43 protein-coding genes (1 of these 43 running past the window's edge) are annotated in these 57,671 nt (G+C 71.1%); 19 read left to right on the top strand and 24 right to left on the bottom strand.

Translation table 11 applies throughout. The features are described from left to right. On the top strand, positions 1–657 hold the 3' portion of the coding sequence (locus tag AB0G59_RS25085; RefSeq protein WP_360915695.1) for an SDR family oxidoreductase. 270 nt of this gene lie to the left of the window's left edge; 657 of the gene's 927 nt are visible here — the last part of the coding sequence; the start codon falls outside the window, past its left edge; the stop codon is at positions 655–657. Between the two features lie 82 nt (positions 658–739). On the opposite strand, the gene AB0G59_RS25080 is transcribed toward AB0G59_RS25085, so the two are convergent. The 3 genes from AB0G59_RS25080 to AB0G59_RS25070 form a co-directional block, all read right to left on the bottom strand. Further along, positions 740–1,594 carry an ABC transporter permease subunit gene (locus AB0G59_RS25080; RefSeq protein WP_360915692.1) on the bottom strand — a complete coding sequence of 285 codons (855 nt, stop codon included), beginning with the start codon at positions 1,592–1,594 and terminating at the stop codon, positions 740–742. Then, a complete protein-coding gene (locus AB0G59_RS25075) occupies positions 1,591–4,332 on the bottom strand; it encodes an alpha/beta fold hydrolase (RefSeq protein WP_360915689.1) in 2,742 nt (913 codons plus the stop codon). The genes AB0G59_RS25080 and AB0G59_RS25075 overlap by 4 nt, the downstream gene beginning before the upstream one ends. A 79-nt stretch (positions 4,333–4,411) precedes the next feature. Then, a complete protein-coding gene (locus AB0G59_RS25070) occupies positions 4,412–4,939 on the bottom strand; it encodes a DUF1697 domain-containing protein (RefSeq protein WP_360915686.1) in 528 nt (175 codons plus the stop codon). Between the two features lie 109 nt (positions 4,940–5,048). Here AB0G59_RS25070 and AB0G59_RS25065 point away from each other — a divergent pair, with 109 nt between their 5' ends. After that, on the top strand, positions 5,049–6,140 hold the full coding sequence (locus tag AB0G59_RS25065) for an alpha/beta hydrolase family protein (RefSeq protein WP_360915684.1): 1,092 nt from the start codon (positions 5,049–5,051) through the stop codon (positions 6,138–6,140). Positions 6,141–6,208: 68 nt separating this feature from the next. Here AB0G59_RS25065 and AB0G59_RS25060 read toward each other — a convergent pair whose 3' ends face one another. The 6 genes from AB0G59_RS25060 to AB0G59_RS25035 all read right to left on the bottom strand — a co-directional run bounded on the left by AB0G59_RS25060 (position 6,209) and on the right by AB0G59_RS25035 (position 15,849). Continuing rightward, a complete protein-coding gene (locus AB0G59_RS25060; protein ID WP_360915680.1) occupies positions 6,209–9,244 on the bottom strand; it encodes a glycoside hydrolase family 38 C-terminal domain-containing protein in 3,036 nt (1,011 codons plus the stop codon). 12 nt (positions 9,245–9,256) lie between these two features. Further along, positions 9,257–11,311, bottom strand: a complete 2,055-nt coding sequence (locus tag AB0G59_RS25055) for an endo-beta-N-acetylglucosaminidase (protein WP_360915677.1) — start codon at positions 11,309–11,311, stop codon at positions 9,257–9,259. A gap of 152 nt (positions 11,312–11,463) precedes the next feature. Further along, positions 11,464–12,720: a glycosyl hydrolase gene (locus tag AB0G59_RS25050; RefSeq protein WP_360915674.1), complete on the bottom strand. Its 1,257-nt coding sequence runs from the start codon at positions 12,718–12,720 to the stop codon at positions 11,464–11,466. 79 nt (positions 12,721–12,799) lie between these two features. Further along, positions 12,800–13,630 carry a carbohydrate ABC transporter permease gene (locus tag AB0G59_RS25045; RefSeq protein ID WP_360915671.1) on the bottom strand — a complete coding sequence of 277 codons (831 nt, stop codon included), beginning with the start codon at positions 13,628–13,630 and terminating at the stop codon, positions 12,800–12,802. After that, entirely contained in the window at positions 13,630–14,523 is an 894-nt protein-coding gene (locus AB0G59_RS25040; protein WP_360915668.1) for a sugar ABC transporter permease, read from the bottom strand. The genes AB0G59_RS25045 and AB0G59_RS25040 overlap by 1 nt, the downstream gene beginning before the upstream one ends. A gap of 3 nt (positions 14,524–14,526) precedes the next feature. Then, positions 14,527–15,849 carry an extracellular solute-binding protein gene (locus AB0G59_RS25035; RefSeq protein ID WP_360915665.1) on the bottom strand — a complete coding sequence of 441 codons (1,323 nt, stop codon included), beginning with the start codon at positions 15,847–15,849 and terminating at the stop codon, positions 14,527–14,529. A 159-nt stretch (positions 15,850–16,008) separates the two neighbouring features. Between AB0G59_RS25035 and AB0G59_RS25030 the strand changes: the two genes are divergently transcribed. Further along, positions 16,009–17,067: a LacI family DNA-binding transcriptional regulator gene (locus AB0G59_RS25030; protein ID WP_360915662.1), complete on the top strand. Its 1,059-nt coding sequence runs from the start codon at positions 16,009–16,011 to the stop codon at positions 17,065–17,067. A gap of 62 nt (positions 17,068–17,129) precedes the next feature. On the opposite strand, the gene AB0G59_RS25025 is transcribed toward AB0G59_RS25030, so the two are convergent. After that, positions 17,130–17,660: a hypothetical protein gene (locus AB0G59_RS25025; protein WP_360915659.1), complete on the bottom strand. Its 531-nt coding sequence runs from the start codon at positions 17,658–17,660 to the stop codon at positions 17,130–17,132. A 1,103-nt stretch (positions 17,661–18,763) separates the two neighbouring features. Between AB0G59_RS25025 and AB0G59_RS25020 the strand changes: the two genes are divergently transcribed. Beyond that, positions 18,764–19,981, top strand: coding sequence for an HNH endonuclease signature motif containing protein (locus AB0G59_RS25020; RefSeq protein WP_360915656.1), 1,218 nt, complete (start codon positions 18,764–18,766; stop codon positions 19,979–19,981). Between the two features lie 104 nt (positions 19,982–20,085). Here AB0G59_RS25020 and AB0G59_RS25015 read toward each other — a convergent pair whose 3' ends face one another. Then, positions 20,086–20,970: a hypothetical protein gene (locus AB0G59_RS25015; protein WP_360915653.1), complete on the bottom strand. Its 885-nt coding sequence runs from the start codon at positions 20,968–20,970 to the stop codon at positions 20,086–20,088. A gap of 1,086 nt (positions 20,971–22,056) precedes the next feature. Between AB0G59_RS25015 and AB0G59_RS25010 the strand changes: the two genes are divergently transcribed. The 6 genes from AB0G59_RS25010 to AB0G59_RS24985 all read left to right on the top strand — a co-directional run bounded on the left by AB0G59_RS25010 (position 22,057) and on the right by AB0G59_RS24985 (position 28,819). Then, entirely contained in the window at positions 22,057–23,322 is a 1,266-nt protein-coding gene (locus AB0G59_RS25010) for a DNA sulfur modification protein DndB (protein ID WP_360915650.1), read from the top strand. A gap of 286 nt (positions 23,323–23,608) precedes the next feature. Continuing rightward, on the top strand, positions 23,609–25,207 hold the full coding sequence (locus AB0G59_RS25005) for an ABC transporter substrate-binding protein (protein ID WP_360915647.1): 1,599 nt from the start codon (positions 23,609–23,611) through the stop codon (positions 25,205–25,207). A 32-nt stretch (positions 25,208–25,239) separates the two neighbouring features. Next, a complete protein-coding gene (locus AB0G59_RS25000) occupies positions 25,240–26,205 on the top strand; it encodes an ABC transporter permease (protein WP_360915762.1) in 966 nt (321 codons plus the stop codon). Beyond that, positions 26,198–27,064: an ABC transporter permease gene (locus AB0G59_RS24995; protein WP_360915644.1), complete on the top strand. Its 867-nt coding sequence runs from the start codon at positions 26,198–26,200 to the stop codon at positions 27,062–27,064. Before AB0G59_RS25000 ends, AB0G59_RS24995 begins: the two co-directional genes overlap by 8 nt. Before the next feature lie 122 nt (positions 27,065–27,186). After that, positions 27,187–28,107 (top strand): ABC transporter ATP-binding protein, encoded by a 921-nt coding sequence (locus AB0G59_RS24990; RefSeq protein WP_360915759.1) that lies wholly within the window; start codon positions 27,187–27,189, stop codon positions 28,105–28,107. Next, positions 28,100–28,819 (top strand): ATP-binding cassette domain-containing protein, encoded by a 720-nt coding sequence (locus AB0G59_RS24985; protein ID WP_360915641.1) that lies wholly within the window; start codon positions 28,100–28,102, stop codon positions 28,817–28,819. Before AB0G59_RS24990 ends, AB0G59_RS24985 begins: the two co-directional genes overlap by 8 nt. On the opposite strand, the gene lysX is transcribed toward AB0G59_RS24985, so the two are convergent. Next, positions 28,764–32,135 carry a bifunctional lysylphosphatidylglycerol synthetase/lysine--tRNA ligase LysX gene (lysX, locus tag AB0G59_RS24980; protein ID WP_360915638.1) on the bottom strand — a complete coding sequence of 1,124 codons (3,372 nt, stop codon included), beginning with the start codon at positions 32,133–32,135 and terminating at the stop codon, positions 28,764–28,766. The two genes, AB0G59_RS24985 and lysX, sit on opposite strands and share 56 nt — an antisense overlap. A gap of 265 nt (positions 32,136–32,400) precedes the next feature. Here lysX and AB0G59_RS24975 point away from each other — a divergent pair, with 265 nt between their 5' ends. Further along, positions 32,401–32,595 carry a hypothetical protein gene (locus AB0G59_RS24975; RefSeq protein WP_360915636.1) on the top strand — a complete coding sequence of 65 codons (195 nt, stop codon included), beginning with the start codon at positions 32,401–32,403 and terminating at the stop codon, positions 32,593–32,595. 31 nt (positions 32,596–32,626) lie between these two features. Here AB0G59_RS24975 and AB0G59_RS24970 read toward each other — a convergent pair whose 3' ends face one another. The 3 genes from AB0G59_RS24970 to AB0G59_RS24960 all read right to left on the bottom strand — a co-directional run bounded on the left by AB0G59_RS24970 (position 32,627) and on the right by AB0G59_RS24960 (position 36,974). Next, on the bottom strand, positions 32,627–34,033 hold the full coding sequence (locus AB0G59_RS24970) for a family 2B encapsulin nanocompartment shell protein (RefSeq protein ID WP_360915633.1): 1,407 nt from the start codon (positions 34,031–34,033) through the stop codon (positions 32,627–32,629). A gap of 154 nt (positions 34,034–34,187) precedes the next feature. Beyond that, complete coding sequence (locus AB0G59_RS24965; RefSeq protein ID WP_360915630.1) at positions 34,188–35,600, bottom strand: family 2B encapsulin nanocompartment shell protein; 1,413 nt, start codon at positions 35,598–35,600, stop codon at positions 34,188–34,190. Between the two features lie 135 nt (positions 35,601–35,735). Further along, positions 35,736–36,974: a phosphodiester glycosidase family protein gene (locus tag AB0G59_RS24960; RefSeq protein ID WP_360915627.1), complete on the bottom strand. Its 1,239-nt coding sequence runs from the start codon at positions 36,972–36,974 to the stop codon at positions 35,736–35,738. Between the two features lie 205 nt (positions 36,975–37,179). Between AB0G59_RS24960 and AB0G59_RS24955 the strand changes: the two genes are divergently transcribed. Beyond that, positions 37,180–38,037 (top strand): phosphatidylinositol-specific phospholipase C/glycerophosphodiester phosphodiesterase family protein, encoded by an 858-nt coding sequence (locus AB0G59_RS24955; protein ID WP_360915624.1) that lies wholly within the window; start codon positions 37,180–37,182, stop codon positions 38,035–38,037. 450 nt (positions 38,038–38,487) lie between these two features. Continuing rightward, complete coding sequence (locus AB0G59_RS24950; protein WP_360915621.1) at positions 38,488–38,889, top strand: hypothetical protein; 402 nt, start codon at positions 38,488–38,490, stop codon at positions 38,887–38,889. Positions 38,890–38,911: 22 nt separating this feature from the next. Here the strand turns inward: AB0G59_RS24950 and AB0G59_RS24945 are convergent, their stop codons facing one another. Together AB0G59_RS24945 and AB0G59_RS24940 are read right to left on the bottom strand one after the other, a co-directional pair. Next, positions 38,912–40,156 carry an SWF or SNF family helicase gene (locus tag AB0G59_RS24945; protein WP_360915618.1) on the bottom strand — a complete coding sequence of 415 codons (1,245 nt, stop codon included), beginning with the start codon at positions 40,154–40,156 and terminating at the stop codon, positions 38,912–38,914. Further along, complete coding sequence (locus AB0G59_RS24940; protein WP_360915615.1) at positions 40,153–43,077, bottom strand: DEAD/DEAH box helicase; 2,925 nt, start codon at positions 43,075–43,077, stop codon at positions 40,153–40,155. Before AB0G59_RS24940 ends, AB0G59_RS24945 begins: the two co-directional genes overlap by 4 nt. Before the next feature lie 253 nt (positions 43,078–43,330). Here AB0G59_RS24940 and AB0G59_RS24935 point away from each other — a divergent pair, with 253 nt between their 5' ends. Next, positions 43,331–44,392 (top strand): acyl-CoA desaturase, encoded by a 1,062-nt coding sequence (locus AB0G59_RS24935; RefSeq protein WP_360915612.1) that lies wholly within the window; start codon positions 43,331–43,333, stop codon positions 44,390–44,392. Between the two features lie 49 nt (positions 44,393–44,441). Further along, entirely contained in the window at positions 44,442–44,624 is a 183-nt protein-coding gene (locus tag AB0G59_RS24930) for a hypothetical protein (protein WP_360915609.1), read from the top strand. On the opposite strand, the gene AB0G59_RS24925 is transcribed toward AB0G59_RS24930, so the two are convergent. The 4 genes from AB0G59_RS24925 to AB0G59_RS24910 all read right to left on the bottom strand — a co-directional run bounded on the left by AB0G59_RS24925 (position 44,621) and on the right by AB0G59_RS24910 (position 48,193). Beyond that, the gene (locus tag AB0G59_RS24925) at positions 44,621–45,643 is read right to left on the bottom strand and encodes a TolB-like translocation protein (protein ID WP_360915606.1); all 1,023 of its coding nucleotides are present in this window, start codon (positions 45,641–45,643) and stop codon (positions 44,621–44,623) included. The genes AB0G59_RS24930 and AB0G59_RS24925 overlap by 4 nt on opposite strands. Then, entirely contained in the window at positions 45,640–46,920 is a 1,281-nt protein-coding gene (locus AB0G59_RS24920; protein WP_360915603.1) for an MFS transporter, read from the bottom strand. The genes AB0G59_RS24925 and AB0G59_RS24920 overlap by 4 nt, the downstream gene beginning before the upstream one ends. 2 nt (positions 46,921–46,922) lie before the next feature. Further along, positions 46,923–47,756, bottom strand: coding sequence for an alkaline phosphatase family protein (locus AB0G59_RS24915; RefSeq protein WP_360915756.1), 834 nt, complete (start codon positions 47,754–47,756; stop codon positions 46,923–46,925). Between the two features lie 194 nt (positions 47,757–47,950). After that, on the bottom strand, positions 47,951–48,193 hold the full coding sequence (locus tag AB0G59_RS24910) for a hypothetical protein (RefSeq protein ID WP_360915753.1): 243 nt from the start codon (positions 48,191–48,193) through the stop codon (positions 47,951–47,953). Positions 48,194–48,526: 333 nt separating this feature from the next. On the opposite strand from AB0G59_RS24910, the gene AB0G59_RS24905 reads away from it, so the two are divergent. Then, positions 48,527–48,943, top strand: coding sequence for a roadblock/LC7 domain-containing protein (locus AB0G59_RS24905; protein ID WP_360915600.1), 417 nt, complete (start codon positions 48,527–48,529; stop codon positions 48,941–48,943). Between the two features lie 151 nt (positions 48,944–49,094). Beyond that, complete coding sequence (locus AB0G59_RS24900; RefSeq protein WP_360915597.1) at positions 49,095–50,072, top strand: DUF6397 family protein; 978 nt, start codon at positions 49,095–49,097, stop codon at positions 50,070–50,072. Here the strand turns inward: AB0G59_RS24900 and AB0G59_RS24895 are convergent. After that, entirely contained in the window at positions 50,050–52,563 is a 2,514-nt protein-coding gene (locus AB0G59_RS24895) for a DUF3516 domain-containing protein (RefSeq protein ID WP_360915594.1), read from the bottom strand. The genes AB0G59_RS24900 and AB0G59_RS24895 overlap by 23 nt on opposite strands. 133 nt (positions 52,564–52,696) lie before the next feature. Here AB0G59_RS24895 and AB0G59_RS24890 point away from each other — a divergent pair, with 133 nt between their 5' ends. Next, positions 52,697–53,488, top strand: coding sequence for a metal-dependent hydrolase (locus AB0G59_RS24890; protein ID WP_360915591.1), 792 nt, complete (start codon positions 52,697–52,699; stop codon positions 53,486–53,488). A gap of 31 nt (positions 53,489–53,519) precedes the next feature. Here the strand turns inward: AB0G59_RS24890 and AB0G59_RS24885 are convergent, their stop codons facing one another. Further along, positions 53,520–55,301, bottom strand: coding sequence for an ABC transporter ATP-binding protein (locus AB0G59_RS24885; RefSeq protein ID WP_360915588.1), 1,782 nt, complete (start codon positions 55,299–55,301; stop codon positions 53,520–53,522). Then, positions 55,298–57,115: an ABC transporter ATP-binding protein gene (locus tag AB0G59_RS24880; RefSeq protein WP_360915750.1), complete on the bottom strand. Its 1,818-nt coding sequence runs from the start codon at positions 57,113–57,115 to the stop codon at positions 55,298–55,300. The genes AB0G59_RS24885 and AB0G59_RS24880 overlap by 4 nt, the downstream gene beginning before the upstream one ends. A 149-nt stretch (positions 57,116–57,264) precedes the next feature. On the opposite strand from AB0G59_RS24880, the gene AB0G59_RS24875 reads away from it, so the two are divergent. Then, the coding region (locus tag AB0G59_RS24875) for a peptide-N4-asparagine amidase (protein WP_360915586.1) at positions 57,265–57,671 on the top strand (407 nt) is incomplete at its 3' end.

The following is a 57,671-nucleotide window of genomic DNA, read 5'->3' as shown; positions in this document are numbered from 1 at the left end:
TACGGCCGCCTCGACGCCCTCGTCAACAACGCCGGCTTCCTGCGCGACCGCATGCTGGTCAACCTCGACGAGGACGAGTGGGACGCGGTCGTCCGCGTCCATCTCAAGGGCCACTTCCTGCCCCTTCGGCACGCCGCCGCACACTGGCGCACGGAAGCCAAGGCGGGCCGGGAGCCCGCCGCACGCGTGGTCAACACCACCTCCGGCGCCGGGCTGCTGGGCAGCGTGGGCCAGGCGAACTACGCCGCCGCCAAGGCCGGAATCGTCGCCCTCACGCTCGTCGCCGCCGCCGAACTGGACCGCTACGGCATCCAGATCAACGCCGTCGCCCCGGCCGCGCGCACCCGCATGACGGAGGGCCCCTTCGGCCCGGCGATGGCCGCACCGACGGACGGCGGCTTCGACGCCATGGCCCCCGCCAACGTCTCCCCACTGGTGACATGGCTCGCCTCCCCGTCCTCCACGGGCATCACCGGCCACGTCTTCGAGGCGGAGGCCGGCCGCATCACCGTGATGGAGGGCTGGCACCCGGGCCCGACAGCCGACAAGTCCGACCGCTGGACCCCGACAGAGGCGGGCCAGGCGGTGCGGGGGCTGCTACGGGGCATGCGGATGCCGAGGCCGGTTTACGGAAAATCCAGCCCGTCCGGCGTTTGAGGACCGGGGTCCGGGGCGGAGCCCCGGTTCGGGAAGGGGCGGGTAGGGGAAAGAAAAAGCCCGCCCCCACCCCGGCGCACCGTCAGGACACCACGTCCTTGCCCCGGAAGTGCCGGAACGCCAGAGCGAACAGCACCAGCGCGTACGCGACCGACACCGCCGCCCCCTTGATCATGCCGCCCCACTCCGCATGCGGCTGAAGCGCGTCCGCCCACGCGTACTGCCAGTGCGCCGGCAGCAGATCCCGCCAATGCCCCAGCGCCGTGACCGCATCCAGTACGTTCCCGACGATGGTCAGCCCCATCGCACCGCCCACCGCCCCCAGCGGCGCATCCGTGACCGTCGACAGCCAGAACGCCAGCGCCGCCGTCACCAGCTGGCTCACGAACACGAAGGCGACGACGACCGCCAGCCGCCCCGTGGCCGTCCCCGCGTCCAGCGAGCCGCCCGTGGGGATCCGCAACGGCCCCCAGCCGTACGCCGCCGTCCCCGCGACCAGCGCCACCAGAGGCAGCAGCACCATCGCCGCGGCGCTGAAGCCCAGCGCGACCGCCAGCTTGCTCAGCAGCAGCCGCGAGCGCGGCACGGGCGCCGCCAGCAGATAGCGCAGCGACGACCAGCTCGCCTCCGAGGCGACGGCGTCACCGCAGAACAGCGCCACCGGCACCACCAGCAGGAACCCCGCCGAGACGAACAGCGCCGTCGCCGCGAAGTTCACCCCGGACGCGGTGGCGGTGTCCATCAGCGTCACCCGCGCGTCACGCCCCGCGGGGTCGCCGCCGATCGCGAAGGCCGCGATCAGCACGAACGGCAGCACGGCCAGCACCGCCCCCATCACCAGCGTGCGGCGCCGCCGCAGCTGTCGTGCCGCCTCCACGCGCAGCGGCAGGGTGTGCCGCGCGCGGTAACCGGGTGCGGATGCCTGCGCCGCGCTCATGCCGAGCCTCCGATCAGGGTCAGGAACGCGTCCTCCAGCCGCCGGTGCGGGCCCACGCTCGCCACCGGGATCTCCAGCCGGACCAGTTCCACCAGCAGTTCCGGCGCGCTCGCGCCGTCGAGCCGCACCAGCAGCCCCTCGTCGGTCGCCACCGCCGAGGCCACGCCGGGCAGCGCGGCGACCTTGTCGACCGTCACCTCCGACAGCCGGCCCTCGACGCCGACCAGCAGCGTGTCGCCCGAGCCCACGATCTCCGCCACCGGACCGGCGCTGACCAGCCGCCCGCGGTCCATGACCACCAGGTGCGTACAGGACTGCTCGACCTCGGCGAGGAGATGGCTGGAGACGATGACGGTACGGCCGGCCGCCGCGTAGCGGATCATCACCTCGCGCATCTCCCGGATCTGCGGCGGGTCCAGGCCGTTGGCCGGTTCGTCCAGGATCAGCAGGTCCGGCAGCCCCAGCATGGCCTGGGCGATCGCCAGGCGCTGCCGCATGCCCTGCGAGTACGTGCGCACGGCCCGGTCCAGCGCGGAGCCCAGCCCCGCGATCTCCAGGGCCTCCTCCAGATGCGCGTCCCCGGCGGGCCGGCCGGTCGCCCGCCAGTACAGGTCCAGGTTGGCCCGCCCGGACAGGTGCGGCAGGAAGCCCGCGCCTTCCACGAACGCGCCGACCCGCGACAGCACCGGCGCACCCGGCCGGATCGCGTGCCCGAAGACCCGGATCTCTCCCGCGTCCGGCCGGATGAGGCCCATGAGCATGCGCAGCGTCGTGGTCTTGCCGGCGCCGTTCGGCCCGAGCAGCCCCAGCACCTGCCCGCGCTCGACCCGGAACGACAGCTCCCGCACGGCGTACCGGTCGGCCGACTTGGCGTACCGCTTGCTCAGGCCGGTGATCTGCAGCGGCACCTCCGCCAGCGCCGGATCCGGGGCGGGCACGGCGGTGCGCCGCCGCCCGGTCAGCAGCACGGCCGCCGCCACGAGCGCGGCCCCGGCCGGAAGTCCCCACGTCCACCACGGCAGCCCGGCCGAACCGGTCCGCACGTCCGGCGCCGTCGGAACGCTCAGGCCGCCGCCGTCCCCGCCGCCGGCGAGGGAGACGGTGTACGTGGCGGGCCGGGCCGGCGAGGCGTAGCCGAGGTCGGTGGCGGCGAGCACCAGCCGCATCCGGTGCCCGGCCTCGAAGGTGTGGTCGATGGCGGGCAGCCGCAGTTCGACGGTCCTGCCGTCTTTGGCGTCGCCGACGCGCACCGGGGTCACCAGCTGACCGGGCAGCACCTGCTGCCCGCCCGGGCCCACGTCGTAGACCTTGGCGAAGAGCACGGCCTCGCCGGAGTCCGAGGCGACCTTCACCTTGGCGGTGGGCGAGCCGGTGACGCGTACGCCCTCGGTGAGCTTGCCGGAGTCGAAACGGGCGTACTGGCCGGGGAAGTCGAGGGACACCCCGAGGCCCAGCCCCGACAGCTGGGAGACCGCGCCGATGCCGGGCACGGCCGAGATGGCCGGCGGCGTCGCACCGGCCGGATTGCCGAACGACTGCTCGCGGCCGGACAGCGCGACCGTACGGGCCTCGTTGCGCAGCCCGGGGTAGCGGCCGGCGGTCGCGGCGCGCATCCGCGCCCTGCCGTCGGTGGTGTCGATGCCACCGGTGCGGCTGACACGGAACGCCGGCCCGGTGCCGGTCTGCTCGTCGCCCTTGAGGTAACGGTCGAACCACGCGCGCGTGCGCCGCTCGACGCGGCCGGCCTCGCTCGAGGTGCCGCTGTCGTGGCCCCCGGAGATCCAGTCGACGGCCACGGGCGCGCCGTTGCGCCGGATGGCATCGGCGGCTGCGTCGGACTGGTCGAGCGGGAACAGCGAGTCGTTCTGCCCCTGGACGAGGAGGGTGGGGACCTTGATGCGGTCCGCGACGGCGGAGGGGCTGCGGCGCTCCAGCAGTGCGCGCGCCGCCGCGTCCGGCCTGCCGGCCACCGCCACCCGCTCGTACATCTCGCACAGGCTCTTCTCGAACCGGCCGCAGCCGGCGCCGGCGGGCGGGGCGGCGGCCTTGCCGTCGGTGCCCGTGGTGGTGGATCCGGTGGAGGTGGGGCCGGTGGTGGTGGAGCCGGTGGTGAAGAAGATTCCGGCCCACAGTTTCTTGAAGACGTCGGCGGGGAAAAGGGCGTCGCCGAGGTTCCAGTAGGTGATCTGCGGGGCGATGGCGTCGACCCGCTTGTCGTGCCCGGCGGCGAGGAGCGCGACGGCGCCTCCGTAGGAGCCGCCCGCGATGCCGACCTTGGGGTCGCCGGCCGCGTCCAGCCGGACCTCGGGGCGCTTGGCGAGCCAGTCGAGGAGCCGGCTCACGTCGGCGACCTCACGGTCCGGGTCGTTGAGCGCGATCCGTCCGCCGGACCGCCCGAAGCCGCGAGCCGACCAGGTCAGCACCGCATAGCCGGAACGGGCCAGCTCCTCGGCCTGGTCCCGCAGGTCGTCCTTGCTGCCGCCGAAGCCGTGCGCGAGCAGCACGGCCGGCCTGCGGTCCCCGGCGGGCCCGGAGGTGAAGAAGGAGGTGTCGACGCGGACGGTGTCCCGGCCGTCCGGCGCCTCGGGCATGGAGATCAGCCGGTCCTCGCGGTGCACGGGTGGATCGCCGCCGGTGGCCGAGGCCACGGTCCAGGTGCCGGCACCGGCGAGCACGGCGACGGCGGCCGTGGCGGCGAGCAGCCGCCGCCCGCGTGGCCGGGGGAAACGCAGCTTCATGTTCGAATGCTAAGCGGAGCCGGTTTCCATCTGAGCGGCCGCCGGCACGTCGCCCGTGGGGGGCGTCGGGTCAGTCGGGTCAGGAGTCCGCCATGTCGGCGAGCTTGGTGACGGTGTTCCAGTTGCGGGCGGTGCCCGCCGATCCCAGGCGCCGCTCGGTGAGCACCTTGGCCAGCTTCGAATCCCGGATGCCCGCCGCGCAGTGCAGGTACACCTCGCGCTCGCCCAGGGCGAACTCCTCCGGCGCGTACGCCGCCGGGTCGAGGTCCGCGACGGCGGCCGGATCGACGGGCTCCGCGAGGAAGGTCACCAGGAACCGTGCGGGGTCGACGTCCTGCCCGGCGAACGGATTGGCGTCAACGACGCGTCGGATCTCACTCGATTCACGGACGAGACAGGTGACCGAGAACCCGAGCGCCTCTTCGACGGCCCGCTCCAGTCCGGCGGCGAGCGACGCGCCGTCGGCGTCCGGATGGGTGAACACCGCGTTGCCGCTGTTGAGGTGGGTACGGACCGCCTCGCAGCCCATGCCGGTCAAAAGCTCCCGGAGGGTCTGCATGGGGACGCGCTTCTTGCCGCCCACGTTGATGCCGCGCAGTAATGCCACGTACGTTGTCACACCTCCACCCTAATATGACGTGCATCACACCGCCTTGAGGGGGGATCAGATGATGCACATGGCTTGCCGACGGGTGCGACGCAGGGGCGAGGCGTGGGTGAGGCCGAGATGGATCCTGCTGGTGCTCGCCCTCCTGCTGCCGCTGCCCCTGCTGGGCACGACCCGGACAGCGGGCGCGGCCCCGGCCCCGGCCCGGGCGTCCACCGGTTCCGCCCACGTGGCCTGGGAGGTCCGGTCCGGCGACCGCATGCTCGACCTCGCCGTCTCCTCCCCGAGCACGGGCGCCCCCGTCAAGTGGGTGCGGCTCCTGCTGCCCAGGAACTGGTCCAAGGACGCCACCCGCACCTGGCCGGTGCTCTGGCTGCTGCACGGCGGTGGCGGCAACCACAAGGACTGGACCGAGAACACCCACGTCGAGGAGCTCACCGCCGGCCGGGACGTCATCGTCGTCATGCCGGAGACCAGCGCCTGCAGCGGCTACAGCGACTGGTGGAACCACGGAGAGGGCGGCGCCCCCGCCTGGGAGACCTACCTGCTCGACGAGGTGCGCCCCCTGCTCGAGAAGGGCTACCGGGCCGGCACGACCCGCGCGATCGCCGGGCTGTCCATGGGCGGCCTGGGCGCCCTGAAGTTCACCGCCGCCCACCCGGGCGTGTTCCGCGCCGCCGCCGCGTACAGCGGCGCCGTCAATCCCCTCTTCAAGTCGCCGGACGGCGGATTCGACGGCCCTGACGCGGTCAAGATCGGCGGCGTCGCCTGCGTGACGGACTGGAAGCGGCTGTGGGGCGAGCCCGGTTACCCCTTCGACACCGACGACCCCACCGACCTGCGCCAGCAGCGCCTGTGGCAGCGCAACAGCCCCCTGCACCAGTCCGCCGCACTCGCCGGCACCCCCCTCTACCTCTCCTACGGCGACGGCACCGACAGCGGCACGGGCTGGAAGTGGGGCGACCCGCCCCCCTCCACCACCCGCTGCGTCGACCCGCCCACGCACGGCACGGAGCCGGTCGAACGCGTCATCCACGGCATGAACCAACAACTGCGCACCCGCCTGGCCGAGCTCCACATCCCGGCCACGGTCTGCGCCCACAAGGGCGTGCACACATGGCCGTACTGGGAACGCGAGCTGGTGGCGTCGTTCCCGATGCTGATGGGGGCGCTGGGAATTTCCAGCCCGTCCGGCGTTTGAGGACCGGGGTCCGGGGCGGAGCCCCGGTTACGGGAAGGGGCGGGGTGGGGGAAGGCCCCGTCCTGACGTCAGGCGCGACTCAGCCGCAACGTGACGACTTCGAACGGCCGCAACGCCAGCCTGACCGCCCCCTCCTCCACGCCGGCCGCCCCCAAAGCCCGCTCGAGCAGATCGCAGACCTGCGCCGACCGCACAACAAAGCCCGCCGCCAGGCGAACCCGCGCCCGCCCCCCCAACGACTCGTACAGCCGCACCACCACATCCCCACTCCCGTCATCCGCCAGCTTCACCGCCGAGACGACGACCGCGTCAGCATCGTCACCGACCACCGACACCAGCGGCTCCACCCCCGCCGCCCCCGGCACACGCCGCTCCGGCAGGTTGATCCGGTACCCCTCCCGCACCGCGTCCCCCACGGACGCCCCCGGCACCAGCGCGTACCGGAAGCGGTGCACGCCCTGATCGGTGCGGGGGTCCGGGAAGCGCGGGGCCCGCAGCAGGGAGAGCCGCACGGTCGTCGTGGTGCCCGCGCCTCCCTCCCGCACGGCGCGCGTCACGTCGTATCCGTACGTCGAGTCGTTGACCAGCGCCACGCCCCAGCCCGGTTCCCCCACGTGCACGAACCGGTGCGCACAGGCCTCGAACTTGGCGGCGTCCCAGCTGGTGTTGGTGTGCGCGGGGCGGTAGAGGTGGCCGAACTGGGTCTCCGCCGCCACCCGGTCCGTATGGACGTCCAACGGGAAGGCGGCCTTGAGGAACTTCTCCGTCTCGTGCCAGTCGACCTCCGTCGCGATGTCCACCCTCCGCTCTCCCGCCGGGAGCGCGATGCGCTGCTCGACCCGTGACGCCCCGAAGCGGCGCACCACCCGCACCGAGCCGTCGTCCGCCCGTTCCAGCACGTCGACGTCCGTCAGATCGGTGACGGTGTTGCGGTAGAAGTGGTCCACGTCCCACGCGTCCCACATGTTGGGGAAGTCCTGGTGCAGCTGGAGCAGGTTGGCCGCCCCGCCGGGGGCGACGGTCTCCCGCCCGGTCCGCAGGTCGTACACCGACACCACGAGACCGCGCGCGTCGATCCCGACCCGCAGCAGACCATTGTCGAGGACGTAGCCGCCGCCCTCGCGCTCGGCCACGGTCACCGGTTCGCCCACGGCCGGTCGGTCGGCCACCGCGCCGTGCGCCGGAGCGCCACCGCGCCCGTGCGGCGCCGCGTTGAAGACGACCGTCCTGGCCGTCCCCCCGGCCGGACCGTCACCGGCCAGCGCCGCGAGCGCCCGCCCGATGACCGACTCCAGCTCCGCGGCCACCTCCGCGTACGTCCGCGCCGCCTCCCGGTGCACCCACGCGATCGACGTGCCGGGCAGGATGTCGTGGAACTGGTGCAGCAGCACCGTCTTCCACAGCCGGTCCAGCGCCTCGTACGGATACGGGAACCCGGCGCGCACCGCCGCCGTCGCCGTCCACAGCTCCGCCTCGCGCAGCAGGTGCTCCGAGCGCCGGTTGCCCTGCTTGGTCCGTGCCTGGCTGGTCAGCGTCGCCCGGTGCAGCTCCAGGTACAGCTCGCCCGCCCACACCGGGGCGTGGGCGTACTCCGCGTGCGCCTTCTCGAAGAACGCCGACGGCTTCTCGAAGACGACCTTCGCCGAGCCCTCCAGGTCCGCCAGCCGCTTCGCCCGCGCCAGCATCTCGCGCGTCGTGCCCCCGCCGCCGTCGCCCCACCCCGTCGGCGCGAGCGAGCGCGTGGCACCGCCCTTCTCCTGGAAGTTGCGGACCGCGTGCGCGACCTCCTGGCCCGAGAGCTGGGAGTTGTAGGTGTCGATCGGCGGGAAGTGCGTGAAGACCCGGGTCCCGTCCAGCCCCTCCCACCAGAAGGTGTGGTGCGGGAACTTGTTCGTCTGGCTCCAGGAGATCTTCTGCGTCAGGAACCACTTCGCCCCCGCCAGCTTCACCAGCTGCGGCAGCGCGGCGGAGTAGCCGAACGTGTCCGGCAGCCACACCTCCTCCGTCTCGATCCCGAACTCCTCCAGGAAGAACCTCTTCCCGTGCACGAACTGCCGCGCCAGCGCCTCCGAGCCCGGCATGTTCGTGTCCGACTCCACCCACATGCCGCCCACGGGAACGAAACGGCCGTCCGCGACCGCCTTCTTCACCCGCGCGTACACCTCCGGCCGGTGCTCCTTGATCCACGCGAACTGCTGCGCCTGCGACATGGCGTAGACGAAGTCCGGTTCGTCCTCCAGCAGGGCCGTCATGTTCGACGTCGTACGCGCCACCTTGCGGACCGTCTCACGCAGCGGCCACAGCCACGCCGAGTCGATGTGCGCGTGCCCGACCGCGCTGATCCGGTGCGCCGAGGCGTGCGCGGGCGCGGCCAGCACCCCCGCGAGCTCCCCGCGCGCCCGCTCCGCCGTACCGCCGACGTCCTGCAGGTCCACCGCGTCCAGCGCCCGCCCCACGGCCCGCAGGATCTCCCAGCGCCGCGGCGAGTCGGCCGACAGCTCGGTCACCAGCTGACCCAGCACCTCCAGGTCCTGCACCAGCTCCCACACCGTCCGGTCGAAGACGGCCAGGTCCATGCGCACGAGCCGGTAGCGCGGAGCGTCGTCCGCCGTCTCGCGGTCGCCGAGCTCGGTCGGCACGAAGGGCTGGTAGTCCAGGATCACGGGGTTGGAGGAGGCCTCGACGTGCAGCAGCACCTCCTCGCCGCCGGCCACCCTCTCGCCGATGCGCACCCACTGGTTGCGCGGGTTGAGCCCCTTCACCGGAGAGCCGTCCGGGCGGTAGACGAGGCCCTCGCACTGGAACCCCGGCATGTTCTCGTCGAAGCCCAGGTCCAGCAGCGCCTCGACCGTACGCCCGGCCCACGCCGCGGGCACCGTCCCGGACACCGTGAACCAGCTGGTGCCCCACGCCGGCCCCCACGGCGAGCCCACCGCGATGGGCGTACGCTCCCCGGCGATCCCTTCCGTCACGGGCACGGGCTCGCCCGGGGCGTGCCACACGCTGACGTCCAGCGGCACCGACTCCGGGTACACGGCCGGGCGGATGCGCTCGTCCAGCACCCGCTTGAGGCGGGCTTCGGTGATCGTGCTGTCGTTGTGCATACGTCGGGTTCCTTACGCAGAGGGCCTGGCGGCGGACCAGCGGTACGTGACGGAAGCGGGGACCGAGGCGGCGTACAGCTCGTCCACGGCGCGCACGTCGATGCGCGTGACCGCCTCCTCGGCCGTACGGCGCAGCGCCGGGACGTAGTAGGCATGCCCGCACGTGCCGCCCAGGAAGCGGAATCCGCCCCCGGGCAGTGCCTGACGCAGTTCGTAGTGGCGTACGGGACCGGTGGCCGCGCCCCACGCCAGCCGCAGCGCCACCGTGCCGCCGGGGCCGGGCGCCGTGGCGGTGACGCTCACCGCCCCCGGGCGGCCGGGCGGCTTCGGGGCGGCGTCGCGTATCGCGAGCCGGCCCAGCCGCCAGCGGACCGGAGCGCCGTCCTGTGCGGTCAGTCGGATACCGAGGGCGCGGATGGTCCGGCCGGCCCGCCCGCGCAGCAGCGCACCGACGCGCAGCGTGGCCGTGGTCCAGCCGCACCCGCCGGCACGGAGGGTGCCCGCCGGCAGGTACGAGAAGCGGTACGGGCGCTCCTCCAGGGCGACCGCCAGCTCCACGCGGACGCCCGCCGAGCCGGGGTCGCAGCGATGGGCCAGCTCCACCACCGTCGCCTTCGACAGCGGCAGCCTCGCCGCGTACAGCTCGACCGTCGTCGGTCCGTCCGTCCCGCCCTCCACGAGGAGGCTGCCGCCGCCGTGCCAGGCGTCGGCGAAGTCGAAGCCGACGGCCGGCCGCGCGCCCGCCGTGTGGATCACCCAGCGGCGGCCGGGCAGCCGGTCCTGCAGGCCCAGGTGGTTCCAGGCGGTGTCGGCGGTCCGCCGGCCCCGCTCGTACCACCCCAGTCCATGGCCGGTGTTGAAGGTGGTGGCGAAGGGCAGCGACGTCAGCGTGGAGCGGTCCGCGACGGACGCGGCGGGAGCGCGCCACGCACCGGCGTCCGGACGGGCCGGGTCCAGGGACGGCCCGGACCAGAAGCGGTCGTCCCGCGCGTGAAAGGCGGCGGGCGTGCGCCCGCCCGCCGGGAGGCTCTTCCACGTCCACTCGGGCCGGTAGAAGCCGAACGAGGCCAGGTGCGGACGGTCGGCCGGTACGACCGCGTCCCAGTCGACGCGGGTGTCCCAGCCGTTCGCCTCGACGTCGATCCCGGCCCACAGCTCGTACGGGCTGCGCCCCAGGCCCTTCGCCAGCTCGCCGGAGGAGACGAGGCCGGAGCGGCTCCAGTTGAAGTTGAGGAACATGCTGTCGGCGGAGCGGAAGAACGGCGCGTTGCGCTCGTTGAGCTCGTTCTGCCAGGAGACATCGCCGGAGATCGCCATCGCGTCGTACCAGTGCACGCGCAGCCCCTCGCCGTGGGCCCGTAGGTACGCGACGAAGTCCCGCATGTCCGCGCCGAGCCGGGCGTCCCCGCCGCCGGTCTCGGCGTTGAGGAACCAGCCGTCGAAGCCGTACGCACGCGCCACCCGGATCAGCTGGTCGGCGAGGGGAAAGCCCCCGCCCGCCCCGCGCGAGACCAGCTCCCGCGTCCAGCGCAGCTGCCCGCCGTAGGCGGCGGGCGGGAGGAAGACCGTGCCCAGTACGGGCACGCCGTTGCGGTGGGCCGCGTCCACGACGGGCGCGTTGGGCGCGAGGACCAGGCCCTCGTCCGAGGAGCCGCCCCAGAACACCAGCTCGTCGAGATAGGCCCAGTGCGTGAGCGCGTAATAGTCGGCGGTGGCGGACCCCTGCGAGGGGTTCGCGGACGTGGTGGCGAAGGCGGCGAGCGCACAGACACGGGCCTGGCCGGCGCGCGCGGAGCCGTTGGCCGGCGGCGGGGTGAACCGCGGCGCGAGGGGCACGCTCGCCCTGTTGAACGCCAGGTCGGAATCGTCCTCCGCCCGCCACGCCCGCAAGCTCCGCCACCGCACGCCGGGCGCGGGGACGCCGGAGGGCAGACTGTCGGGGTACCAGTAGGAGGCGTACGGCTGCGGATCCGCGACGACGCCGACGGCCCGACTGACGGCAGGCAAACCGGCCGCCACGACACCGGCCCCACCGGCGAGGAGGAGGGTGCGCCGGGTAACACGCATAGATGCTCCTTGATAATCAGGTCCACAATTCAGCCCGTCCGGGCAACCACCCAGCCCGTCCGGGCAACCACTCAGCCCGTCCGGCGTTTGAGGACCGGGGTCCGGGGCGGAGCCCCGGTTACGGGAAGGGGCGGGGTGGGGAAACAAACCAGCTACCGCACCTGATCCACGGCGAGGACCTCCCCAATACCCCGCGCCCCCAAATACGCGGCATCCCCCGCCAACTCCCCGAGCACCACCGCCGGCCTCCCCCCAAGCGAAGCAACCCGCATCCACGCCTCGAAGAACTCCCCACCCGGCGCACACACCTCACGCCGAGGCGCCCGTTCCGGATCGCCGGCATCCAGCACCAGCCCGACCCCGCGCGCAGCGGGCGCCTCGTGCGCACCCTCCTCCCGCCACTCCCGTACGAGCCGTGACATCACCTCCCCGGCAGGTTTGATCCGCCGGTCGTTGGTGAACAGCCCGAGCCCGTACTCCAGCTCCGGAAAGTCGGCGAGCGAACGGTCGACGTCATGGGAGCACCACCAGGTGACGCCCCACACGTCCGGACAGTCCAGCGCGCCCGCCACCGTCGCCTCGGTGAACGCGGCGGCGTGCTCGGGCGGAACGTGCGGGGCGGGCGCGCCGACCTCCTGGAGCCAGACCGGCCGCGCCGGGTCCTCGGCCCAGGCCTTGGACAGCTCGACGAGGTACGCCGCGTGCAGTTGCGTGGCGCGCCCGCCGTGGCCGTGCCGCTGCGCGGTCCCGTTGAAGACCCACGAGTGCACGGCGGTCGCGGCCCCGAGCCGGGCCGAGTGGGCGGGGGTGAAGGGGTGCGTGCCGTCGAACCAGGCGGCGTCGTACGAGGCGTGCAGGTGCATGCGGCCCGGTGCGCCCTTTTCGCAGGCCTCCAGCATCCGCTCCAGCCACCGGCCGGCCTGGCCCGTGTCGATGAGGTCGGGGTCGGGGTGGGGAGCGCCGGAGAACTGGTTGATCTCGTTGCCGACGGTCATGCCGAGGAAGTTGGGCCGGTCGGCGAGGGCGGCGGCCAGAACGCGCAGGTACGCGGCCTGTGCCTCGACGACGCCGGGGTCGGTGAAGATGTTCCGCCGGTGCCAGGTCGTGGTCCAGGACGGAACGAAGTCGAAGCTGGAGAGATGGCCCTGGAGACCGTCGACGTTGACGTCGAGGCCCCGCTCACCGGCGGCGTCCACCAGCTGCAGGAGCTGCTCCACGGCCCGCGGCCTGATGAGGGTGCGGTTGGGCTGGAAGACGGGCCAGAGCGGGAAGACGCGGATGTGGTCCAGACCGAGGACGGCGATGGAGTCGAGGTCGGCGCGGATGTCGTCGAGGTCGAAGTCCAGCCAGTGGTGGAACCAGCCGCGGGTGGGGGTGTAGTTGACGCCGAAGCGGGGCGTGACGGCCATGGGCGGATCCTCCTCGGTGCGCGCGGAAGCGGGGTGCGGGGGAGCGGGGTGCGGGGGAGCGGGGCGTGGGAGAGCGGGCTCAGCCCTTGACGGCGCCTTCGCCGACCCCGCGGAAGAAGTACCGCTGGAGGCAGGTGAACATCACGATGAGCGGGGCGACCGCGATGACGGTTCCGGCGGCGACCAGCCGGGGGTTCTGCGCGAAGGTGCCGTGCAGGAAGTTCAGTCCGACGGTCAGCGTGAAGTTGTCGGAGTCGGAGAGGACGATCAGCGGCCACAGGAAGTCGTCCCACGCGCCCATGAAGGCGAAGATCGCGACGACGGCGAGCGTGCCGCGCACCGACGGCAGCGCGATCCGGGTGAACCGCTGCCAGGCGTTCGCCCCGTCGATCACGGCCGCCTCCTCGATCTCGTACGGCACGGCGGCGAAGGCGTTCCGCATGAGGAGCACGTTCAGGGCGCCGACGGCACCGGGCAGGACCACGGCGGTGAGGGTGTTGTTGAGGTGGAGGTCGCGGACCATCGTGAACTGCGCGATGACGATGGACTCCAGCGGTACGAGCAGCGCCGCCACGAACGCGGTGCCCGCCACCCCGCGACCCCGGAAACGCAACCGGGCCAGGGCGTAGCCGGCCATGGAGGCGCCGACGAGGTTGGTGAGCACGCTGGCGAGGGCGACCTTGAGGGAGTTCAGGGCGTAGTCCCAGACGGGGATGATCTCGGCGACCTCGGCGTAGTTGCGCAGCGTCGGGTGCTCGGGCAGGAAGCGCGGGGGAGAGGTGTAGATGTCCTCGGTCGTGCCCTTGAGCGAGGTGGACAGCTGCCACAGGAACGGGCCGACGGCGACGGCCAGGACGGCGAGCATCAGGACGTAGCGCAGCGCCTTTTCCCAGCGCGGCGTCCGCAGCATCAGGCGTCCTCCTTCCGGTCGGCGCGCAGGACGAGCAGCATCAGCAGCAGGGCGATGACGAAGACGACCAGGGAGATGGCGGAGGCGTAGCCGACACGGCCGCTCAGGCCCGTACCGGTGCGCTGGACGAGCATGACGAGGGTGGTGTCCTGCCCGGCGGGGCCGCCGGAGGGCCCGGCCAGGAGGTAGACCTCGGAGAAGACCTTGAACGCCGCCACGGACGACAGCGCGCCGACCAGCACCATCGTGGAGCGCACGGCGGGGACGGTGACGCTGGTGAAGCGGCGCAGGGCCCCGGCCCCGTCGACGGCGGCGGCCTCGTGCAGCTCGCGGGGCACGTTCCCGAGCGCCGCGAGGTAGATGACCATGTAGTAGCCGAGGCCCTTCCACACGGTCAGCGCCATGGCGCTGAACAGCAGCAGCCACTCGTCCCCGAGGAATCCGACGGGCCCGGCTCCGAGGGCGTGCAGGATGCCGTTGACCAGGCCGCGGTCGTCGAGCATCCACGCCCAGATCAGGGCGACGACGACCACGGACGCCACGACGGGGGTGTAGAAGGCGGAGCGGAAGAACGTCACACCCGGCAACTGCTTCTGCACCAGCAGCGCGAGCAGCAGCGGCAGCAGCACCGTGAACGGCACGACCAGCAGCACGTACAGGCCGCTGTTGCGCAGGGCGACCCAGAACTGTTCGTCCTCGAGCATGGCGCGGAAGTTCTCGAGCCCGACCCATGTGCCGGGGGTGAGGGTGCGGGCGTCGGTGAACGCCTTGTGGACGGTGGTGAGGAAGGGATAGAGGCTGAAGGCGGTGATGACGGCGAGGCCGGGCAGGAGGAAGAGCCAGGGGCTGGCGGCGCGGTGCGTACGGACGCGGGGAGCGGGGTTCCGGCCCACGGGTCAGCTCTGCCGGAGCAGCTTGTCGCTCTGCGCCGCCGCGTCGTCGAGCGCCTGCCGGGGGGACTTCTTGCCCTGCAGCGCCTTGGCGACCTCGTTGCGCAGGATCGTCTTCATCTCGTCGCTCATCACCACGGGCGTGTAATTGACCGCGCCCTTCAGCATCTTCGCCGAGGCCACCCGGACGCGTCCCTCGTCGGTGCCGTCGTCCTTCGTCCAGTACGGATCGTCCAGGGAGCCCTTGGTGCTGGGGAAGACGGCGACCTTGTGGGCGAAGGCCTCCTGGTGGCGCCGGTCCGTGACGAAGTGGGCGAAGGCGACGGCCGCCGCCTTGTGCTTGCTGCGCTCATTGACGGCCAGGCCCATCACATACATGTTGGGCTTGCCGGTGTTGTTGGGCGCGTCCGTGATTCCCAGATTGCGGTAGAGGGTGGGTGCGTTCTTCTTGAATGTCTCCATGTCGTGGGCGCCGCCCGGGTTCATGGCGACCTTCTGCTCCAGGAACTTCTGCCCCGCCTTCTCTGGGGTGTTGGTGAGCGCCTGCGGGTCGAGCCCGCCCCGGTCGTAGAGTTCCTTGTACTTGGTGAGCAGTTCGACGCCCTTCGGCTCGTTGTACGTGAACTTCGTGGCGTCGTCGTTCATGAGCCGGACCCCGTAGCGGCCGAAGTCCTCGATGGACGGGGTGCCCGCGAGAGTGGCGGCCCTGCCACCGGGCCGCCCTGCCATCCGGTGGGCGACGGCGAACAGCTCGTCGTAGTTCTTCGGCGGTTTCTCCGGGTCGAGGCCGGAGTCCCGGAACAGGGCCTTGTTGTAGAACAGCGGTCCGGTGTTGAGATACCACGGGAAGGCGTACGAGCCCCCGAGTCCCGGCAGCGCATTGCCCTGCCAGGCTTCCGGTGTGTATTCGTCCTTGAACCGGGCCGCGGCCTTCTCCTTGTCCAGGTTCATCAGCACGCCCGCCTTGGCCAGCGGATAGGACAGGTCGGGGGAGACGTTCACGACGTCCGGGAGGGTGCCGCCCGCCGCATCGGCGCTGAGTTTCTCGGCGTAGTGCTCCGCCGGCTGGTCCAGCCATTTGACCCTGACCCCGGGGTGCTGCTCTTCGAAGTCCTTCACCAGGCCCTCGAAATAGTCCTTGAATTTCGCCCGCAGATTCCAGGTCTGGAAGGTGATGTCGCCCTCCGGCTTCCCCTCGGCGCCCGCCGCACCGCCGTCGTCCCCATCCGCTCCGCATCCGCCGAGCGCCAGGACCGCGGCGAGGAAAGGCACGGTGGCGACGGCGGCTCTACGGGACCGGGATCGTGACCTGGGCCGGGATATGGGCATGGTCGACGAACTCCTTCGATCGGGCCGGATACGGGGCCGGAAGGCCGGGAGGAGGCAGGTCAAAACCTGCACCCGCGACGGGAGTCACGTCAACACTGCCGCCAAGAACTAATGCGCTTTAGTGTGTTGCCACATCCGTGCCCGAGAGGGGAGACGGCCATGCGCCGCACGCCGGCCCGACGCCCGACGATGAAGGACATCGCGCGCCGCGCGGGCGTCTCCTTGAGCGCGGTGTCCTTCGCCCTCAACGACCGCCCGGGTGTCTCCGCCGCGACCCGCGCCCGCGTCCGCCGCGTCGCCGAACAGCTGGGCTGGCAGCCCAGCGCCGCCGCCCGCGCCCTGTCCGGGGAGGGCGCGGCCACCGTCGGCCTGGTCCTGGCGCGGCCCGCCCGCGCCCTGGGCGTCGAGTCCTTCTTCCTCCAACTCGTCTCAGGAGTGCAGGAAGCGCTCGCCGGCCGCCGTCTGGGCCTGCTGTTCCAGGTGGTGGAGGACCTGGACGCCGAATGCGCGGTCTACCGCCGCTGGTGGGCCGAGCACCGCGTGGACGGCCTCCTCGTCGTGGACCCCCGCGACGGCGACCCCCGCCCGGCCCTCCTGGCGGAGCTGGGCCTGCCCGCCGTGATCATCGGCGCCCCGGGCTCCAGCACCGTCCCGCCCGGGGCCGCGATCTCCACCCTGTGGGCCGACGACACCGCCGCGATGGCCTCGGTCGTCGACCATCTGCACGGCCTCGGGCACCGGCGCATCGTGCACATCGCCGGCCTGCCCGGCCTCGCCCACACCCGGCGCCGCATCGCCTCACTGCGCGCCGAGGCCACCCGCCGCGGCCTCCCGGACGTCACCTCCGTGACCACCGACTACTCCGACGCCCAGGGCGCCGAGGCCACCCGGCACGCCCTGTCCGCCGCCCGCCCGCCCACCGCGCTCGTCTACGACAACGACGTCATGGCGGTGGCCGGCCTCGCCGTGGCCGCGGAGGCCGGCGTGTCCGTACCCGGCGAGCTCTCCATCGTCGCCTGGGACGACTCCGTCCTCTGCCGCAACACCCATCCCGCCCTCACCGCCCTGGCCCGCGACACCGCCGCCTTCGGCCGCCACGCGGCGGAACACCTCATGTCCCTCCTGGACGGCGCCCCCGCCCTGAGCACCCAGGACCCCCTCCCGCACCTCGTCCCCCGAGGCACGACCGGCCCGTTCGTCACGCCACCCCGGCAGTGAAGTGAAACGCACGGGGCCGCCGCAGCGTCGCGCTGCGGCGGCCCCGTGGTGGAACCTTCGGCTCAGTTGCAGAGGTAGGCGTACTCGGACTTGTAGTCGGCGATGCGGACGCCGCCGGAGACCGTCATGTACGCGGTGACGGTGGCGCACACGGGGTCGTTGGTACGAACGGGGCCGGCGTACTCGTTGAACCTGCCCTTGTCCTCCTGGCAGGCGCCCTTCATCGAGGCACACACCTGGAGGTACATGTTCTGCGCCTTGCCGGTGTTGTTGTCGTAGATCGAGCAGCCGCTGTCGTTGCCGCCCTTGGTGTAGTTGAAGAGGGTGGCCAGACGCATCTTCGGGTCGGTGCCCTTCGGCAGGGGCACAGCGCTGTTCAGCACATAACCCGGCCCACAAGCCAGCCCCCCGGACGCCGCCACCTTCGGGCTGGCCTTGGCGAACGCGACGGTCTCCTTCGACGCCTTGGCCGAGATCTTCACACCGGGCACGGGCTGCTCGACGGCGGACGCCTGCGGGGCGACGATGCCGCACGCGGCGATCATGGCAACGGCGGGCGCGAGACGCAGAACAGAGCGGACGTTTATGGACATAGCTGTCCCTTCCCCCAAGAAAATACAAGAACGGATGAACCACAGAGGCTGGTCCCGGCCCCCGATTCCATGAACCCGGGGCCGCCCTCGTGATCAAGCCGGAATCTATGCCCGAAAAGGCACCTCCGAACACCGGCGGAACCGCTTCCATGGGCGCCGGGGTGGGTGCCGGTGACGGGCTGTCATGAGGATGGGCCTCGTGGGGCGATATGTCCCGATGTATCAGCGACATATGACCTCTGGCGTCACGAGGAGTCACATGTGTCGTTGATCACGAAGCCTTGAACGGGTCACCTCAACTCCCCTCATGGAAGCGGAAGTTCCCCTTTCTTGTTGACCTGGCGGGACCGTCCAGCTTTACGCGCTGTGTCAGGGGAGACGTCGCCGCAGCAGCAAGGATGGACGCCTCGGCCTTGGGGTACCTGATAGGGCCGCCCGTGGTTGACCACGGACGGGGGTCTGCTGTAGCTGGCTTTGGCTCCCCGGGAAGCAAGCGGTGTCACCTACGTCCGACGCGTCTCGGCGCGCTTCCTCTTGGCGTCGTCCAACTCGCGCTGTCGACGGTCGAGGACTTCCTGCGCCGACCAGTCCCCCTGGTGCTTATAGGGCGCACGGCGGATAAAGCAGCGGTGCGCGCGAACACGACTCCCGAAGCTGTCCCCTCTTCGGAGGCTGGAACAGCCCTTGACCTGCAATTTTCCTCTGCGATCTCGCTGGCAGGGTCTCAATCGCCACCCACGCGCGGAGCGAGAACACGGCTCTCGCGCGGACGACTGCCTGACGGCCTCGTAGGTGACCTCAGCACTGTCAGGACGGCGACGGCTAGACCTGCTCTGGGAGTTCCGCTGAGGCCAATCTGGTGCTGGCGCCGGCCGCCAGTACCGGATACTCCATTTGTTGGTTCGCAAGTGGTCTGTCGGGAGGGTCGAATGCCGGATGTTGAAGCAAGTTTGATCAGGCGGGTGGGGAACCTTGCGCCTGCTGTACGGGGGTCCGGTCAGGCGACCCACCGGCCGTTGTTGCTGCTGTGGGCTATAGGTCAAGCCGTCCAGGGGCGGCGTGAGCATCACTGGTCCACGGTTCGTGATGCCCTCACTCCGTTGATGGCTACATACCTCGGAGCCTCCAGGGGGGCTCATTACCCGTTTTGGGCCTTGCGTAGGAACCACTTGTGGGAGGTTGACGGCGCCGATGAGCTGGAGCTCACCAGTGGTGGGCGGCGGCCGACACTGGCAGCGCTGGATGCTGCTGACCCTCTTGCTGGGCTCCCGAAGGAGGACTTCAACCTGGTGTCGAGAGATCCAGAGATTGCAGCCCGGATAGCTGGCAGCTTGTTGTTGAGGTTCTTCGACCCGCTACCAGTTGGCCTGTTGGATGCCCTGGGCCTTACTGACTTGCTGGCCGGGCGTATCGACACATCCCTGCGCCCGCGCGTCGGAGAGACATTCAGTAACCGCGACACGGTAGCTGACGCATACGGCGGAAACCGCGTCCTTGGTATTACTCCGTTGGCCGACGGAATCTTGACCGTCTACTCGGATGAGAAAGGTCCGTACGCAGATACGCGTATAGACGGTACGAACTGGATCGCATATACCGGTGACGGCCTTTCAGGTGACCAGCAGATCCGCAACGGCAATCGCTCTATGGCCCGATACCAGGCGGAACAGCGAGCGTTGCGGTACTGGCACAAGCCTTATGGCGGCCAGTGGCACTTTGAGACCTGGGCAGTGATCGTCGAATGCCACAGACGCTGGGGCCGTGGAGAAGATGGGAAGATGCGTCGAGAGTACGTATGGGTGCTTGTGCCTGTCCCGTCCCCACTGCGTGAGACCTGGCCTCAGGAGGTCATCGACGCGCTAAACGAGGACGACGGCAGCGTGCACGATGACTCGCTCGACGTGTCTCCGAAGGAGGCGGGTGAAACGCCAGTGAGTGATTGTGAGCGCTACCGCAGGCTCGCCGCCGCCGCTCGACGTACGGGATCTGGCCGTACTCAGCGATCACGTCGTGTGCAGGTCGATCGCTACTTCCGTTCACCAGCCGCGCGTGAAGCAGTCATACTCCGCAGCGGCGGCCGGTGCGAGAACTCATCGTGCGCTGGTCACCCGACTGAGCTCACGGACGCCGGCGCCCCGATACTTGAGGTGGACCACATAAACGACCTCGGGCGTGGTGGTGAAGACGTGCCAGAAACTATGATTGCCCTCTGCCCCAATTGCCATGCTCTGAAGACACGAGGGAGCAACCGCCAGGGACTTCGCATGAGCTTGCTTACCATAGCCCGAGCACGGCACCAGGCGTTCGCGGAGCAGGAGTAGTTGGGGCAGCTGTTGGGCGGGCGCCTGGCTTTGGCCCACAGCATCCCTCACCTCCTGCGATGGTCTACAGGCACCCGCGCTTGTCCGCTGCTATGCCGGCATTGTCACACCTCGGCTGAACTAGCTTCACCTGAGCCCGCTGACGACCCCGCGACCTGAGACAGAGCAGATGTCAGCACACGAGAATTCAATTCTCCGGATACTACGGCCTGGATCAACACATCATTCGCTTCGCGCGCCTTTTGTTTCCCCCGCATGATAAGTAGCCAAGTGCAGGGAATTAATAGGAGTACTTCAAGTGAACTCTTAGCTGCGGCGACGCTCATAAGTATCGATGCGCTGAAGCCGACATTCACCCGAAGGTCGGCCTCGGCAGTTGTGCGGTCGTACGTTCCGTAGGGGTCTACGTTTTGCGCCTGTAGACGAATGGCAAGTTGATCGAGTTCGTCGCCAAACCTCCCCATCATCGATTGAATGGCCGCCTCTCTTCCTCCGGTGCGGCGGATGTAAATGGCTAGATCAATTAGGGCCGAGCGTGAGGCGCGGCTACCCCATTCCGGCCTCCGGACGGAGATGAAGGTTTCGTTTGGTAGAACGAGTGAATGTAATTCTGCGACTCCGCGGCTCGTTTCTGGCGTCTCCGTCCAACTCAACATGCGGGGGTCGTCGAGTCGGCCCGCCAAGGGGTGTCCTAGAATTTTCTGGTATATAGTCCACCGCCATTCGGAAAAATTCAACCATTGAACGATAGAGCGCGCGCGAATTTCAAGTAGGCAACCGATCATGTATGCGGCGAAGCTGGCGGCTGCAAGTGTGGCTGTTGTGCCGACTGCGACGTTAAGCTGGTGTGCGCTCTCCCATATTCCCTGAGCGTCATTTTTCTTGGGAATATACTCGGAGAATCCGATCCAAAGGGTGATCAACCAAATGTACCCGGCGGCTAATGGAGCGCGGATTTCCCGGATTCCTGGCAGCAGGTTCGCAAGCATGCTGTTAGTTTGCATCGGAGTGCAGCCACTCGGGCGGTTTTTAGGAAGGTGGGGTGTCGGAGCGGCTTTGGGTGGGAGTCTCCCCACGCCACGGGGACCGGCACCCGCGCATGTAGCCCCTCCATCCCGGAGCCGGAGGTCCCCCGCCGGAGGAATTTTTCTGACGTGAGCCGAATGCGCCGTCCAAGCCCGTGGGTCTTCTTCATCAGCTCAGAGCCGAGAGAACGCGCGGCCGGCGGCCGGCCTGGAGCGGGGCGCAGACAAGAGCGTAGGTCCGGGCGACGGGCCGCACGCGCCGCGCTCTGCGCGGCGGTTGCCTTGATCGTGCAGGAAGGGGTTGACCGCGGGCCATGTCGGGCCTCGGCTGACCTGGTCGTTCCACTCAGGAGCCAGTTGAACGGCCCCCTCTTCATCCCCGCGCCGTGCGCGGGCACAGAAACTCTTACCGCGTGGAGGAACGCCTGGCCTCAGTGTCGGACTCAGGTGAGCCGATGTAGGGAATGGTGCGTGACTCGTGGAGGCCGTGAGCCATCTGGAGTTGCATGGACGGGTGAATGTCGAGCTTGTCGAGGTCCGCAGGAGCGATCCAGCGGGCCGCTTTGGATTCGGAGCTCGTGCGCAGGGGGCCACCACGATGCGGGCGCGGAAGGAGACTTTTGTCTGCTGCGGGTGCAGCGAGGGCTGGACTGATGGCTTGCGGTGGAGTGGCCGTTCAGCCGGTTCGATGTGGAGTTGGCCCGCGTCTGGCCCGGACCATGGACTCGGCTGATTGACCACTCCGGCCGACTGCAAGATGTCGAGGCCGGCGTGTTCAGCCGAACAGGATGCTTCCGGCTGGGCGAAGGGAGTTGTCGGCCCATCAGTAGGTGGGGTCATGCCGGCCTTGAGCGCCTGACGCGGCCGTCCGTGGTTGTTCACAGACAGCCGTCTGATGCCGCGGTGTGTGACTGCCTGTTTGCCTCCCTGGCAGGCTGGGTCACATCTTGGTGAATTAAGAACTTACCTGCGCTGGCTGGCAACTGCAGGCTACGGTTTGGGTGTTGTCGCGCCGACCAAGAGCGTGGCCGATCCCATTGGGGGATTCTCGTGAGCATCAACGTCGACCCGCTGCGACTGTCCCAGCCGCAGGACTCCAGTACCTACCTCGCTATTAAGACTCCTCAGGGGGGCCGCACCGTCTACAGCGTGCGTGTCCCTCTCCTGGACCTCCCGACTATCCTTCCTGTCCCCGACCCGAACAACGTCGACAAGGACAACCGTAAGGTTGACCGCCTCCACGCCAAGCACTTCGGCGAGTACCTCCACATCAAGCAGGACTGGGTCGCCCCCGCCCTCTTAGCCCGGGACGGCGGCGGTTGCACCTTCGAGAAGGTGGACGAGCACGGTGCCGTTGGATACCTGACTGTCCCGTGGGCGATCGGCGGCATCTCCTCCCTGCGGACCATCGATGGCCAGCACCGTGTGCTCGGCGTCGCCATCGAAAAGCAGCGCATCACCGACGCCATCTCTGCCGTCGACCGTGAGATGGCCCGCAAAGTCAGCGTGGAGAAGGCCGCGAAGCTCGAAGTCGAGCGCGAGAAGCTCATCGGCCAAATGAACCGCTTGAAGGTCGAGTACGTCGGCCTGGATATCTACGTCGAGCCGGACCCGATCAAGGCTCAGCAGATGTTCGTGGATGTCGCCGACAACGCCAAGGGCATCAGCAGCGCCGTCCGAGCTCGTTTCGACAGCTACAAGGTCGCAAACCGCACCTTGTCCGACGTCATCGACCACCCTCTACTGAAGGGCCGGGTCGACGCCGAGCAGGACCGCATGACACTAAAGAATCCCAACTTCATGGGGGCCAAGCATGTCGCCGACATCACACGCGCCGTCATCGCCGGCGCCGGCGGTCGGATCAGCAAAAAGGCTGAGGAGACTCTCACCGACGGCGAAGTGATCGAGCAGGTCAAGGACTTCCTCGACGTCATCTCCAACGCCTTCACCGACCTCGCCGCCCTCACCGAGGACGATCCCGAGGAGGAGTGTCAGGCCGGGGAGCTCACCATGGCCCAGGAGGTGCGCCGTACCTCCCTCCTCGGCTCTGTGGGCATGCTCCGCGTCCTCGGTGGCGTTTTCCGCGAGCTGCGAGCGGGCGACAACCCGGTCGAGCTCGATGACATCACCGCCTTCTTCAAACGTCTCGACCCGCACATGGCCGCGCCGGTCGCCGAGACCAGCGTCTGGCGCACCACCGCGGCGAATGACGACTTCGAGCCGAACGCCGCTGCGCCGATCATGCGGACTCAAAACATCGTCCACCTTGTCGGCGTCATCACCAACTGGTACAAGAAGACCCCCGCCGCCCTGTAATGGCGACTGCGTGATTCCGAGCCTCACCCCGCGAGCTGAAGAAGAAGCAGCCGAGGACGGCGCCCCAGGTTCCCCATAGCGTCGACGACGCTCCTCTTCCTCACCCGGTGGCTCCCCAAATGGCTCCCCGGACCCCACCCCCACCCCACCCCCACACCCCCTGACCTGCACCTTCCCCCACCCCCCTGCCCCGCCCAGTTTTACGTGCTGTTTAATTGCGAGAAGTTCGCAATTGCAGTTGATCGTGAAATACGTGAGCAAGAAGTACGTGAGTAGAGGTGTGGGCATGACGGCCCGGTCCATACGGGGAGTGGCCGCCACGGCCATGGCAGGGGTTCTCGCGGCCGGTGCGGCGGCCTGTTCGGCGCCCGGCAGTGGGGGTGAGGGGGCCGGGGGCGGTAAGGAATCGCTCGTCGTCGGGCTTGCCAACGAGCCCGAGACGCTCAGCCCGCTCCTCGGCTACGGCAAGGACGGGAACTCCAAGATCTTCGACGGGCTGCTCCGGCGCGACGCCGCGATGAAGCTCCAGCCCGCCCTCGCGGCCGAGCTGCCGAAGGTCGCCGACGACGGGCGCACGTACACCTACAAGCTCCGGCAGGGCGTGAAGTTCAGCGACGGCAAGCCCTTCTCCGCCAAGGACGTGGTCTTCACCTACCGGACCATCCTCGACGAGAAGACCAACAACGCCGCCAAGGGCGAGCTCGACGCCATCGACAAGGTCACCGCCGAGGGCGACGACACCGTCGTCTTCGCGCTCAAGTACCCCTACGCGGCCTTCGCCGAGCGCACCGTCCTGCCCATCGCCCCCGAGCACGCGGCCAAGGGCCAGGACGTCAACACCGGCTCGTTCAACACCGCGCCCATCGGCACCGGCCCCTACGTGCTCACCGGCTGGAGCAAGGGCGAGAAGCTGACCTTCAAGGCCAACCCCACCTACTGGCGCGGCGAGCCCAAGGTCAAGAAGCTCACCATGGCGATCATCAAGGACGACGACGTCCGGGCGACCCGGCTGCGCTCCGGCGACCTCGACGGCGCCATCCTGCCGCCCAACCTCGCCAAGGGCTTCAAGGGCGACAAGGGCAAGCTCACCATCACCGCCAAGACCACCGACTTCCGCGGCGTGACCCTGCCCACCGCCAACAAGGTCACCGGCGACCTGGCCGTACGCCGCGCCCTCGACCTGGCCGTCGACCGCAAGGCCATGGTCGACAAGTTGCTCGAGGGCGCCGGCCGGGCCGGTCACGGGCCCGTGCCCACCGACAGCGAGTGGTTCGCGAAGGGCACCGAGCGCCCGCACGACCTGGACAAGGCCCGCAAGCTGCTGGACGAGGCGGGCTGGAAGCCCGGCGGCGACGGCATCCGGGAGAAGGACGGACAGCGCGCCGCCTTCACCCTCTGGTTCCCCGCCGGTGACAAGCTGCGCGAGGAGCACGCCCTCGCCTTCGCCTCCGACGCCAAGAAGGCCGGCATCGAGGTCAAGGTGCAGAGCGGCACCTGGGAGGTCATCGAGCCGCGCATGAAGGACGACGCGGTCCTCGCCGGCGGCGGCAACCCCGCCGACCCCGACTTCGACCTCTACAACCTGCTGCACTCCTCCCTCGCCCTCGACGGCTTCAACAACATGGCCGCCTACCGCAACCCCGACGTCGACAAGGCCCTGGAAGAGGGCCGGCGCAGCGGCGACAAGGCCGCCCGCAAGGCGGCGTACGACGCCGTCCAGCGCGGCCTCGCCGACAACCCCGGCTACACCTTCCTCACCCACGTCGACCACCTGTACGTCATGAACGACTCCTGGCAGGAGCTCACCACCCAGGTCGAGCCCCACGACCACGGCCTGGGCGCCGGGCCGTGGTGGAACGTCGAGGACTGGCAGCCGAAGAAGTGACGACCAGGTCCCCCGGCATCCCCTGGGGGCCGATGGCCCGCATGGCGGGACGGCGGCTGCTGGCCGCCGTCCCCCTGCTCGCCGTCGTGACCTTCGGGGTCTTCGCCATCGCCGCCGCCTCGCCGTTCGACCCCGCCAAGGCGTACGCCGGTTCCGCCGGGCTCAGCGCCGGCCGGGGCGTCCTCGACCAGCTGCGCGAGAACCTCGGCGCCGACCGCCCCTTCGTCGCCCGCTGGTGGGACTGGATCACCGCCGCGCTGACCGGCGACCTCGGCGACTCCACCTCACTGCGCCAGCCCGTCGCCCAGGTCATCGGCGAACGCATCGGCTGGTCCGTGCTGCTGTGCGGCGTCGCCTTCGTGCTGGCCGTGACCGTGGGCACCGCGCTCGGCGTCCTCGCCGCCCGGCGCCGCGGCGGCCTTCTCGACCGGATCGTCACCCCGCTGGCGTACACGCTCGAAGCGGCACCGCCCTTCTGGCTGGGACTGCTCGCGATCTGGTTCTTCGCCGTCCACCTCGGCACCCTCCCGGCCGGCGGCCTCACCGACACCGGCACCGACGTCGCCACCGCCGGACAGGTCACCTCCCACCTGGTGCTGCCCGCCGCGGTGCTCGCCGCCACCCAGCTGCCGTGGTTCGTGCTGTACGTACGCCAGGGGGTCGGCGACGCCCTGGAGGAGGACCCCGTGCGCGGCGCCCGCGCCCGTGGCCTGCGCGAGCGGAACGTACTGCTCGGCCACGCCCTGCGGTCCGGACTGCTGCCCGTCCTCACCCTCATCGGCTCGCGCGTGCCCGAACTGATCACGGGCGCGCTGCTCGTGGAGACCGTCTTCAGCTGGCCCGGCATCGCCTCCGCGACCGTCCAGGCCGCCACCAGCGTCGACTTCCCCCTGCTGGCCGCGCTCACCGTCCTCGCCACGGCCGCCGTGCTGCTCGGCAACCTGCTCTCCGACCTGCTGTACGGACTGGCCGACCCCCGGGTGAGCTTCGATGGCTGACCTCACCTGGCGCGCAGCGGCGGCGCACGGCTCCCGCACCCGCGCTCTGCGGGTGCGCACCTCGGCGCTCGTCGTCGTGGCCGTCGTCCTGACCGTGCTCGTCGTCCCCCTCGCCGTACCCCTGGACGAGCAGGCCGTCGACCTCGGCGCCAAGCTGCTGCCCCCCAGCCCCGCTCACCCCTTCGGCACCGACGAAGTGGGCCGCGACCTGCTGCTGCGCTGCGTCTACGGGCTGCGCGTCTCCCTCCTCGTCGGCGTCGTCGCCGCCCTCGCCGCGACCGTCATCGGCACCGCGGCCGGAGCACTGGCCGGCGCCCTCGGCGGCTGGGTGGACCGTGCCGTGATGCGGATCGTCGACCTCTTCTCCTCCGTTCCGCACCTGCTGCTCGGCATCTTCGTCGTGGCGATGTTCCGGCCGGGGATCTGGCCGGTGGTCGCCTCCGTCGCCCTCACGCACTGGCTGTCGACTGCCCGCATCGTCCGCGCCGAGCTGCTGTCGCTGCGCACCCGGCCCTACACCGACGCGGCCGTCTCCGGCGGCTCCTCCCGGTGGCGCGTCACGGTGCGCCATCTGCTGCCGGGCGTGCTGCCGCGGGCCGCGCTCGCGGCCGTACTGATGATCCCGCACGCCATCTGGCACGAGTCCGCCCTGTCGTTCCTGGGGCTGGGCCTGCCCACGCACGAGGCGAGCCTCGGCAACATGGTCAACAGCGCCCGCGGCTCGCTCCTCGCCGGCGACTGGTGGCCGACGCTCTTCCCGGGCCTGTTCATCATCGTCCCCACCCTGGCCGTGGCGGGCCTGGCCGGCGCCTGGCGCGAACGGCTCGACCCCCGGCGCCGATCGGAGCTGACGCTGTGAGAACGCGCCTGCGCGCCCGGACGGACGGCGCCACCACGGCCCCGGCCGTCCCCGGGACCGGCCCCCTGCCTGCCGCGGGCGAGACCGTGCTGTCCGTCGCCGACCTGTCCGTACGGTTCCGCATGCGCGGCGGGCGGTACGTCGCCGCCGTCACCGGCGCCACATTCGAACTGCGGGCCGGCGAATGCCTCGCCCTCGTCGGCGAGAGCGGCTGCGGCAAGTCCGTACTCGCCTCCGCGCTGCTCGGGCTCCTGCCCGGCAACGCCGAGACCGCCGGGGCCGCGCTCCTCGGCGGCCCCGACGGCCTCGACCTGCTCACCGCCGACGAGCGCACCATCGCCCGCACTGTACGAGGCCGCCGCATCGGCCTCGTACCGCAGAGCCCCGCCGGACACCTCACCCCCGTGCGCACCGTCCGCTCGCAGCTGAGGGAGACCGTGCGCGAGCTGACCCGCGCCCGTGGGACCGCCCTGGACGAGGCCGTCGAGGCCGCCGCCGAGCGTGCCGCGTTCCCCGCCGACCACCTCGACCGCTATCCGCACCAGCTCTCCGGCGGCCTCGCCCAGCGCGCGGCCACCGCGCTCGCGCTGGTCGGCGACGCGCCGCTGCTGCTCGCCGACGAGCCCACCACCGGCCTGGACCGTGAGCTCGTGGACCGTACGGCCGACGAACTGCGCCGCCACGCCGACGCCGGCCGCGCCCTGCTGATGATCACCCACGACCTCGCGGCGGCCGAGCGGATCGCCGACCGCGTCGCCGTGATGTACGCGGGCCGCATCGTCGAGTTCGCCCGCGCCGCCGACTTCTTCGGCGGCCCCGGGCCCCGGCACCCCTACGCACGCGGCCTCCTCGACGCCCTGCCCGAGCGCGGCTTCACCCCCATCCCGGGCATGCCACCCGAGCTCGGCGCCCTGCCCGACGGCTGCGCCTTCGCCGCCCGCTGCGACCGGGCGGCGGCCGCCTGTTCGGCCGTACCGGCGCTCACCGGCGGGGTCGCCTGCCACCACCCGCACCCGGCAGCCGGGGAGACCCACCGTGCTTGAGCTGCGTGACATCACCGCCGGCTACGACCCGCGCGATCCGGTCGTCCGCGAAGTGTCCCTGACCGTCGCCGACGGCGAGGCCGTCGGCCTCCTCGGCCCCAGCGGCTGCGGCAAGTCCACCCTGGCCCGCGTCGCCGCCCTCCTGCACCGGCCGGAGGCCGGGACCGTCGTCATCGACGGCGAACCGGCCCGGGGCTGGCGCCACCGCGCGCCCCGCGAACAGCGCACCGCCTTCGGCGTCGTCTTCCAGCAGCCCCGCCAGTCCGCCGACCCCCGGCTGCGGCTGCACGACCTGATCGCGGAGCCGCTGCGCGCAGCGGGCCGCCGGGCCGAAGCCCCGCAGCGCGTGGGGGAGCTGGCCGCCGCCGTCGGACTGTCGCAGGAGCTGCTGGCCCGGCGCCCGCACGCGGTCAGCGACGGCCAGCTGCAGCGCGCCTGCCTGGCGCGGGCCCTCGTCCTGCGGCCGCGCTGGCTGATCTGCGACGAGATGACCGCCATGCTCGACGCGTCCACGACCGCCGCCCTGGTCGCGGCCGTCGAGGCCTACCGGCGCGACAGCGGCGCGGGCCTCCTCGCCGTCGGCCACGACGCGGCACTGCTGGACCGCTGGTGCGACCGCACGGTGCGCTGGACGGAACTGTCCCCGCAGGCCACGGCTAGCGGTGCCGCACCAGCGGAAACGGCAGCGTCTCCCGGATCGACAGCCCCGTAAGGAACATCACCAGCCGGTCCACGCCGACCCCCAGCCCGCCCGTCGGCGGCATCGCGTACTCCAGGGCCCGCAGGAAGTCCTCGTCCAGCTCCATCGCCTCCGGGTCGCCGCCGGCCGCCAGCAGCGACTGCGCCGTCAGACGGCGGCGCTGCTCGACGGGGTCGATCAGCTCGGAGTACGCCGTGCCGAGCTCCGTACCGAACGCCACGAGGTCCCAGCGCTCGGCGAGCCGGGCGTCGGACCGGTGCGGGCGGGTCAGGGGCGAGACGTCCGTGGGGAAGTCCTTGTAGAACACCGGCAGAGTCGTCCGCTCCTCGACCAGGCGCTCGTACATCTCCAGCACGATGTCCCCGCGCCCGTCCTGCGGCCGGTGCGGCACGCCCGCCGCGTCGCAGTGCACGCGCAACGCCTCCACGGTGGTGTCCGCGCCGATCTCCTGCCCCAGCACCTCGGAGATCGCGCCGTAGACGGTCTTCACCGGCCACAGGCCGGAGATGTCGTGCTCGACGCGCTTGCCGTCGTCGTCCGTGCGCACCGCGATCGCCGAGCCGTGCGCCGCGACGGCCGCCTGCTGGATCAGCTCACGGGTCAGCTCGAGCATCACCTCGTAGTCGGCGAACGCCTGATACGCCTCCAGCATCGTGAACTCGGGGTTGTGCTTGTACGACACGCCCTCGTTGCGGAACGTGCGGCCCAGTTCGAAGACCTTCTCCATGCCGCCGACGCACAGCCGCTTCAGATACAGCTCCGGCGCGATCCGCAGGTACAGGTCGAGGTCGTAGGCGTTGATGTGGGTGGTGAAGGGCCGGGCGTTCGCGCCGCCGTGGATCTGCTGGAGCATCGGGGTCTCGACCTCCAGGAAGCCCCGGTCGAGCAGGCCCTGCCGCAGCGCCTGGACGGCCGCGCTGCGCGCCCGTACGGTCCGCCGGGCCTCCGGGGACACGGCCAGGTCCACGTAACGCATGCGGACCCGGGCTTCCGGATCGCTCAGACCGCGCCGCTTGTCGGGCAGGGGGCGCAGGCACTTGGCGGTCATACGGGCGCGGGTGACGAAGACGGTCGGCTCGCCGCGGTCGGTGGTGCCCGGCTCGCCCTCGGCCTCGATGTGGTCGCCGAGGTCGATGTGGGTGGTGAACCGCCGCAGCAGCTCCTCGCCGGAGCCGTCGCGGGTGAAGGCCAGCTGCAGGTCGCCCGACCAGTCGCGCAGCACGGCGAAGGCCACTCCGCCGTGGTTGCGGATGAGCAGGACCCGGCCGGCCACGGTGACCCGTTCCCCGGTACGGGACGAGGGCGGCAGCCCGCCGACGGCCGTGCGCACCGCGGCGAGGGTGTGCGTGCGCCGGGCGTCGACGGGGTACGGGTCGACGCCCGCGGCACGCAGCCGCTCCAGCTTTTGCCGCCGCACCCGCACCTGCTCCGGCAGGCCCGCGAGCTCGTCGGATTCCGCGGCGCCCGGGCCGGCGCCGGCGGGTGTGAAGCCGAGCTCGGAGAGCGAGGGCAGGCCCGCCGTCGAGGCCGGGCGGGCCGCGCCCCTGGCCCGCCCGCGGCTCCACAGCTTGCCCAGGCTGGGCACGGCGACGAAGCCCTCCGCGATACCGGCGGCCAGCCCGATCCGGGCCAGCGCCCCCGCGTCGGCGTAGCACAGGAAGCGGGGGTGCCACTCGGGGTTGTACTTCACGTTCGAGCGGTAGAGGGCCTCCAGCTGCCACCACTTGGAGAAGAACAGCAGCAGCTTGCGCCACAGCCGCAGCACCGGCCCCGCACCGATGCGCGCACCCTCCTCGAACGCCGACCGGAAGACGGCGAAGTTCAGCGAGATGCGCTTGACCCCGAACCGGCCGGCCTGTGCGCACAGCTGGGCGACCATGAACTCCATGACGCCGTTGGGCGCCGCCCGGTCGCGCCGCATCACGTCCAGCGAGACCCCGTCGGAGCCCCACGGCACGAACGACAGCAGCGCGATCATCGTGCCGTCCCTGTCGAAGGCCTCGACCAGCAGACAGTCGCCGTCGGCGGGGTCGCCCAGCCGGCCCAGGGCCATGGAGAAGCCGCGCTCGGTCTCGGTGTCGCGCCAGGCGTCGGCGCGCCCGATGACCTCGCCCATCTCCTCGTCGGAGAGCGACGCGTGACGCCGCACCCGTACGGTCGCGCCCGTCCGCTCGACCCGGTTGACGGCCTGGCGGGTCACGCGCATCTCGCGGCCCTCCAGGTCGAACGAGGCGACCTGGAGGATCGCCTCGTCACCGAGCTGCAGCGCACTCAGCCCCGAGCGGGCGTACGCCTTGGCGCCCTCCTCGCTGGCCCCCATCACGGCGGGCTGCCATCCGTAGCGGCCGGCGACCTCCAGCCAGGCGTCGACGGCCGGTGTCCAGGCCTCCGGGTCGCCCAGCGGATCGCCGGAGGCCAGGCAGACGCCCGCCTCGACGCGGTAGGTGACGGCGGCCTTGCCGCTGGGGGAGAAGACGACCGCCTTGTCGCGACGGGTCGCGAAGTAGCCGAGCGAGTCCCGGCCGCCGTAGCGGCCGAGGAGGGCGCGGATGCGCGGCTCCTCGTCGTCGTGCAGGGCGGCTTCGAGGCGCTGGGAGCGGAAGAGCGTCATGGCGGCGTTGAGCAGGGCCAGCGCGCCGAAGAGGCCGAGGAGGAAGTAGACCCAGTGCGGGGGGTAGCCGACGAAGAGCCGGCTGCTCACCAGGCCTCCGCACACCTTGTTGGCCACGAACAGCAGCCGGTTGCCGCCGCCGCGCTCCAGGGTGCCCGGGAACAACGACACCAGGGCCCACCCCAGCAGGATGGCGACGCCCAGACTCGCGGCGAGGACGAGCAGGGCGCGCAGAAAGGCGCCGCGCCGGGACGCGGCGTAGAACTCGCGCCGGGCCAGGATCAGCAGCGCCATCGCCGCGACGCACAGGACGAGCGAGGGGATCGTGTCCCAGTAGCCCACCGCCATGAGCACCGCGTCCGTGAACAGCAGCAGCGCGAGATAGCCGAGGACGAACCAGAGCGTGACCCGCTTGCGTGCGGCCGTCGCGGCGGCGAGCAGCAGCAGGAAGACGGCGTAGGCGAGGTTCGGGGCCGTGGGGACCGTCAGCAGGTCCAGCGCGTCGGTCAGCGGCCGGGCCGCACGCCGCAGCGGCGGGATGAGCGAGGTGAGCGTGCAGAAGACGCCGAGCAGTCCGAAGAAGAGGGCGAACCCGTCGGGAACGCGGTGCAGGAAACGGCGCCAGGCGCTCTCCCGCCCGGCCGCCTCCGGGCCGGCCTCCTGTGCCCTCGTCTCCTGTGCCGTGGCGGGACCGCGCTCCCGGACTGTGCGGCTCATTCCGTCAGCCTAGGCACGGGACCGGCCGTACGCCCGTCGAGCGCGGTCGTGCACGACGGCCGGGTGGCGGCTCTTCCGGCCACCCCCGTCTGCTCCTGGCTGCCGTGCCCGCTTGCGGTGTCTCACGGTTTTTCATGGCTTGTCATGTTTTTTCGCGTATGAATCGCTGATTTTCCACCCAGATGGAGTATGTCTGTCGCACCGGTTGTGAGGGTGCGATGGGCGACACTGACGAACATCCGCCGCTCCGCCGAGGAGGTACACCATGGCTGTTTCGATTTCGGTGGTCCTGTTGCTTCTGATCCTGGCGGTGGTGTTCATGCGCAGCGGAGGGCTGCGCACGTCACACGCGGCTGTCTGCGTCATGCTCGGCTTCCTGCTCGCGAGCACGAGCATCGCGCCGACCATCTCCCACGGGCTCTACGCCACCGCCCATTTCGTCAGCGGGGTACGGCCCTGACCGGGCCGCCCCCTCGCCCGTCACCGGCCGGTCAGCGGCCGATCTCGACGTCCTCCAGGATGCCGAGCGCGTCCGGCACCAGCACCGCCGCCGAGTAGTAGGCGCTCACCAGATAGGACGAGACCGCCTGCTCGTTGATGCCCATGAAGCGCACGTTGAGGCTGGGCTGGTACTCGTCGGGGATGCCGGTCTGGTGGAGCCCGATGACGCCCTGGTTGTCCTCGCCGGTCCGCATCGCCATGATCGAGCTCGTCCCCGTGTCGCTGATGGGGATCTTGTTGCAGGGCAGCAGGGGCACGCCTCGCCAGGAGCGCACACTGGTGCCCATGACGTCGATGTTCTTCGGGTACAGGCCCCGGCTGTTGCACTCGCGCCCGAACGCGGCGATGGTGCGCGGATGGGCCAGCAGGAACTGGGTCTTGCGGCGCCGGGAGAGCAGCTCGTCGAGGTCGTCGGGGGTGGGCGGGCCGCTGCGGGTGTGAATGCGCTGGCCGAGGTCGGCGTTGTGGAGCAGGCCGAACTCGCGGTTGTTCACCATCTCGTGCTCCTGGCGCTCGCGCAGGGCCTCGACGGTGAGCCGCAGCTGTTGCTCGACCTGGTTCATCGGCTCGTTGTAGAGGTCGGCGACCCTGGTGTGCACGCGCAGCACCGTCTGGGCGACGCTCAGCTCGTACTCGCGCGGCTTGAGCTCGTAGTCGACGAAGGTGCCGGGAAGCGCGGGCTCGCCGATGTGTCCGGAGGTCACCGCGATGTCGGCCTCGCCGCGGTTGTTCGCCGGCCGCGTGGGGCGGGACGCGAAGCCCGCCACATGGGCGCGCAGTGATTCGGAGCGGTCCGTCAGTTCCTGGAAGGCCTGCAGGGGCATGGCCAGGATCGTGCAGCGCGTCACAGCGCGGACGGTGAAGTTCCATGTGGCGTCGGGCTCCAGCGGCACCCGTTCGCCGAAGTAGTCGCCGTCCGCCAGGGTGCCGAGCGCGGTCTCGTCCCCGTATTTGCCGGTGCCCGTCTTGGCGAGCTTGCCGTGGGCGATCAGATAGATGTGGTCGGCGGGCCGGCCGGCCTCCACGATCGTGTCACCGGGGGCGTACTCCCGCTGGACGAAGGCGTCCGCGAGCGCCTCCAGGGCCTCGCCGTCCTCGAAGTCCCGCAGCAGCGGCAGTTCACCCAGCTCGGGCGGGATGACCCGGACCTCCGTGCCGGTCGAGACGAACTCCACACGGCCGTCCCCGACGGTGTAGGTCAGACGCCGGTTGACCCGGTAGGTGCCTGCGGACACCTGCACCCAGGGCAGGATGCGCAGCAGCCAGCGCGAGGAGATCCCGCGCATCTGGGGTACGGACTTGGTGGTCGTCGCGAGCTGGCGTGCCGCGTCGGTGGCCAGGCTCAGCTGTGCCTGCGTCGGCTGCTCGGAGCGCTCCGGCTCGGCTGACGTGGTCATTAGTGGTGATCACCCATCTGTGAGAAGCATGGCGCGTACAAGGCGGGGCCTGTAGCCCGCCGGCCCCGCATCCACCGGGTCGTCGGTACCGGTGGCGGCTGAGCGGGGCCGGGCGGCCTACGGGCGGACAGGACGTCTTTGCAGAGGCTCTTCGTCAGTGCCCGATTTCGACGTTCTCAAGAATTCCGAGAGCGTCGGGCACAAGAACGGCGGCCGAATAGTAGGCGCTCACCAGATAGGAGATGATCGCCTGTTCGCTGATGCCCATGAAACGCACGGAAAGGCTCGGCTGGTATTCATCGGCGATTCCCGTCCTGTGCAGACCGATGACACCTTGGGACTCCTCTCCTGTGCGCATCAGCAGCACGGAGCTGACGCCGGTCTCACTGACCGGGATCTTGTTGCACGGGAAGATGGGCACGCCTCGCCAGGCGGGTACGGAGTGGCCGCCGACCTCGACGCTGTCCGGGTAGACGCCCCGGCGGTTGAACTCGCGGGCGATCGCCGCGATGGTGCGCGGGTGCGCCAGGAAGAGGCCGGGGTCCTTCCAGACCGTCGCCAGCAGTTCGTCGAGGTCGTCGGGGGTAGGCGGGCCGCTGCGGGTGTGGATGCGCTGACGCAGGTCCGCGTTGTGGAGGAGGCCGAACTCGCGGTTGTTGATCATCTCGTGCTCCTGGCGTTCGCGCAGGGCCTCGATGGTGAGCCGCAGCTGTTGCTCGACCTGGTTCATCGGCTCGTTGTAGAGGTCGGCGACCCGGCTGTGCACCCGCAGCACCGTCTGGGCGACGCTCAGTCCGAACTCGCGCGGCGAGGGCTCATAGTCGGCGAAGACGCCGGGCAGTGAGGGTTCCCCGACATGGCCGGAGGCGACATTGATGGCCGACTCGCCGTGTTCGTTCTGGGGGAGGCCTGACCGGGTCCGGTAGGCCTCGACATGGGAGCGCAGCCCCTGTGAGTTTTCCAGTACCTGCTGGAACTCCTGGCGCGGCAGGGTCAGCACCGTGCAGGCCGTGACCGCCCGGACGGTGAAGTCCCAGTTGCCGGCCTCCGCTGCGGCCAGCGCCCGGTCGCCGAAGTACCCGCCGTCCGCCAGCACGCCGAGAACGGCCGGCTCGCCGTACTCGCCCTCGTGCACCTTCTCGGCCTTGCCGTGGGCGATGAGGACGACCTGATCGGCCGGCTGCCCGGCTTCCGCCAGCACATCACCCGGGCCGAACTCCCGCTGGGTGAACCGGCCCGCGAGGGCCTCGAGCACCTCCGGGTCGGAGAAGCCGCACAGCAGCGGCAGCTCGCCCAGCTCGGCCGGGATGACCCGCACCTCGGCGCCGGTGTTGAAGAACTCCACCCGGCCGTCGCCGAGCGTGTGTGTCAGTCGCCGGTTCACCCGGTACGTGCCACCGGAGACCTGGACCCACGGCAGCAGCCGCAGGAGCCACCGTGAGGTGATCCCCTGCATCTGCGGCACGGACTTTGTCGTGGTCGCCAGATTCCGGGCGGCCTCCGTGCCCAGACTCAGCCGGCCCGGTGAATTATCCGTGCCGGCACCGGACTCCACTGACGTCGTCATAATCGAATGCCCACCCATCCAATGCGGAACCGCCCGTTACGAGGTCGCCAACGAATTCCCGCTCGACCCCATTCGAAGTTAGCAGTGGCATTCGGCGGGCGCGATCACTCAAAAGGATGGGATTGAAAGGTGATGTCAACGTCGGATAAAAACGCCGATGCCGTTGGCCACCGGCCGTTCCGCACCGCCTGACGGATGGTTGCGCACCGTCGCACGGGCGCTGCCCCGGCCACGGGTGACGAGGGTGGAGGATCCGCCGCCGTCCAGGTTGAAGGCGTCGACGGCCCCCACCTTGCGCATGGTGCGGGCCAGTTCGGCGATGGTCAGCCCGGAGCGGTAGTCCCTGCCCCCGTCCAGGGCCAGGAGGTACAGCCGCCGTCCCCGGTCGGCCAGGCCTGCCGCCGTCCGTACGGCCGCCGTCGCCAGGTCCAGCCCGACGAGGGGCCGGCCGCCGCGCAGGATCGGGAAACCGCCGATCGCGAACCGGAACGCCCCGGAACCGCCGGGCCGCAGCCGCTGCTCGACCGTCACGCGATTGCCGACCTCCAGCTTGCGCAGCTCACGCGCCCCCTCCTCGCGCCCCACCAGCACCACCGAACCGTCGGCGATCGCGCCCCGGCCGGGCTTGTCCGCCACCGAGGCGACCCGGCCGCGCCGCACGGTCACCTCAAAGGTGTCGTCGCTGCACGGCGCGCCGCGGTCGGTGTCCGTACCGCACGTCGCCCGCAGCCGTGAGGTCCTGCCCCACGCAGGGGTGAACGCCCCGATGCCGTCCACCGGCAGGGCGTATTGATTGAAGCCGCTGAGCGACCACTCTTCCTCATCCGTGCGCACCGACCCCTCCAGCTCGAGCCGGTCCATCCGCCCCACCCGGTTCGTCCCCACCCCGAAGACGTCCTGCGTGCTGACGCCCGGCGGCATCGCCGGCCCGAACCGCTGCCCGTCCGGCACCGCCGCCTTCAGCGAGCGGCCGCCCGCGACGGCCGGGCCGACCGGCGCGCCCGTGGCTTCCACACCCGGGTGCTGCGCCTCGACGATGTTGAAGAAGTCCCCGTTCACCGCGCCCACCGCGCTCCGCTGGTCGGCGAGCCGGGACACCCGCTCGCGCCCGCCGACGACGCCCGGGTACAGCAGGTCCACCGAGACCCGCTGATTGCTCAGGTCGACGGTGAGCAGATGCCCGTACGCCGGCCCGTGGGACCCGTTCAAGGAGAATCCCCGGTACGTCACCCCGGGGCCGATCGCGGTCGGCGCCTCCAGCCGCAGCGCGGAGATCTCCTCCACGCCGGCCCACGCCGTGCCGCCGCCCACGAGCGAGAGCCATGCCACCAGCACCGTCAGAACCGCGCGTACGCGGCGTACACGTCTACCCACAGTCACCCCAGAGGTCCCGTCAACTCTGCCATGACGCAAGGGACTTAACCATGCCCCGAAAGAACGACAGGGAAAGCCCCGACATCGGCCTGGGCAACTCTCCACTCGTCCCTGTCAAACGGCCCGGTGGGCCCCGATACTCACAATCGTCAGCTCACCTGCTGTCCCCACTTATTCGCCCGCCGAGCCGCCGGGAGGCACCCCCATGTCCTGTACGCGCCGAGCCGCCGTCGTCACCCTCGGAGCCGCCCTCGCCGCGTCCTTCGCGACGCCCGCCGTCGCCGACGCGCCCGCCGCGCACGGCGTGGAACGCGGCAAGCGACCGCTGCCCCAGGCCCACGCGCACAACGACTACGTACACCCCCGCCCGCTCGCCGACGCGCTCGACCACGGATTCAACAGCGTCGAGGCCGACATCTGGCTCGTCGGCGACCGGCTCCTCGTCGCGCACGACGCCTCCGAGCTCGACCCCCGGCGGACCCTGGAGGCCCTCTATCTCGACCCGCTGCTGCGCCGCGTCAGAGCCAACCACGGGTGCGTCCACCGTGGATACGACCTGACGCTGCAACTGCTCATAGACATCAAGACCCCGGGCGAGGCCACCTACCGGGCGCTCTCGAGGCACTTGCGCCCCTATCACTCGATGCTCACCGTCAGTGCCGGCGGACGGGTCCGCCGCTCCGCCGTCACGGCGGTCGTCTCCGGTGACCGTGGCGCGCGGATCCCCATGGAGGCGGAGCGGGTCCGGCACGCCTTCTACGACGGCCGCCTCACCGACCTCGGCGGTGCGCCCGCCTCCTTCGCGCCGCTGGTGAGCGACAACTGGAGCCAGCACTTCACCTGGCAGGGCACGGGCCCGATGCCCGAACAGGAGCGGGCCGCGCTCCGACGGATCGTCGGCGCCGCCCATGCGGAACGCCGCAAGGTGCGGTTCTGGGCGACGCTCGACCAGCCCGGGCCGGCCCGTGAGGCGCTGTGGAGGGAACTGCTCGCGGCGGGGGTCGACTACCTCAACACCGACGATCTCGCGGGTCTGGAGGCCTTCCTGCGCGCAGCTCGCTGAGCACCCGTCGCACCTCCGGCCGGGGAACGGCCGGCAGCAGCAGCGCCACCGCGTACACAAGTTTGCCGAGCATGAAGGTGGTGTCCGGTGTGGCGCGCACCGGCTCCCGGACCGTCTCCGTGTCTCCCCGCCACACGGATTCGAGCAGCACTGCGACATCCGGTGCGGCCTCCTCGTCCGTCTCCACCCACCCGGGGTCGTCCGGCGTGCGCCGGACGAAGTGCCGCAGCACCTGGTCGGCGGCGTCGGGGTGCCGCGTGGGCCTTCGCCTCGGTAACGCGTAGCTGGGTGGTTTCGGCACTCATCCGGGGAATCGTACTGTTAGCTGATATTTATCCCGGTAGCGCCACGCAGGCGCCGCGAGGTCGGAATGTCGCGTTCCGGAGCGGAACGTGTAGCGGTACGGTCACCGCGCGGGCGCGCTCGTACGTCCTCGGGGACGCTGGCCGTATGGCCACCCCACCAGGACCACCGCCCGGGCCCCCGTACGGACCGCCCACGGGTCCGCCGGCTCCGCCGCCCGGCGGCTTCGGGCCGGGCGAGCCGCCCTGGCAGCCCGGGCCGCAGCCACCGTCCGGCGGCAGACGCCGCGTCGCGCTGGCCGTGAGCGCGCTGGTGGCGGTCGCGGCGCTCGCGCTGGGGGCGGTGGTGGTGATGGGGGACAGGAGCGACAGCGGGCCGGACAAGGAACGCTCGCCCGGCGGCCCGGGCGTCGCCTCGCCGTCCTTGCGGCTCCCGAGCGAACTTCCCTCGTGGCTGCCCAGCGGCCTGCCCTCGGGCTTCCCGTCGCAACTGCCCACAAACATGCCCGGCCTGCCGAGCGCGCTCCCCACCGACATCCTCGGGCTCTAGACGAGCACCGCCCGCCCGGCCGTCAGCCCTCCGCGAGCAGGGTCGCGAGGGCTGCCGCCGGGTCCCGGTCGCGGCCGCCGGCGGGCTGCCAGCGGCCGCCTTCCTTGCGGTACGGCCACCAACCCCCGTCCCGGCCGTAGCGCAGCTGGGCGTCGGCGCCGACCATCGTCCACCGATTGCGCGTCACCCGCAGCCGGGGAGCGCTCTCGTCGTCCTCCCACGCGTCGGCCAGGGCGGCGCGGGCGCGCGCGAGAGCATCCGGCTCCGGCGTCCAGTCCTCCTCCAGGACGGCCAGTGCGGCCGGTCCCCCGTACCCCCAGGCCCGTACGGCCCGTGCCAGTTCCGCCGGTGCGTAGCCACAGCCGGTCGCGAGCCGGGCCGTCACGCCCTCCGGCGGAGCCGCGGAGGCCAGCCGCACCGCATCCTGACGGGGCGTGAGTTCCTCTGCCACGGGCGTCATCTCGTGGCCGGGAGCCAAGGCCTCGGCCAGCAACCGGCGGGCCCGGACGGCGGCATCGGCTATCAGGAACTCCAATGCCTCGACGTCGATTCCGGGCGCGGCCGGAGTGTCACCGGTCAGTACGGGCGGACGCCCCGGAATCTCCACCGGCGGTGGTGGCCCGGGCAGCGGCGGTACGACTGTGTGTGCCGCGAACGCCTCGCGCGCCGGCCTGCCGGCAGGAGGCTCCGGCGTATGCACGGTGGTCCGGGCGGTGCTGCGCTCCTGGAGCTCGTCCAGCAGTTGCCGCTCTCCCCGGCCGCGCATCAGCAGCAGGACGAACGGGTCCTGGTCGAGCAGCCGCGCCACCTGATGGCACAGGGCCGTCGTGTGCGGGCAGTGGTCCCATGCCTCGCAGCCGCACTCCGGCTCCAGGTCGCCGATGCCGGGCAGCAGGTCCACGCCCGCCGCGGCGGCGTCCTCGACGAGATGCGGTGACATGTCCCGGTCCAGCAGGGCGGCGATGTGGCCCGCGCGATCGGCCACCAGGTCCAGGAACCGGTCCCAGTCGGTCTCGGAGAGCTGCTGGATCACCACGTCGGAACGGTAGGGCGTGCCGTCCCGGTCGCGTACGAGCGCGGTGATCCGGCCGGGCCGGACGGTCACCGCGCCGACCGCTCCCGCGCGGGCGTGCCTGCGGCCGGCCTTGACCTGTTGTCCGTCCAGGGCCGTGTCCTCCAGCGCCTTGAGCCAGGCCCGGCCCCACCAGCTGTGTGCGAAGGCCTGGCCCTGCACGGGCGGCAGGGCATCAAAGGTGCGCTCGGTCATCGTGCGGTCGTCCCCCTCAGTTCCACGAGTTCCGCCAGCTCGGCGTCGGTCAGCTCGGTCAGCGCGGCCTCGCCGGAGCCCAGTACCGCGTCCGCCAGCGCCTGCTTGCGGGTGAGCATCTCCGCGATGCGGTCCTCGATCGTGCCCTCGGCGACGAGGCGGTGCACCTGCACCGGTTGGGTCTGGCCGATGCGGTAGGCGCGGTCGGTCGCCTGCGTTTCGACGGCCGGATTCCACCAACGGTCGAAGTGCACGACATGCCCGGCGCGGGTGAGGTTCAGGCCCGTACCGGCGGCCTTCAGCGACAGCAGGAAGACGGGGACCTTCCCCTCCTGGAAGTGCCGGACCATCTCCTCACGCCGCGCCACGGGCGTCCCTCCGTGCAGGAAGAGGGACGCCACGCCCCGGGCGGCCAGGTGCTGCTCCAACAGGCGCGCCATCTGGACGTACTGCGTGAAGACGAGCACGCTCGCCCCTTCGGCCAGGATGGTGTCCAGCAGCTCGTCGAGAAGCTCGACCTTTCCGGAACGCCCGGAGAACCGCGGACCGCCGTCCTTGAGGCCGGGCTCCTTGAGACTGTGTTCCTTGAGGAACTGTGCCGGGTGGTTGCAGATCTGCTTCAGCCCGGTGAGCAGCTTGACGATCAGCCCACGCCGCTCGAAGCCGTCCGCCTCCGCCACCTCGGCGAGCACCTCCCGCACCACGGCCTCGTACAGCGCCGCCTGCTCCTTGGTGAGGGTGACGCTGTGGTCCGTCTCGGTCTTGGGCGGCAGCTCGGGGGCGATACCGGGGTCGGACTTGCGGCGGCGCAGCAGGAAGGGGCGGACGAGGGCGGCGAGCCGCTCGGCGGCGGCCGGGTCGGCACCGCCTTCGACGGCCTGCGCGTAACGCCGGCGGAAGCTGCCGAGCGACCCCAGGAGGCCGGGCGTCGTCCAGTCCAGGATGGCCCACAGCTCGGACAGGTTGTTCTCGACCGGAGTGCCCGACAGCGCCACGCGCGCCTTCGAGCCGATGGTGCGCAACGCCTTGGCAGTGGCGGAGTACGGGTTCTTGACGTGCTGCGCCTCGTCGGCGACGACCATGCCCCAGCCCGCCTGCGCCAGCCGGGGCGCGTCCAGCCGCATCGTGCCGTAGGTGGTGAGGACGAACTCCCCGTCGGCAAGGGCGTCCAGGTCGCGTGAGGAGCCATGGAAGCGTCGCACGGGGGTGCCGGGGGCGAAACGTTCGATCTCACGCTGCCAGTTGCCCATCAGGGACGTGGGGCAGACGACCAGGGTCGGGCCGGCGGCGCCGGGCAGCGTCTGGCGGTGCAGATGCAGGGCGATGACGGTGATGGTCTTGCCGAGACCCATGTCGTCGGCCAGGCAGCCCCCGAGGCCGAGCGAGGTCATCCGGTCCAGCCAGCCGAGGCCGCGCAGCTGGTAGTCGCGCAGGGTGGCCGCGAGCGCCGCGGGCTGGGAGACGGGCTCACGGGTGCCCTCGGGATCGGCGATGCGGTCGCGGAGCGCCGCCAGCCAGCCGGTGGCCTGCACGTCGACGGTTCCGTCGCTGTCGTCGCCGTCGTCGTCCTGTGCGTGGGCGCGGCCGGTCAGAGCCGCGCCGAGCGCCTCGAGGGGAGTGACCTTGCGATCCTGCCGTTCCCGGGCGCGGCGCACCGCTTCCGGGTCCACCAGCACCCACTGGTCGCGCAGGCGCACGGCAGGGCGGCTCGCCTCGGCGAGCCGGTCCAGCTCCTCCTTGGTCAGGTCCTGGTCACCGATGGCGAAGCGCCAGCCGAAGGCCAGCAGCGCGTCGGCGGAGAGCAGGGGCGGCATGCCCGACCGGCGGTCGAAGGCGGGCCCGTCCTCGTCGTCGGGCGGACCCACGACGGCTCGGGCGGTGAGCTTGCGGACCAGCTCCTTCGGCCAGTGCACCTCCACCCCGGCGGCGTCCAACGCCACCGATGCCGCGCCGAGCAGTTCGCCCACTTCCTCGTCGGCGAGTTCGACGGCGTCGGGGGCCGCGGAGGAGAGCAGCGGTGAGAGCGTCGGCCAGGCGTGAGCGGCGCGCCGGAGCGCGAGCAGGGCGTTCATCCGGGCGGTCATTCCGAGGGCGGCTCCTGACGGGGAGTTGCCTGACCACACGTCGGCGGCGTCCGCGACGAGTGCCGGATCGGTGAGGCTGTGCACCTGGAGCACGGCCCGGAAGCGCGGGTGCGCGTCGTCGCCGGAGCCGTCCTCGGCCCCGGTCGGCCCGATGATCTCGACGCGCAAGGACAGCCGTACGCCGGTGTCGTGCCCGGCCGCGACCTCCGTGGCCCAGGCGCGCTGTGCGGGCAGTCGCTGCGGCTCGGGGGCGGCGAAGGCGGGGCCGCCGGTGGCGAGTGCGGCGGCGGGGGAGCGGGGCAGGCCGTCGGCCACGGCGTCCAGGAAGGCCCGCACGAGCCGGTCCGGTCCGGGCAGCATCAGAGGGTCGCTGCCGGGGAGCGGTACGGCGTGGGCGGACGGCGGCATGGCGGCGGCCAGCTCGCGCACCCGGTGCTGGTCGTCGGCGGTGAGGGGCCCGACCCGCCAGGAGTCGTGGTCGGTGTCGGTCAGGCCCGGCAACAGCTTCCCGCGGGCGGCCAGTTGCAGGGCGAGCACGGCGACGGCGCCCCAGAATGCGGCCGCCTCGTCGGCCCGGGCGGCGCGGGCGCGGGTGAGTACGGGCAGGGCCTCGCGGACGGGCAGGACAGTGGCCCGCACGGTCGTGGTGGTGACGTCCGTGCCGTCCGGGACGACGACGGTCAGCTCTTCGACGTCGCCTGTCGTCACAGGAGGTTCGCCGGTCGGCAGCCAGAAGGCGACGCGTCCGGTGCGGGCGGGGTCTCCCGGCAGGAAGGCCGTCCGGCACCCGACGAGCCGGGAGACAGTGGAGGGTGTTGCGGCAGGGGGTGGGGTCACAGCGCTGCGCATTCCTCAAATTTGACTAGTGCGGAGTCGGAATCGCCGAGGGTACAGGTCGGCAGCGCCCGACGGAGCAGTTCGATCAGTGAGGCGCGTCACTTCTGCCGGTGGGGTGTACCCAAACCCCCTGTCCGCTCAGGGGGATGGCCCCCCGCGGGTCCGGGTGGTGACGCCATGGTCCCGCCATGCCCGCGATCCGTACGTTTCGTGGGGTCGGATCCCCTCCCCTGAAATCACCGGAGAGAGCCCCATGCCACAGGCCAGTGCCGTCCTCGCGGAACCCGCCGCGGGCAGCGACTTCGCCCCGCTCCTGCGCCAGGTCCGGTCGGCCGGTCTCCTCGACCGCCGCCGGGGCCGGTACGCGCTCACCATCGCCGGCAACCTGCTCGCGCTCTCCGTCACGGCCGCCGCCGTCGTGCTCACCGGCGACTCCTGGTGGACGCTGCTGCTGGCCGTCCCCGCGGCGGTGTTCTGCGCCCGGACCGCCTTCATCGGGCACGACAGCGGACACGCGCAGATAGCCGCCACCCGCCGGGCCAACCGGATCCTTGGACTGATCCACGCGGACCTGCTGCTGGGCATGAGCTACGCCTGGTGGAACGACAAGCACAACCGCCACCACGCCAACCCCAACCACGTCGACAAGGACCCCGACGTGGGAGTGGGTGCCCTGGTGTGGACCCAGCGGCAGGCCGCCCGGCGGGAGGGCTTCACCCGGTGGCTCACCCGCCATCAGGCCCGGCTCTTCTTCCCCATGCTGCTGCTCGAAGGCATCAATCTGAAGGTTTCGAGCGTGCGTGACCTCAAACGGCAAGAGGCGGGCGAACGCCGGGTCGAGGCGGCGCTGCTGACCGTGCACGTGGCCGGCTACGCCACCCTGCTGCTGTCCTCGATGTCGCCCGGCAAGGCGGCCGCCTTCGCCCTGCTCCACCACGCCCTCTTCGGGCTCCACCTCGGCGCGGTCTTCGCCCCCAATCACAAGGGCATGGAAATGCCCGACCCGGACGGCGAGCGCTGGGGGCATCTGCGGCGGCAGGTCCTCACCTCCAGGAACGTACGCGGCGGGCTGCTCACCGACTGGTTCATGGGCGGGCTGAACTACCAGATCGAACACCACCTCTTCCCGAACATGCCGCGCCCCCACCTCCGGCTCGCCCGGCCCCTCGTCCGCTCCCACTGCGCGGCGGCCGGGCTGACGTACGCTGAAACCGGACTCATCGATTCCTATGCGCAGGCGTTGCGCCACATGCACGAGGTCGGTGCTCCGCTGCGGGACGGACAAGGAACCGGCGACATCGGCCGGGCGTTGTGACAGGCACAGCGGCAGGTGTCGCACCGGCCGCCGCGAAGGAGGCACGGAAATGACCAACAGGGCCAAGGTCGCCGTGGGCGGTGTGGCTGTGGGAGTGATCCTGCTGTGGCTGCTGCCCTTCTGGGCGGCGCTGCTGGTGATGGTCGGGGTGCCGGTCGGCGCCTATCTGCTGCTCGACTCCTCGCAGCGCAAGCGGCTGCGCCGGGTGTCCCGCAAGCAGCTGGACCGCTAGGAGCGCCCGACGTAGGCGGGGGCGAGCGCCGCCGCCATCGCCAGACGGGGCGCGCCGGAGCCGTCGACTGGGACGGTCCACAGGTCGGAGCCATAGTCGCCGGGCAGGGAGTAGACGAGGCTGTGCCCGTCCCGCCAGACCACTTGATCGTCGATATTGCGCCGTTCGGCCGTGGCACTCTCACGCAGCGTGCGCAGATCCAGTACGTACAACCGCCAGGGCGCGTCGGAGGAGGCGCCCTGGACGCGCTTCTTGTAGGCGATACGGGTGCCGTCGGGGGAGAGGGACGGGCACTCGACGTTGGAGTGCAGGGTGCGCAGCGTCCGGTCCGTGCGGTCCCCACGCACCAGATAGGTCTTTCCGCCCGTGGCGACGGTGGCGTAGAAGCGGTTGTCGTCCGCGAACGTGACACCCCAGACATTGATGTCGGCGGCCCGGTACGGGCGGCCCTCCACGAGGACGCGGTACGTCTCCAGATTGCGGTCCAGGGTCCAGGTGCGGGTGTCGAGGACCGAGGTACGGGTGGAGAACGCGGCGCCCGCGTAGGAGTCGCCGCTGACGAAGACCGTCCAGGCGACGGTGCGCCCGTCGGGGCTGACCCGGGCACGGCTGGGAACGCCCGCCAGGTCGTAGCGGCGCAGCTCCCTCAGGCGTGCGTCGAGCACGAGGGCGCGGTAGCCGTCGCGGAGCGTGCCGTGGACGGCCTGCAGACAGATCCCCGTACCGCCGGCCGCGTGGAAGCGCAGGCAGCGCACCCCTGAGGCGGTGCGCGGGCCGGTGGGGTCGGCGTCGGGGACCGAGGCGATCTCGTCGCGGTGCGGACCCCAGGCCATGTTGCGGAAGACGCTGCGGCCCGGGGCGTCCAGGGTGACCTTTCCCGACCGCACGGGTGGGCCGTCCGCCTGGGCGCGGTCCTTCTCCGCCGCCCGCCCGGCGGCGTGCAGGGTGGCGCCCACGGCGACACCCGTCAGGAGCAGGATGGCGGCGAGGAGGACGAGGAGGCGGTGAGTGCGTTTCAACGGACGGGCTCCGGTGTGGCATCGGCGGGGGAAGGGCGCAGCAGCCGTGTGCTGACGGCGGCGGAGACCAGCAGACCGGCGGCGGCCGCGCCCAGGGCCGTACGGTCGCCCCAAGCGGTCCAGGCGGCGCCGAAGCCGATCGAGCAGACGAAGCGGGCGGCGGCCTGGCCGGTCTGGACGACCGCCAGCCCGCTGCCCCGCACCGGAGCGGGCACGCTGTCGGCGGTCGCGGCGGCGAGGACGCCTTCGGTGGCGGCGTAGAAGCTTCCGTGCAGAGCGAGGACGAGTGCGGCGAGGGCGGGGGAGTCGCCGAGCGGGGCGACGAGCAGCCCGTACGCGCCGAGGAGCGCGAGGTGGCCGCAGAGGAACAGCCGGCGGCGGCCGAAGCGGTCGGCCACCATGCCGAGCGGCACGGCCAGCAGCAGGAACGTCGTGGCGGTTCCCAGCGGAAGCAGTGGGAACCAGGACTCGGACAGTTCCAGGCGGCGCTGCAGGGTGAGGTAGAGGAAGGAGTCGCTCACGGTGGTCAGTCCCAGGAGCACCGCACAACCGGTCAGCCGGCGGATGCCGGGACGGCGCAGCACCTCGCGGACGGGTGCGCGCGCCTCCGTGCGCCGGGAGCGCGTGGGTTTGCCTCCCTGACCCGGCACAAACAGCACCAGGATCAGGACGCCCAGTGCGGCCACGCATCCGCTGGCGGCGAAGACGGCGTCGTACCCCTCCGCCGCGGCCCGCAGGATCACGAAGGCGAGCATCGGGCCGAGCAGCGCCCCCGCGGTGTCCATGGCCCGGTGCACTCCGAAGGCCCGCCCCCGCACGGCGGGCTCACAGGCCAGCGAGATCATGGCGTCGCGCGGTGCGGTGCGCAGGCCCTTGCCGGTGCGGTCGGCGGCCAGCACGGCGCCTATCAGGGGCACGCTGTGGACGACGAGCAGCAGGGGCTTGCACAGTGCGGACAGGCCGTAGCCGACGGTGGCCACGGCCTTGTGGCTACCGCCCCGGCGGTCGGAGAGCCGGCCGCCGATGAGCCGTACGAGCGCACTGATGCCGTTGTAGACGCCGTCCAGAAGGCCGAAGCCGAGCGGGGAAAGGCCCAGCCCGGCGACGAGGTACAGCGGCAGGACGGCGCTGACCATCTCCGAGGAGATGTCGGTGATGAGGCTGACGGTCCCGAGGGCGAGCACGGCGCCGGGGACCGCTGCGCGCCGGGCGCGGCCGGTGGCACGGATGCCGTCGGCCGCACCGCCCGGAGCGGTGCGGCTGTCCGCGAGGTACACGGTCAGGTGTTCCAGATGCCGGTGATGTCCTTGGCGTTCGCGGCGTGTCCGGCGTGCGGGAGGCCGTACATGGTCTCGAGCGTGCGCAGCACGTCGTAGTGGTTGTACGTCGTGCCGGAACTGGCGCCCGCCTTCACCTGGGCTCCGTAGAGGACCGTCGGTATGCGGTTGCCGCTCAGCCTGTTGTCCTCGTCGAAGGTGATCAGGAGCAGGCTGTTGTGGCTCTTGGCCCAGTCGGCGTAGCCCTTGAGGTTGTTCTTGAGCCAGGTGTCCCCGGTGCCCACGGAGCAGTCGTGCATGTCGTTGCACAGGTCGGGCACGACGAACGAGACCGTGGGGAGGGTGGAGTAGTCGCGGGGGAAGGCGCTGAAGGTGTGCGCGGTGTTGGTGGGGACGTTGTCGAAGCCGAACCAGGGGTTGTGCTTCTGGGCGTATTTGCCGCTCTTGCAGGTGGTGGAGCCCTCGGACGGCAGACCCTCGTTGTAGCTCGCCCAGGTTCTGCCCGCGGCGATGAGCTCGGAGGCGAGGTTGGGTTCGTTGCTGAATCCGGGGTCGACGCAGCTGTCGTCGGTGACGTCCTGGGTGTCGCCGGAGAACAGCGCGTAGTAGTTCGGCTGACTGGGGTGGGTCTCGGCGTACGACGCGGTGAGATTCGCGCCGCCTGCCGCGAGCGAGTTGATGTACGGGGCGCGGGAGCTGCCCATGACCTGGTTGTAGGCGTGGTTCTCGAAGACGACGACCACGACGTGGTCGGGGGTGGGCACGGCGGGCGCGGCGGCGGAGTCCGAGGCCCATAGGCCGAGGGAGGCGGCGGCGAGCCCGAACGCGGAGGCCAGGGCGACGGAGTGACGGCGGCGGAGGCGGCGCGGACTGTGGGGGCGGCTGACTGCGGCGGGCACGAGGTCCTCCGTACAGGGCGAAGTCGGTGGGGGTGCGGTGCGCAGGGCGCGAGGGAAGCGTAGAGCTGCAGCTATGACATGTACACGACTTCAGGGTGACGGCTTCGGAAACGTCCGCTGACGGAGCGCGTTCAGGTGGGGGGCAGGCCGAGCAGGGTACGGGCCACGGTCTGCGGCGACTCGTCGCGCTCGCGCGCGAGCGCTATGACGGCCCGGCACGCCAGCTCGTTCACCCCGAAGCTGAGCGCCTCGGGCGAGACCCACCGTGCCGCTTCCGCGCTCTTTTCGACGTCGTTCTCGGCGCACGCGGCTACATAGACCGCCGCCGCCTCGAAGAGATTGCGCTGGCGTGGGCGGCCGGGGCCGGTGCCCACGGGTGGCCGCGGGGCCGGAGGCTGCCGCACCTCTTCGATACGCCTGCGAAGTTTGTCGAACACGCGGATCACCTGCCCCCGGGAGCGGCATTTCCTGCGGTCGTTCAAGTGTGCCCTGCATCGGTGGAGTTGAACCGCCGCTAATGGAAAGTGGGCGGTTGGTGAACTGTCACGTCGATCGAATGCGTCACGGTCATTTTCCGCGCCATGTCCCTGTCCTGTGCCAACTGGCGAACAGACGCGTGCGGACGGGCCGGGCGGGTTGCCGGGAGCACGGAGGTGAGCAAGGCTTGCACGGCAGTTACGGGGAATTGCGGAACGGGGAGGCGGAACATGGCAAACGGTAAAGAACTCGACTCGGTGCTGAACGACTTGACCGAGCGCGTGGAGGAGATACGACACGCGCTGGTGCTGTCCAACGACGGGCTGGTGACGGGAGCGAGCGCGAGCCTGGAAAGGGAGGATGCCGAACATCTGGCGGCGGTCGCTTCCGGGCTGCACAGCCTGGCCAGGGGGACCGGCCGGCAGTTCGGGTCCGGACGGGTGCGGCAGACGATGGTCGAATTCGAGGAGGGCGTGCTCTTCGTCACGGCCGCGGGCGAGGAGAACTGCCTGTGCGTCCTCGGCGGCGCCGAGGCCGACATCGGCCAGGTCGCCTACGAGATGACGTTGCTGGTCAATCGCGTCGATCAGGCGAGCGTGGGGCAGGAGGGCCTGGCCGGAGGCGGATCCGGTGGGCAGGTCGGCTGAGCGCCCTGGCTACGGCGTTCGTGGAACGGGGCCTGCGGAGCCGGGCCTGCGGCAGCCGGGCCGAAGTTATCCACAGGGCTGGACGTCGCGCCGTGACACACCGCTATCGTCGTCACTGTAAGTAATCGACGGTGGTGGCGGGGAGGATGCCATGGCGGTACGACAGGCTCAGGTGCGCGGCGTTGCGGAGCAAAGCATTCCGTTCGCGCGGGCCGCACGGGAGCTGGAACTCAAACCACGCGAGTTCGAACTGGCCGTGCAGCTGGGGGAGGTACGGACCGTTTCGTCCGGCCCGGGCGGGCGTCGACGCATCGCCCGGGAGGAGATCGAACGGCACAAGTCCGCCGAAGGCTTCCCCAAGGAGCTGCGCACGCGGCTCTGGGTGGTCGGCACGGCCGAAGGGGCCGAGCTGATGGGCATCAGCCCCGCCCGGTTCACCCGCCTCGCCCGGGGCGGCTGCTTCGCGCCCGTCCGCTTCTACGTCAACCGATACCGCGTGGTCGTCTGGCACTACCTGGCGACGGACCTCGCGGAATTCGCCGACCGCAACCCCGAGATGCTGACCGGCCGCACCCCGGCCCTGCTGCGCGCCGCGCTGGAGAAACACCCCGACCGGCGCGCCCGCAGCTGGCGCGCCCGCCGACTCGACCAGCTGACAGCCGCGGCCGGGGACCCGTGGGAGCGGGCGGCGGTGCCCGCGGCCGTACTCGACCCCGGTGAGCTGGCCCACGCGGTGCCGGACCCCGGCGAGCACGCCTACCTCCACGCCTTGTGCCCGGTCCTCGCCCAGGCGCGGCCGGAGGCAACCGCCGCACGCGAAGTGATCGACGAGCTGGTGATGGCGGAGGACCCGGACGAGATCGACTGGCACCGGCACTGTCTCATCGCCGCCCTGGCGGAGGCCCGCGCCCACCGTCCCGCCCCCGGCTGCCACAGTCGTACGGATACCGGGCCCGACCCCGCCGGGGCGCCGGCCCCGGAGGAACGGCCGACGCCGCCCGCCGATCCCGTGCCGCCGGCCGAGCCCGCGACGCCGGCGCCGCGTGGGCTGTGGGCGAGGCTGTGCGGAAGAAAAGGGGCGCCCGGCCGGGGCAGGACGCCCGAGGCTACAGCTGGCCGACGTCCATGACCCGCACCACCGCGCGGCCCTCTTCGTCGGATGCCGCGAGATCCACCTCGGCAGAGATGCCCCAGTCATGATCACCGTTGGGGTCGGCGAAGGTCTGCCGCACCCGCCACAGACCGTCCTCCGGCCGCTCCTCGATGCGCAGCAGCTTCGGGCCGCGCGCGTCGGGGCCGGTGCCCAGATCCTCGTACTCGTCCCAGTAGGCGTCCATGGCCTCGCCCCAGCGGTCCTCGTCCCAGCCGGCCTCGGCGTCCATCTCGCCGAGCTCGGCGACGTTGTCCAGGGCGGCCAGCTCGACACGGCGGAACATCGCGTTGCGCACCAGCACCCGGAACGCCCGGGCATTGGCGGTGACCGGCTTGACCTGGTCGGCGCGCTCCTGGGCCTCCTCTGCCGACTCCTCCTCCGGGTTGGCCAGCTGCTCCCACTCGTCCAGCAGGCTGGAGTCGACCTGGCGCACCATCTCGCCCAGCCAGGCGATCAGATCCTCGAAGTCCTCGGACTTCAGGTCGTCCGGCACGGTGTGGTCCAGCGCCTTGTACGCACTGGCCAGGTAGCGGAGCACGATGCCCTCGGTCCGGGCCAGGTCGTAGTGCGAGGTGAACTCCGTGAAGGTCATGGCCCGCTCGTACATGTCGCGGATGACCGACTTCGGCGAGAGCGGGTGGTCGCCGACCCACGGGTGGCTCTTGCGGTAGACGTCGTAGGCGTGGGACAGCAGCTCTTCCAGGGGCTTGGGGTAGCTGATGTCCATCAGCCGCTCCATGCGCTCCTCGTACTCGACGCCCTCCGCCTTCATCGCCGCGACCGCTTCGCCGCGCGCCTTGTTCTGCTGCGCGGCCAGGATCTGGCGCGGGTCGTCCAGCGTCGACTCGACCACCGAGACCATGTCCAGGGCGTAGGAGGGGGACTCGGGATCGAGGAGTTCGAAGGAGGCGAGCGCGAAGGTCGACAGGGGCTGGTTGAGCGCGAAGTCCGACTGCAGGTCCACCGTCAGGCGGACGATCCGTCCCTCGGCATCCGGCTTGTCGAGCCGCTCGACCACGCCGCCGTCCAGCAGCGAGCGGTAGATGGCGATGGCCCGGCGGATGTGCCGCAGCTGGCTCTTGCGCGGCTCGTGGTTGTCCTCCAGCATCCGGCGCATCGCGTCGAAGGCGTTGCCGGGCCGGGCGATGACCGCCAGCAGCATCGCGTGCGTGACCCGGAAGCGGGAGGTGAGCTGCTCGGGCTCGGAGGCGATGAGCTTGTCGAAGGTGTTCTCGGTCCAGTTGATGAAGCCCTCGGGGGCCTTCTTGCGGACCACCTTGCGGCGCTTCTTCGGGTCGTCGCCCGCCTTGGCCAGCGCCTTCTCGTTCTCGACGACGTGATCGGGGGCCTGGGCCACGACGAAGCCCGCGGTGTCGAAGCCGGCTCGCCCGGCCCGCCCGGCGATCTGGTGGAACTCCCGGGCCCGCAGCGTCCGCACCCGCTGGCCGTCGTACTTGGTCAGGGCCGTGAACAGCACCGTGCGGATCGGCACGTTCACGCCGACTCCGAGCGTGTCCGTACCGCAGATGACCTTCAGCAGACCGGCCTGCGCCAGTCGCTCCACCAGTCGCCGGTACTTCGGCAGCATGCCGGCGTGGTGGACCCCGATGCCGTGGCGTACGAAGCGCGAGAGGTTCCGCCCGAACTTGGTGGTGAAGCGGAAATTGCCGATCAGCTTGGCGATCTCGTCCTTCTCCTCGCGCGAGCACATGTTGATGCTCATCAGCGCCTGCGCCCGCTCGACGGCGGCCGCCTGCGTGAAGTGCACGATGTACACCGGCGCCTGGTGCGTGTGGAGAAGCTCGGTGAGGGTCTCGGTGAGCGGCGTCGCACGGTACTCGTACGACAGCGGAACGGGCCGGGTCGCGGACCGCACCACGGCGGTGGGCCGCCCGGTGCGCCGGGTCAGGTCCTCCTCGAAGCGGGAGACGTCGCCCAGCGTGGCGGACATCAGGATGAACTGCGCCTGCGGCAGCTCCAGCAGCGGGATCTGCCACGCCCAGCCACGGTCCGGCTCCGCGTAGAAGTGGAACTCGTCCATGACGACCTGGCCGATGTCGGCGTCCTTGCCGTCCCGCAGCGCGATCGAGGCGAGGACCTCGGCGGTGCAGCAGATGATCGGAGCGTCGGCGTTGACCGAGGCGTCGCCCGTGAGCATGCCGACGTTCTCGGTGCCGAAGATCTTGCACAGGTCGAAGAACTTCTCCGAGACCAGCGCCTTGATCGGGGCGGTGTAGAAGGTCACCTGATCGTTGGCGAGCGCGGTGAAGTGCGCTCCGGCCGCGACGAGGCTCTTGCCCGACCCGGTCGGCGTCGAAAGGATCACATTCGCGCCGGAGACCACCTCGATCAGCGCCTCCTCCTGAGCGGGGTACAGCGTGATGCCCCGCTCCTCGGCCCAGGTCGAGAAAGCTTCGAAAAGGGCATCGGGGTCGGCATGGCTCGGCATCTGATCGATAAGGGTCACACCCCCATACTGCCTGGCCCGGGGGCGGAACTGGGAACCGGCCGGTCGAACGATGATCATCCGGGCATTACGCTGAGTCGCCGATACGGCGTCAAAAAGGCGGGGCGCCGACCAGCGAAGGGGTGGAACGAGCATGATGGGACCGGCGCACTCGCTCTCCGGCGCGGCAGCCTGGCTGGGCGTCGGGGCCGCCGCCGCGGGAGTCGGGCACCCGATGCCCTGGCCGGTGCTCGTCGTCGGCGCGCTGATCTGTGCCGGTGCGGCGCTCGCCCCCGACCTCGATCACAAGTCCGCGACGATATCGCGGGCCTTCGGTCCGATATCGCGCGTCCTCTGCGGAGTCATCGACGCGCTGTCCCACGCGGTCTACAAGGCCACCCGGGCCAAGGCCGACCCCCGTCGCAACGGCGGGCACCGCACCCTGACCCACACCGCGCTGTGGGCCGTGCTCATCGGAGCCGGCACCTCGGCCCTGGCCATGACCGGCGACCGCTGGGCCGTGCTCGGCATCCTCTTCGTCCACATGGTGCTCGCCGTCGAGGGGCTCCTGTGGCGGATGGCCCGGACCTCCAGCGACGTCCTGGTCTGGCTGCTCGGAGCCACCAGCGCCTGGATCCTCGCCGGTGTCCTGGACGAGCCGGGCAACGGCTCCCACTGGCTGTTCACCGGCCCGGGCCAGGAATACATGTGGCTGGGCCTGCCCATCATCCTCGGGGCCCTGGTGCACGACATCGGGGACGCCCTCACCGTCTCCGGCTGCCCGATCCTGTGGCCCCTGCCCATAGGCCGCAAGCGCTGGTACCCCCTCGGCCCGCCCAAGGGCATGCGCTTCCGGGCCGGAAGCTGGGTGGAGCTGAAGGTCCTCATGCCGGCCTTCATGGTGCTCGGCGGCGTCAGCGGGCTCGGGGCCCTGGACCTCATCTGACGTCCCGGCCCCGGCCGCCCGCTCCCACCGGCTACTGGTGCCAGGAGCGCCACAGCGCCGCGTACGCGCCGTCCGCCGCGACCAGTTCGTCGTGACTGCCCAGCTCGCTGATCCGGCCGTCCTCCGCGACCACGATCACATCCGCATCGTGCGCGGTGTGCAGCCGGTGCGCGATCGCCACGACCGTACGCCCCTCCAGCACCGTGGCCAGCGAACGCTCCAGATGCCGGGCGGCCCGCGGATCCAGCAGCGAGGTCGCCTCGTCCAGGACCAGCGTGTGCGGGTCCGCGAGGACCAGCCGCGCGAGCGCGACCTGCTGGGCCTGCGCCGGGGTGAGCGCGAGCCCGCCCGAGCCCACTTCCGTCTCCAGGCCCTTCTCCAGGGCCCGCGCCCAGCCGTCGGCGTCCACCGCGGCGAGCGCCGACCACAGATCGTCGTCCCCGGCAGTAGTCCGCGCGAGCAGCAGGTTGTCGCGCAGCGAGCCCACGAAGACGTGGTGCTCCTGATTGACCAGCGCGACATGGCGGCGTACCCGCTCCGTGGGCATCCGGGACAGCTCCGCGCCGCCCAGTGTCACCGCGCCCGCACGCGGCGCGTAGATCCCGGCCAGCAGCCGGCCCAGCGTCGACTTGCCCGCTCCGGACGGGCCGACCAATGCCACCCGCGTCCCCGGCGGGACGTCGAGGGAGACACCGTGGAGCACATCGCTGCCGGGGACGTAGCCGAAGCGCACCTCGTCCGCCCGCACCTCCCGGCCCGCCGGACGCACTCCTTCGTCGGCGTCGGCGGGCTCGATCTCACGCACTCCCACCAGCCGGGCCAGCGACACCTGGGCCGTCTGGAGCTCGTCGTACCAGCGCAGGATGAGCCCGATCGGCTCGATGAGCATCTGCGCGAACAGCGCACCCGTCGTCAGCTGCCCCACCGAGATCCATCCCCGCAGGACGAACACCCCACCGATGATCAGCACCGACCCCAGCAGCAGCACATGCGTCACATTGATCACGGGAAAGAGGACCGAGCGCAGCCAGAGCGTGTACCGCTCCCAAGCCGTCCACTCGGCGACCCGCTGGTCGGACAGCTCGACCCGGCGGTGCCCCAGCCGGTGCGCCTCGATCGTCCGCCCCGCGTCCACGGTCTCGGCCAGCGACGCGGCGACCGCCGCGTATCCGGCTGCCTCCGAGCGGTACGCGCCCGGTGCGCGGCGGAAGTACCAGCGGCAGCCGCAGATCAGCAGCGGCAGTCCGACGAGCACGCACAGCGCCAGCGGCGGCGCCGTGACCGTCATCGCCCCCAACAGCAGCCCCACCCACACGAAACCGACCGCCAGCTGCGGCACGGCCTCCCGCATGGCGTTCGCCAGCCGGTCGATGTCCGTGGTGATCCGGGACAGCAGATCACCGGTGCCCGCCCGCTCCAGCACGCTCGGCGGCAGCGCCACGGACCGCACCAGGAAGTCCTCGCGCAGATCTGCCAGCATCTCCTCGCCCAGCATCGCCCCGCGCAGCCGCACCATGCGCACGAAGACGGTCTGCACGGCCAGCGCGACCGCGAAGAGGGCCACCGCGCGCCCCAGGTGGATCTCTTTCACACCCGACGACAGATCGTCGACCAGCCCGCCCAGAAGATACGGGCCGACCATCGAAGCGATCACGGCGATCGCGTTCACCGTCACCAGCAGGGCGAAGGCCGCCCGGTGCCGGCCCAGCAGTTCCTTCACATAGCCCTGCACCGTGGTGGGCCTGCCGACCGGCAACGTCGTCGCCGACTCCGGTGCGGCCGGGTCGTACGCCGGTGGCGCCACGCCGATCATGCCGACTCCTCGATCTGCTCGCTCTTGTCGAGCTCGGTGAGCTCGCTGTCCAGTTCCCCGCCCGTCTCCTCATCCGTCCGACGGGTGACCACCGCGCGGTAGCCGGAATGGGAGCGCACCAGCTCGCCGTGCGTGCCCACCGCCGCCACCTGGCCGTCGCGCACGAGCACCACCCGGTCCGCCCGGTCCAGGAGCAGAGGGCTGGAGGAGAACACCACCGTCGTACGTCCCTTGCGCAGCGCCCGCACACCGTCCGCGATCCTGGCCTCGGTGTGCGAGTCGACGGCCGAGGTCGGCTCGTCCAGCACCAGCACCTCGGGATCGGTCACCAGTGAGCGCGCCAGCGCCAGCCGCTGCCGCTGCCCGCCGGACAGCGAGCGGCCGCGCTCGGTGATCCGTGTACGCATCGGGTCACCGCTGTCGTCCGTCGAGCCCTGCGCCAGCGCGGTCAGCACATCGCCGCACTGCGCCGCCGCCAAGGCCGCCTCCGCCGTCACGGCCCCCGACGCCGGAACGTCGAGCAACTCGGCGAGCGTGCCCGACAGCAGCACCGGGTCCTTGTCCTGGACGAGCACCGCGGCACGGGCCGCGTCCAGCGTCACCTCGTCCAGCGCCACCCCGCCCAGCAGAGACGACGGCGTGCCCTCTGTGCCCTCCGGGGCATGCCCGCCGAGCCGGTCGGCGAGCCGCCCGGCGGCGTCGGGATCACCGCACACCACCGCCGTCAGCTGCCCCGCCGGAGCCAGGAGGCCGCTCGCGGGGTCGTACAGATCACCCGTCAGGCTCTCCGTGTGCCGTTCCTCCCCCGCCGAGGACGTGGTGCGCTCCAGCCCCAGCACCCGGGCGGCACGCTGCGCGGACGGCCGGGAGAACGAATACGCCATGGCGATCTCCTCGAACTGCCGCAGCGGGAACAGCAGGAAGGTGACCACGCCGTAGACCGTGACCAGTTCGCCCACGCCGATCCGGCCGTCCTGCGCCAGCGCCACCCCGTACCAGACCACCGCGATCAGCAGCAGCCCCGGCAGTACCACCTGCACGGCAGCGATCAGCGCCCACATGCGGGCGCTGTGCACGGCCGCCTTGCGTACCTCCTGCGAGGCGCGGCGGTAGCGGGACAGGAACAGCTCCTCGCCGCCGATGCCGCGCAGCACCCGCAGCCCCGCCACGGTGTCCGACGCCAGCTCGGTGGCCCGACCGGCCTTCTCACGCTGCTCGTCGGCCCGCTTCGTCGCGGGCGGCAGCAACGGCAGCACCGCCAGGGCCAGCACCGGCACACCGACGGCGATCAGCGCCCCCAGGGCGGGCTGATAGATCACCAGAGCCACGCACAGGACGACTGTTGTCAACAACGCGGACGCGAAACGCGACAGCGCCTCCACAAACCAGCCGATCTTTTCGACATCGCCCGTCGACACGGCGATGACCTCACCCGCCGCCACCCGCCGCGTCAGCGCCGCTCCCAACTCCGCGGTCTTACGGGCGAGAAGCTGCTGCACGCGTGCCGCGGCGGTGATCCAGTTGGTGACCGCCACACGGTGCAGCATCGTGTCACCGAGCGCCGTGAGCACGCCGAGCACCAGCACCAGTGCGCCCGCGACCGCCAGCCGTGCACCCGACCGGTCGACGACGGCCTGCACGGCCATGCCCACGGCCAGTGGGAACGTGGCCACGGACGCCATATGGAGGACGCCCCAGAGCATCGCCTTCACCTGACCGCCCAGCTGGTTGCGTCCCAGCCAGATCAGGAAGCGTGGGCCCGAACGGACATCCGGCCGGCCCGGATCGGCATACGGAAGATCACTGATGTGCATGGCATCCCGGTTCGGCATGGGGGTGGGTGGGGGCCGTGCCAGGCTCGCGCTCGTGGCACACCGGTTACAACTGGTTTTCTGCCGAGGGCAGTGGATCAGGCCAGAGGAGTACTGGTGCGCCCTCCGGTGAGGCGCTTCACTCCTGCCCCATGAGACGACTGTTGCTGGCGCTGTGCGCCGCGACCGTAGGCCTGTTGCTGGGCGTCAGCCCCGCCCTGGCCGCGGCGCCCCCCGAATTCGGAACCGACTGGCACGACCCCATCACCGCCGGACCACCGGTGGCCGCCCCCGGCACCACCTCGTGCAAAGCGACCGTCGCCGAGACCGAGTTCCGCGACTACACGCCCTACAAGAGCACCTATCTGCCGCCCAAGGGCTGCGGGGACCGCTGGAACAAGGTCGTTCTGCGCCTCGAAGGCGCCGTCGCCGGGCGGCAGTACGACCGTCTGGGCTATCTGCACATAGGCGGCGTGGGGGGGGGGGGGGGCCCGCCCCCCCCCCCCCGCCCCCCCCCCGCCCCCCCCCGGGGGGGGGGGGGGGGGCAGACCGCGGCGCC

The sequence above is a fragment of the Streptomyces sp. NPDC021096 genome, assembly GCF_040641275.1.
Lineage (GTDB): Bacteria > Actinomycetota > Actinomycetes > Streptomycetales > Streptomycetaceae > Streptomyces.
The sequence above is the reverse complement of the archived record's forward strand: the minus strand, read 5'-3'. Positions and strand labels throughout refer to the sequence as shown.

Bases quoted from the DNA above. Each gene is read 5' to 3' on its own strand.
- AB0G59_RS25080 (WP_360915692.1), bottom strand. From the start codon at position 1,594: ATGAGCGCGGCGCAGGCATCCGCACCCGGTTACCGCGCGCGGCACACC.
- AB0G59_RS25015 (WP_360915653.1), bottom strand. From the start codon at position 20,970: ATGCTTGCGAACCTGCTGCCAGGAATCCGGGAAATCCGCGCTCCATTA.
- AB0G59_RS25050 (WP_360915674.1), bottom strand. From the start codon at position 12,720: ATGGCCGTCACGCCCCGCTTCGGCGTCAACTACACCCCCACCCGCGGC.
- AB0G59_RS24905 (WP_360915600.1), top strand. From the start codon at position 48,527: ATGGCAAACGGTAAAGAACTCGACTCGGTGCTGAACGACTTGACCGAG.
- lysX (WP_360915638.1), bottom strand. From the start codon at position 32,135: ATGAGCCGCACAGTCCGGGAGCGCGGTCCCGCCACGGCACAGGAGACG.
- AB0G59_RS24935 (WP_360915612.1), top strand. From the start codon at position 43,331: ATGCCACAGGCCAGTGCCGTCCTCGCGGAACCCGCCGCGGGCAGCGAC.
- AB0G59_RS25005 (WP_360915647.1), top strand. From the start codon at position 23,609: ATGACGGCCCGGTCCATACGGGGAGTGGCCGCCACGGCCATGGCAGGG.
- AB0G59_RS25000 (WP_360915762.1), top strand. From the start codon at position 25,240: ATGGCCCGCATGGCGGGACGGCGGCTGCTGGCCGCCGTCCCCCTGCTC.
- AB0G59_RS24900 (WP_360915597.1), top strand. From the start codon at position 49,095: ATGGCGGTACGACAGGCTCAGGTGCGCGGCGTTGCGGAGCAAAGCATT.
- AB0G59_RS24890 (WP_360915591.1), top strand. From the start codon at position 52,697: ATGATGGGACCGGCGCACTCGCTCTCCGGCGCGGCAGCCTGGCTGGGC.
- AB0G59_RS24885 (WP_360915588.1), bottom strand. From the start codon at position 55,301: ATGATCGGCGTGGCGCCACCGGCGTACGACCCGGCCGCACCGGAGTCG.
- AB0G59_RS24955 (WP_360915624.1), top strand. From the start codon at position 37,180: ATGTCCTGTACGCGCCGAGCCGCCGTCGTCACCCTCGGAGCCGCCCTC.
- AB0G59_RS25035 (WP_360915665.1), bottom strand. From the start codon at position 15,849: ATGCCCATATCCCGGCCCAGGTCACGATCCCGGTCCCGTAGAGCCGCC.
- AB0G59_RS24880 (WP_360915750.1), bottom strand. From the start codon at position 57,115: ATGCACATCAGTGATCTTCCGTATGCCGATCCGGGCCGGCCGGATGTC.
- AB0G59_RS24945 (WP_360915618.1), bottom strand. From the start codon at position 40,156: ATGACCGAGCGCACCTTTGATGCCCTGCCGCCCGTGCAGGGCCAGGCC.
- AB0G59_RS24970 (WP_360915633.1), bottom strand. From the start codon at position 34,033: ATGACCACGTCAGCCGAGCCGGAGCGCTCCGAGCAGCCGACGCAGGCA.
- AB0G59_RS25030 (WP_360915662.1), top strand. From the start codon at position 16,009: ATGCGCCGCACGCCGGCCCGACGCCCGACGATGAAGGACATCGCGCGC.
- AB0G59_RS25075 (WP_360915689.1), bottom strand. From the start codon at position 4,332: ATGAAGCTGCGTTTCCCCCGGCCACGCGGGCGGCGGCTGCTCGCCGCC.
- AB0G59_RS24950 (WP_360915621.1), top strand. From the start codon at position 38,488: ATGGCCACCCCACCAGGACCACCGCCCGGGCCCCCGTACGGACCGCCC.
- AB0G59_RS25055 (WP_360915677.1), bottom strand. From the start codon at position 11,311: ATGCGTGTTACCCGGCGCACCCTCCTCCTCGCCGGTGGGGCCGGTGTC.
- AB0G59_RS24995 (WP_360915644.1), top strand. From the start codon at position 26,198: ATGGCTGACCTCACCTGGCGCGCAGCGGCGGCGCACGGCTCCCGCACC.
- AB0G59_RS24930 (WP_360915609.1), top strand. From the start codon at position 44,442: ATGACCAACAGGGCCAAGGTCGCCGTGGGCGGTGTGGCTGTGGGAGTG.
- AB0G59_RS24990 (WP_360915759.1), top strand. From the start codon at position 27,187: ATGCGCGGCGGGCGGTACGTCGCCGCCGTCACCGGCGCCACATTCGAA.
- AB0G59_RS25045 (WP_360915671.1), bottom strand. From the start codon at position 13,630: ATGCTGCGGACGCCGCGCTGGGAAAAGGCGCTGCGCTACGTCCTGATG.
- AB0G59_RS24975 (WP_360915636.1), top strand. From the start codon at position 32,401: ATGGCTGTTTCGATTTCGGTGGTCCTGTTGCTTCTGATCCTGGCGGTG.
- AB0G59_RS24965 (WP_360915630.1), bottom strand. From the start codon at position 35,600: ATGACGACGTCAGTGGAGTCCGGTGCCGGCACGGATAATTCACCGGGC.
- AB0G59_RS25025 (WP_360915659.1), bottom strand. From the start codon at position 17,660: ATGTCCATAAACGTCCGCTCTGTTCTGCGTCTCGCGCCCGCCGTTGCC.
- AB0G59_RS25020 (WP_360915656.1), top strand. From the start codon at position 18,764: ATGGCTACATACCTCGGAGCCTCCAGGGGGGCTCATTACCCGTTTTGG.
- AB0G59_RS25060 (WP_360915680.1), bottom strand. From the start codon at position 9,244: ATGCACAACGACAGCACGATCACCGAAGCCCGCCTCAAGCGGGTGCTG.